Annotated in this window: 66 protein-coding genes (2 of these 66 cut by a window edge); 20 read left to right on the top strand and 46 right to left on the bottom strand. The window is 61.7% G+C overall.

From position 1 onward, the window contains the following. The 3 genes in view from QRN52_RS19725 to QRN52_RS19715 are tightly spaced (each overlapping or abutting the next) and all read left to right on the top strand, a layout consistent with a single transcriptional unit that may run on beyond the window. A protein-coding gene (locus tag QRN52_RS19725) for a bifunctional glycosyltransferase family 2/GtrA family protein (RefSeq protein WP_284755192.1) crosses the window boundary here: on the top strand, positions 1-174 show its end. It extends 1065 nt beyond the left edge of the window; 174 of the gene's 1239 nt are visible here — the last part of the coding sequence; its start codon lies off the left edge, out of view; its stop codon occupies positions 172-174. Then, on the top strand, positions 171-2060 hold the full coding sequence (locus QRN52_RS19720) for a glycosyltransferase family 39 protein (protein ID WP_502869734.1): 1890 nt from the start codon (positions 171-173) through the stop codon (positions 2058-2060). Before QRN52_RS19725 ends, QRN52_RS19720 begins: the two co-directional genes overlap by 4 nt. Beyond that, positions 2026-3954: an ArnT family glycosyltransferase gene (locus QRN52_RS19715; RefSeq protein ID WP_284755191.1), complete on the top strand. Its 1929-nt coding sequence runs from the start codon at positions 2026-2028 to the stop codon at positions 3952-3954. The genes QRN52_RS19720 and QRN52_RS19715 overlap by 35 nt, the downstream gene beginning before the upstream one ends. Positions 3955-4153: 199 nt before the next feature. Here QRN52_RS19715 and rpsI read toward each other — a convergent pair whose 3' ends face one another. Both rpsI and rplM read right to left on the bottom strand, forming a co-directional pair. Then, positions 4154-4660, bottom strand: a complete 507-nt coding sequence (gene rpsI, locus QRN52_RS19710; RefSeq protein ID WP_284755190.1) for a 30S ribosomal protein S9 — start codon at positions 4658-4660, stop codon at positions 4154-4156. Positions 4661-4697: 37 nt separating this feature from the next. Beyond that, positions 4698-5141: a 50S ribosomal protein L13 gene (gene rplM / locus QRN52_RS19705; RefSeq protein WP_024817563.1), complete on the bottom strand. Its 444-nt coding sequence runs from the start codon at positions 5139-5141 to the stop codon at positions 4698-4700. A 295-nt stretch (positions 5142-5436) separates the two neighbouring features. Here rplM and QRN52_RS19700 point away from each other — a divergent pair, with 295 nt between their 5' ends. The 3 genes from QRN52_RS19700 (at position 5437) to QRN52_RS19690 (ending at position 6798) form a co-directional block, all read left to right on the top strand. Next, positions 5437-6090 (top strand): prepilin peptidase, encoded by a 654-nt coding sequence (locus tag QRN52_RS19700; protein ID WP_284755188.1) that lies wholly within the window; start codon positions 5437-5439, stop codon positions 6088-6090. Positions 6091-6358: 268 nt separating this feature from the next. Beyond that, positions 6359-6559, top strand: coding sequence for a Flp family type IVb pilin (locus QRN52_RS19695; protein WP_284755187.1), 201 nt, complete (start codon positions 6359-6361; stop codon positions 6557-6559). Between the two features lie 41 nt (positions 6560-6600). Beyond that, entirely contained in the window at positions 6601-6798 is a 198-nt protein-coding gene (locus QRN52_RS19690; RefSeq protein ID WP_284755186.1) for a Flp family type IVb pilin, read from the top strand. Here QRN52_RS19690 and QRN52_RS19685 read toward each other — a convergent pair. After that, a complete protein-coding gene (locus QRN52_RS19685; protein WP_284755213.1) occupies positions 6703-6969 on the bottom strand; it encodes a hypothetical protein in 267 nt (88 codons plus the stop codon). The two genes, QRN52_RS19690 and QRN52_RS19685, sit on opposite strands and share 96 nt — an antisense overlap. A gap of 94 nt (positions 6970-7063) precedes the next feature. Between QRN52_RS19685 and QRN52_RS19680 the strand changes: the two genes are divergently transcribed. From QRN52_RS19680 to QRN52_RS19645, 8 genes are all read left to right on the top strand, one after another. Beyond that, positions 7064-7288, top strand: coding sequence for a hypothetical protein (locus QRN52_RS19680; protein ID WP_284755212.1), 225 nt, complete (start codon positions 7064-7066; stop codon positions 7286-7288). Continuing rightward, a complete protein-coding gene (locus QRN52_RS19675) occupies positions 7276-8247 on the top strand; it encodes a TadE/TadG family type IV pilus assembly protein (RefSeq protein ID WP_284755185.1) in 972 nt (323 codons plus the stop codon). The genes QRN52_RS19680 and QRN52_RS19675 overlap by 13 nt, the downstream gene beginning before the upstream one ends. A 39-nt stretch (positions 8248-8286) precedes the next feature. Further along, positions 8287-9054, top strand: a complete 768-nt coding sequence (gene cpaB, locus QRN52_RS19670; protein ID WP_284755183.1) for a Flp pilus assembly protein CpaB — start codon at positions 8287-8289, stop codon at positions 9052-9054. Next, positions 9051-10256: a CpaE/TadZ family protein gene (locus QRN52_RS19665; protein ID WP_284755182.1), complete on the top strand. Its 1206-nt coding sequence runs from the start codon at positions 9051-9053 to the stop codon at positions 10254-10256. Before cpaB ends, QRN52_RS19665 begins: the two co-directional genes overlap by 4 nt. A gap of 149 nt (positions 10257-10405) precedes the next feature. Continuing rightward, on the top strand, positions 10406-11734 hold the full coding sequence (locus tag QRN52_RS19660; RefSeq protein ID WP_284755210.1) for a TadA family conjugal transfer-associated ATPase: 1329 nt from the start codon (positions 10406-10408) through the stop codon (positions 11732-11734). Between the two features lie 248 nt (positions 11735-11982). Beyond that, positions 11983-12684 (top strand): type II secretion system F family protein, encoded by a 702-nt coding sequence (locus tag QRN52_RS19655; RefSeq protein ID WP_350225164.1) that lies wholly within the window; start codon positions 11983-11985, stop codon positions 12682-12684. Positions 12685-12696: 12 nt separating this feature from the next. Next, a complete protein-coding gene (locus tag QRN52_RS19650) occupies positions 12697-13572 on the top strand; it encodes a type II secretion system F family protein (RefSeq protein WP_284755179.1) in 876 nt (291 codons plus the stop codon). Positions 13573-13602: 30 nt separating this feature from the next. Then, entirely contained in the window at positions 13603-13794 is a 192-nt protein-coding gene (locus tag QRN52_RS19645) for a Flp family type IVb pilin (RefSeq protein WP_284755178.1), read from the top strand. Positions 13795-13949: 155 nt separating this feature from the next. On the opposite strand, the gene QRN52_RS19640 is transcribed toward QRN52_RS19645, so the two are convergent. The 15 genes from QRN52_RS19640 to QRN52_RS19570 all read right to left on the bottom strand — a co-directional run bounded on the left by QRN52_RS19640 (position 13950) and on the right by QRN52_RS19570 (position 27022). Next, a complete protein-coding gene (locus QRN52_RS19640) occupies positions 13950-14840 on the bottom strand; it encodes a tRNA pseudouridine synthase A (protein WP_284755177.1) in 891 nt (296 codons plus the stop codon). Positions 14841-14872: 32 nt separating this feature from the next. Further along, positions 14873-15412 carry a 50S ribosomal protein L17 gene (gene rplQ / locus QRN52_RS19635; protein WP_284755175.1) on the bottom strand — a complete coding sequence of 180 codons (540 nt, stop codon included), beginning with the start codon at positions 15410-15412 and terminating at the stop codon, positions 14873-14875. Between the two features lie 66 nt (positions 15413-15478). Then, a complete protein-coding gene (locus QRN52_RS19630) occupies positions 15479-16489 on the bottom strand; it encodes a DNA-directed RNA polymerase subunit alpha (protein ID WP_011692778.1) in 1011 nt (336 codons plus the stop codon). Positions 16490-16633: 144 nt separating this feature from the next. Next, positions 16634-17035 (bottom strand): 30S ribosomal protein S11, encoded by a 402-nt coding sequence (rpsK, locus tag QRN52_RS19625; RefSeq protein WP_028265083.1) that lies wholly within the window; start codon positions 17033-17035, stop codon positions 16634-16636. Positions 17036-17079: 44 nt separating this feature from the next. Beyond that, positions 17080-17457 (bottom strand): 30S ribosomal protein S13, encoded by a 378-nt coding sequence (gene rpsM / locus QRN52_RS19620; protein WP_011775569.1) that lies wholly within the window; start codon positions 17455-17457, stop codon positions 17080-17082. Between the two features lie 191 nt (positions 17458-17648). Beyond that, positions 17649-17762 (bottom strand): 50S ribosomal protein L36, encoded by a 114-nt coding sequence (gene rpmJ / locus QRN52_RS19615; RefSeq protein WP_011775570.1) that lies wholly within the window; start codon positions 17760-17762, stop codon positions 17649-17651. A gap of 74 nt (positions 17763-17836) precedes the next feature. After that, positions 17837-18058, bottom strand: coding sequence for a translation initiation factor IF-1 (gene infA, locus QRN52_RS19610; protein WP_009358723.1), 222 nt, complete (start codon positions 18056-18058; stop codon positions 17837-17839). A gap of 257 nt (positions 18059-18315) precedes the next feature. After that, positions 18316-19266 (bottom strand): P1 family peptidase, encoded by a 951-nt coding sequence (locus QRN52_RS19605; RefSeq protein WP_284755167.1) that lies wholly within the window; start codon positions 19264-19266, stop codon positions 18316-18318. A 108-nt stretch (positions 19267-19374) separates the two neighbouring features. Then, entirely contained in the window at positions 19375-20415 is a 1041-nt protein-coding gene (locus QRN52_RS19600; RefSeq protein WP_284755166.1) for a sugar phosphate isomerase/epimerase family protein, read from the bottom strand. A gap of 87 nt (positions 20416-20502) precedes the next feature. Further along, the gene (locus QRN52_RS19595) at positions 20503-22122 is read right to left on the bottom strand and encodes an ABC transporter substrate-binding protein (RefSeq protein ID WP_284755165.1); all 1620 of its coding nucleotides are present in this window, start codon (positions 22120-22122) and stop codon (positions 20503-20505) included. 1 nt (position 22123) lies between these two features. Continuing rightward, positions 22124-22969 carry an ATP-binding cassette domain-containing protein gene (locus QRN52_RS19590; RefSeq protein WP_284755164.1) on the bottom strand — a complete coding sequence of 282 codons (846 nt, stop codon included), beginning with the start codon at positions 22967-22969 and terminating at the stop codon, positions 22124-22126. Beyond that, positions 22966-24021, bottom strand: a complete 1056-nt coding sequence (locus tag QRN52_RS19585; RefSeq protein WP_284755162.1) for an ABC transporter ATP-binding protein — start codon at positions 24019-24021, stop codon at positions 22966-22968. Before QRN52_RS19585 ends, QRN52_RS19590 begins: the two co-directional genes overlap by 4 nt. Beyond that, on the bottom strand, positions 24021-25037 hold the full coding sequence (locus QRN52_RS19580; protein ID WP_284755161.1) for an ABC transporter permease: 1017 nt from the start codon (positions 25035-25037) through the stop codon (positions 24021-24023). Before QRN52_RS19580 ends, QRN52_RS19585 begins: the two co-directional genes overlap by 1 nt. 9 nt (positions 25038-25046) lie before the next feature. Then, on the bottom strand, positions 25047-25934 hold the full coding sequence (locus QRN52_RS19575) for an ABC transporter permease (RefSeq protein WP_284755160.1): 888 nt from the start codon (positions 25932-25934) through the stop codon (positions 25047-25049). Then, positions 25931-27022, bottom strand: coding sequence for a sugar phosphate isomerase/epimerase family protein (locus tag QRN52_RS19570; protein WP_284755159.1), 1092 nt, complete (start codon positions 27020-27022; stop codon positions 25931-25933). The genes QRN52_RS19575 and QRN52_RS19570 overlap by 4 nt, the downstream gene beginning before the upstream one ends. A gap of 118 nt (positions 27023-27140) precedes the next feature. On the opposite strand from QRN52_RS19570, the gene QRN52_RS19565 reads away from it, so the two are divergent. From QRN52_RS19565 to QRN52_RS19545, 5 genes are all read left to right on the top strand, one after another. After that, positions 27141-27839: a FadR/GntR family transcriptional regulator gene (locus QRN52_RS19565; protein WP_284755158.1), complete on the top strand. Its 699-nt coding sequence runs from the start codon at positions 27141-27143 to the stop codon at positions 27837-27839. Between the two features lie 36 nt (positions 27840-27875). After that, complete coding sequence (locus QRN52_RS19560) at positions 27876-29336, top strand: chlorohydrolase family protein (protein WP_284755157.1); 1461 nt, start codon at positions 27876-27878, stop codon at positions 29334-29336. Positions 29337-29575: 239 nt separating this feature from the next. Next, entirely contained in the window at positions 29576-30526 is a 951-nt protein-coding gene (locus QRN52_RS19555; RefSeq protein WP_284755155.1) for a carbohydrate ABC transporter permease, read from the top strand. A gap of 47 nt (positions 30527-30573) precedes the next feature. After that, the gene (locus QRN52_RS19550; protein WP_284755209.1) at positions 30574-31461 is read left to right on the top strand and encodes a carbohydrate ABC transporter permease; all 888 of its coding nucleotides are present in this window, start codon (positions 30574-30576) and stop codon (positions 31459-31461) included. A gap of 60 nt (positions 31462-31521) precedes the next feature. Beyond that, entirely contained in the window at positions 31522-32871 is a 1350-nt protein-coding gene (locus QRN52_RS19545) for an ABC transporter substrate-binding protein (protein WP_284755153.1), read from the top strand. An 82-nt stretch (positions 32872-32953) separates the two neighbouring features. Here the strand turns inward: QRN52_RS19545 and map are convergent, their stop codons facing one another. The 23 genes from map to rpsJ all read right to left on the bottom strand — a co-directional run bounded on the left by map (position 32954) and on the right by rpsJ (position 45907). Continuing rightward, positions 32954-33781, bottom strand: a complete 828-nt coding sequence (map, locus tag QRN52_RS19540) for a type I methionyl aminopeptidase (protein ID WP_284755152.1) — start codon at positions 33779-33781, stop codon at positions 32954-32956. A 223-nt stretch (positions 33782-34004) separates the two neighbouring features. Next, on the bottom strand, positions 34005-34574 hold the full coding sequence (locus QRN52_RS19535; RefSeq protein ID WP_284755208.1) for an adenylate kinase: 570 nt from the start codon (positions 34572-34574) through the stop codon (positions 34005-34007). Positions 34575-34579: 5 nt separating this feature from the next. Further along, positions 34580-35890: a preprotein translocase subunit SecY gene (secY, locus tag QRN52_RS19530; protein WP_059387373.1), complete on the bottom strand. Its 1311-nt coding sequence runs from the start codon at positions 35888-35890 to the stop codon at positions 34580-34582. 189 nt (positions 35891-36079) lie between these two features. After that, complete coding sequence (gene rplO / locus QRN52_RS19525; RefSeq protein WP_284755150.1) at positions 36080-36574, bottom strand: 50S ribosomal protein L15; 495 nt, start codon at positions 36572-36574, stop codon at positions 36080-36082. Then, positions 36574-36780: a 50S ribosomal protein L30 gene (gene rpmD / locus QRN52_RS19520; protein WP_059387371.1), complete on the bottom strand. Its 207-nt coding sequence runs from the start codon at positions 36778-36780 to the stop codon at positions 36574-36576. The genes rplO and rpmD overlap by 1 nt, the downstream gene beginning before the upstream one ends. Positions 36781-36782: 2 nt before the next feature. Continuing rightward, positions 36783-37454, bottom strand: a complete 672-nt coding sequence (rpsE, locus tag QRN52_RS19515) for a 30S ribosomal protein S5 (protein ID WP_171983517.1) — start codon at positions 37452-37454, stop codon at positions 36783-36785. A gap of 29 nt (positions 37455-37483) precedes the next feature. Beyond that, on the bottom strand, positions 37484-37867 hold the full coding sequence (gene rplR, locus QRN52_RS19510; RefSeq protein WP_236812276.1) for a 50S ribosomal protein L18: 384 nt from the start codon (positions 37865-37867) through the stop codon (positions 37484-37486). Positions 37868-37870: 3 nt separating this feature from the next. Continuing rightward, positions 37871-38407 (bottom strand): 50S ribosomal protein L6, encoded by a 537-nt coding sequence (rplF, locus tag QRN52_RS19505; RefSeq protein WP_059387368.1) that lies wholly within the window; start codon positions 38405-38407, stop codon positions 37871-37873. 18 nt (positions 38408-38425) lie between these two features. Next, positions 38426-38824 carry a 30S ribosomal protein S8 gene (gene rpsH, locus QRN52_RS19500; RefSeq protein ID WP_028265096.1) on the bottom strand — a complete coding sequence of 133 codons (399 nt, stop codon included), beginning with the start codon at positions 38822-38824 and terminating at the stop codon, positions 38426-38428. A 77-nt stretch (positions 38825-38901) separates the two neighbouring features. Next, positions 38902-39480 carry a 50S ribosomal protein L5 gene (gene rplE, locus QRN52_RS19495; protein WP_059387367.1) on the bottom strand — a complete coding sequence of 193 codons (579 nt, stop codon included), beginning with the start codon at positions 39478-39480 and terminating at the stop codon, positions 38902-38904. Further along, positions 39480-39842 carry a 50S ribosomal protein L24 gene (rplX, locus tag QRN52_RS19490; protein ID WP_284755149.1) on the bottom strand — a complete coding sequence of 121 codons (363 nt, stop codon included), beginning with the start codon at positions 39840-39842 and terminating at the stop codon, positions 39480-39482. Before rplX ends, rplE begins: the two co-directional genes overlap by 1 nt. Before the next feature lie 3 nt (positions 39843-39845). Then, the gene (rplN, locus tag QRN52_RS19485) at positions 39846-40214 is read right to left on the bottom strand and encodes a 50S ribosomal protein L14 (protein ID WP_003803789.1); all 369 of its coding nucleotides are present in this window, start codon (positions 40212-40214) and stop codon (positions 39846-39848) included. Between the two features lie 348 nt (positions 40215-40562). Further along, entirely contained in the window at positions 40563-40862 is a 300-nt protein-coding gene (gene rpsQ, locus QRN52_RS19480) for a 30S ribosomal protein S17 (RefSeq protein ID WP_059387365.1), read from the bottom strand. After that, positions 40859-41182: a 50S ribosomal protein L29 gene (rpmC, locus tag QRN52_RS19475; RefSeq protein WP_059387364.1), complete on the bottom strand. Its 324-nt coding sequence runs from the start codon at positions 41180-41182 to the stop codon at positions 40859-40861. The genes rpsQ and rpmC overlap by 4 nt, the downstream gene beginning before the upstream one ends. A 2-nt stretch (positions 41183-41184) precedes the next feature. Continuing rightward, positions 41185-41601: a 50S ribosomal protein L16 gene (gene rplP, locus QRN52_RS19470; protein ID WP_028265101.1), complete on the bottom strand. Its 417-nt coding sequence runs from the start codon at positions 41599-41601 to the stop codon at positions 41185-41187. Next, entirely contained in the window at positions 41602-42438 is an 837-nt protein-coding gene (gene rpsC / locus QRN52_RS19465; protein ID WP_284755143.1) for a 30S ribosomal protein S3, read from the bottom strand. Continuing rightward, a complete protein-coding gene (gene rplV, locus QRN52_RS19460) occupies positions 42439-42804 on the bottom strand; it encodes a 50S ribosomal protein L22 (protein WP_028265103.1) in 366 nt (121 codons plus the stop codon). A 38-nt stretch (positions 42805-42842) separates the two neighbouring features. Continuing rightward, positions 42843-43124 (bottom strand): 30S ribosomal protein S19, encoded by a 282-nt coding sequence (gene rpsS / locus QRN52_RS19455; RefSeq protein ID WP_018773666.1) that lies wholly within the window; start codon positions 43122-43124, stop codon positions 42843-42845. Positions 43125-43136: 12 nt separating this feature from the next. After that, on the bottom strand, positions 43137-43976 hold the full coding sequence (gene rplB, locus QRN52_RS19450; RefSeq protein ID WP_028265104.1) for a 50S ribosomal protein L2: 840 nt from the start codon (positions 43974-43976) through the stop codon (positions 43137-43139). 29 nt (positions 43977-44005) lie between these two features. After that, complete coding sequence (gene rplW, locus QRN52_RS19445; protein ID WP_059387362.1) at positions 44006-44311, bottom strand: 50S ribosomal protein L23; 306 nt, start codon at positions 44309-44311, stop codon at positions 44006-44008. Beyond that, positions 44308-44925 carry a 50S ribosomal protein L4 gene (gene rplD / locus QRN52_RS19440; protein ID WP_284755136.1) on the bottom strand — a complete coding sequence of 206 codons (618 nt, stop codon included), beginning with the start codon at positions 44923-44925 and terminating at the stop codon, positions 44308-44310. Before rplD ends, rplW begins: the two co-directional genes overlap by 4 nt. 4 nt (positions 44926-44929) lie before the next feature. Beyond that, positions 44930-45580 (bottom strand): 50S ribosomal protein L3, encoded by a 651-nt coding sequence (rplC, locus tag QRN52_RS19435; protein WP_059387360.1) that lies wholly within the window; start codon positions 45578-45580, stop codon positions 44930-44932. 18 nt (positions 45581-45598) lie between these two features. Further along, entirely contained in the window at positions 45599-45907 is a 309-nt protein-coding gene (gene rpsJ, locus QRN52_RS19430) for a 30S ribosomal protein S10 (RefSeq protein WP_003803825.1), read from the bottom strand. 389 nt (positions 45908-46296) lie between these two features. Between rpsJ and QRN52_RS19425 the strand changes: the two genes are divergently transcribed. After that, entirely contained in the window at positions 46297-47721 is a 1425-nt protein-coding gene (locus tag QRN52_RS19425; RefSeq protein ID WP_284755116.1) for a GH1 family beta-glucosidase, read from the top strand. A 34-nt stretch (positions 47722-47755) separates the two neighbouring features. Here the strand turns inward: QRN52_RS19425 and QRN52_RS19420 are convergent, their stop codons facing one another. The 5 genes from QRN52_RS19420 to rpsG all read right to left on the bottom strand — a co-directional run. Further along, the gene (locus QRN52_RS19420; RefSeq protein WP_284755115.1) at positions 47756-47881 is read right to left on the bottom strand and encodes a hypothetical protein; all 126 of its coding nucleotides are present in this window, start codon (positions 47879-47881) and stop codon (positions 47756-47758) included. 28 nt (positions 47882-47909) lie between these two features. Beyond that, positions 47910-51653, bottom strand: coding sequence for a hypothetical protein (locus QRN52_RS19415; RefSeq protein WP_284755114.1), 3744 nt, complete (start codon positions 51651-51653; stop codon positions 47910-47912). A 606-nt stretch (positions 51654-52259) separates the two neighbouring features. Continuing rightward, complete coding sequence (gene tuf / locus QRN52_RS19410) at positions 52260-53450, bottom strand: elongation factor Tu (protein ID WP_059387357.1); 1191 nt, start codon at positions 53448-53450, stop codon at positions 52260-52262. A gap of 235 nt (positions 53451-53685) precedes the next feature. After that, positions 53686-55800, bottom strand: a complete 2115-nt coding sequence (fusA, locus tag QRN52_RS19405; RefSeq protein WP_284755113.1) for an elongation factor G — start codon at positions 55798-55800, stop codon at positions 53686-53688. Between the two features lie 68 nt (positions 55801-55868). Continuing rightward, on the bottom strand, positions 55869-55980 hold the end of the coding sequence (rpsG, locus tag QRN52_RS19400) for a 30S ribosomal protein S7 (protein WP_059387355.1). Its footprint extends 359 nt past the window's final position; only the last 112 of its 471 coding nucleotides appear in the window; its start codon lies beyond the right edge, outside the window; it ends in the stop codon at positions 55869-55871.

Here is a 55980-nt window from a genome sequence, read left to right as displayed (position 1 = left end):
GCCATCCACCCGGACGCATCGCCCAGTGCTGAGCTGTTCGTCCTGACCTGCGCAAACATCTTCGCCACCCTGGTGCGCTTCGTTCTGCTCCGGATCTGGGTTTTCCGGGTACGGCGGACGGAGGCGCGGCGCATTGGTCTTCCTCTGAACCAGCCAAAAGAGTCGTTACTTTGATCCTGTTGTCCCAGGCGGGACGGACATCCGACAAAGAGAACACGCCCAGGTCGAGGGACTTCCCTTGGGAGAAAACCGGCCTCGGTGTTCTACTACTTGGAACCCTGGTTTCCTTCGTATGGGGGCTTGACCACAATGGCTGGGCAAACCCGTTCTATTCCGCTGCCGTTCAAGCGGGATCTGTTAATTGGGAAGCTTTTTTCTATGGTTCAACCGACGCCGGAAACCTGATCACCGTCGACAAGCCGCCATTGAGCCTGTGGATCATGGCTCTTTCGGTCCGGTTGTTCGGCCTGAGTTCCTGGAGCATCCTTGTTCCCCAAGCGCTGATGGGCGTAACTACCGTCTGGCTGATCTACAAGATCATCCGACGGAGCTATCCTGCAGCTCCGGCACTTCTGGGCGGTCTGATATATGCCACCACGCCCGTCGTAGTGCTGATGTCGCGCTACAACAACCCGGAACCCGTGATGGGCCTCTTGATGGTGGTTGCGTGCTATTTCGTCATGCGGGCGCTGGAAGACAACCGTTGGCGGTGGTACCTACTTGCCGGGGCTGCCTTGGGTTTTGGATTCATGGCCAAACAAATCCAAGCATTCATCATGATTCCGGCATTGATATTAGTGATCCTTGTCTTTGGAGTCGGAAGCCTCATGGCTCGGATAACGCGTCTGCTTGCTGCCTTGGCGGCGCTCGTCGCGTGCGGTGGTTGGTGGATGGCTGTTGTTGACCTTACGCCAGAAAGCGTCCGGCCATACATCGGCGGATCCCAGACGAACAGCGTCTTGGAACTCACACTGGACTACAACGGGCTAGCCCGGTTTGTTCAATTTCCCATTGCCAAAGGCGGCGGCCCGGCCGCGGCTAATAGCGCAGACCTAGCACCCTACGACGGCGGATTCTCACGCTTGCTAAACGGCAACTTTGCTCCAGAAGCGGGTTGGATGCTCGCCACCGCAGTCATGTGCCTCCTCGTCGTTTCGGTGTTGCGCTACCTGCTGCCAGAGAACAAACGGGCCCGCGCCCTCGTGGCGCTTGCAGGAGCCTGGTTCCTCACGAGCTATCTTGTCCTCAGTTTTATGGGGACCATGATTCACACCTATTACGTATATTCCTTGGCCGCCCCGGTCGCCCTACTCGTACCGCTGGGCCTCCACGTCCTTTGGATGAACCGTGCGCGCCCAATTATCCGAATCATCGGGGCCACAGTAGTAGCCAGCACGACCTACATGGTCGTCAGGATTTTGGCGTACAGCAACGAGTGGCCACCATACCTAGCTCCTTTGGTGGTGTTGCTTGGGGTGCTCGCAACCGTCCTATGGATGCTTTCGGCTCAAAGTCGCGTCAAGAGAATCACCGCCATCTTGGTGGCCCTCACACTAATCGCAGGCCCTGTCGCAACCAACCTCTTCACGATCAGCTCCCCTCAGGAGGGAACGAACCCTGTGTCCGGTCCTGTTTCAAACAACCCCGACGCCATTTCGAGTCACCTTCGAGATATTCATGCCGGTAGACCAGCATGGGCCCTTCAAGTCGCGTACGGCACGGACCCATCTCCCAATGTCGTCCAATTGCTGACCAGCATGGACACGACCGTGACATGGCCCGCGGCAACGTACTCGGCCCAAAATGCTTCGAAGTACCAGCTTGCAACTTTGAGACCGGTTATTTCTGTGGGCGGCTGGCTCGGGATGGATCCGGCGCCAACTCTTGAGCAATTCAAGGTTCTGGTAGCTCAGGGTAGAGTCGGCTACTTTATCTGGCAGCAGGACATAGTGGATCTGGGCGAACTCGGCCCCCAAGCTTTGGCAATCACCAACTGGGTGCAGGAGAATTTCAAGGAGGAGTCCCTTGACGGCGTACGGATTTACCGCCTCCGGCACTAGTCTTCCCGCCGTTCAAGGCACGGGCCTGAATCCAACCCCGGTTGCGCGCTGGGAAAAGATAACGTTGGCCGTGCTGTTGATCTGTCTGGCCTTTCTCTACCTGTGGAAGTTGGATCAGAATGGCTGGGCGAACCCCTTCTATTCGGCCGCTGTGCAGTCTGGTGAACATAACTTCACAGCATTGTTTTTCGGGTCCTCAGACTGGGGTAACTCCATCACTGTGGACAAACCCCCACTCAGCCTGTGGGTCATGGGCGTGTCCGTTCGCTTGTTCGGGCTCAACTCCTGGGGTTTGCTGGTTCCCCAAGTCATCATCACGTTGACTAGCACGTTGCTCATCTTCACCCTTATGCGTAGGTATTTCCCTGCCGTATGCGCCCTAATCGCGGCGACAGTGTTTGCCTTGACCCCAGTCAGCGTTCTTCTAGCCCGCTATGACAACCCTGATCCGTTGATGGTCCTGTTGATGATTTCGGCTCTGTACTCCGGCGTCCGGGCCGCTGAGACCGGCCGGCTCAAACCGATGGTTCTGATGGGCGGTCTGTTGGCACTCGGATTTCTAACGAAACAGCTTCAAGCATTTCTGGTTCTGCCCGCCATCGTGCTCGTCTTTCTGCTTTTCGCCCCCTTGGCTTGGCGCAAGAGGTTTATCGGCCTGGGCCTTGCCGCATGCGTTGTGGCAGTTGTTTCCTTGGCTTGGCCTCTCGTCGTCGATCTCACCCCGGCCCAATCCCGCCCCTTTGTTGGCGGCTCAACGCATAACAGCATGGTTGAGCTGACGCTGGGGTATAACGGAATCGACCGTGTGATGAAGGGTCAGGATGACGCTTCGGCGGCGCTAATACCACCAGAATTCAAGGGCGTGGACACAGACGCGGGCCTGTTCCGGCTCTTCAACGCAAATAATGGCCAGGAAATTGGCTGGCTACTCATGGCAGCTATACTCTGCTGCGTGGCAATGGCCTGGGCCATCGTAAGGAAACGGCTCGATCGGAATGAAGCAATTCTTTCTTCTGCGGCAGTCCTTTGGTTCTCAACTACGTATCTGATACTGAGCTTTATGGGCCAAGGATTCCATTCCTACTACGCCGCATCCTTGGCGCCGCCATTGGCACTTTGCATCGGCGTTGGCGCCCGCCTGTTGCTGGCCGGAGCCCAAACAATATCCGGGCGTTTGTGGATCGCCTTTACCCTGATAGCAAGTTTCGTCTTCGCCAATGCAATGTGGCAGCTAAGCGACGTGTTTCCCGAATGGCTGGGAAAAGGCGTTCTTTATGCTGGATTGCTGGCCGCCGCTATTTCCGCCGTCCGGGCACCGTGGCCATGGGTAGAGCGAAGCAGCGCTTTCCTGGCAATCGGGGCGCTGCTGATCGGACCCGTCTTCTGTTCGCTGGTGACCCTAGGTTCTCCCCAATCCGGGTACAACCCCATATCGGGCGGTCTTACCAAGTCTCCAAACTCACTGAGCCGCTTCCTCGCAGGCGTCAAGCAACAGGATCCGGCATGGATCCATGGACTTACATACGGCAATAGCCCAGGGACCGCACTCCTTGACCGACTCCGTAATGCTCCGGCAAGGTGTGTCTGGACTGCTGCGACTTATCCGGGCGAAACCGCTGCGCGCTTTCAGCTTGAGTCCAACCGCGCCATCATGCCGATCGGGGGCTTCACTGCGACGGACCCCAGCCCAACCTTAAGGCAATTCCGGGATTGGGTCGCAGAAGGACAAATCTGCTACTTGGTGGAACAGCCTGATCAATTGAAAGCTCCAGAGGCTGGACCGGAGCTCCTTGCGATCCAGAAATGGGTCGCTGATACATTCCAATCGGAAGAAATCGATGGGAACAAGATCTACGATCTAGGAAAACCGCAGAGCAATACTCCGCTGAGGTGAGACCCGGCTGCAAGTAGCTCCTCCGCAGACGCCCTCCGAAACGAAACAAGACCCGCCCCACCAAACGGCGGAACAGGCCTTGTCTGGACGCTGGAAGCGCCCGAAAGCATTTTTAGCGCTTGTGGATCCGAGCGCTAAAAAGCGCCGAGGGCCCCGTGGTGATGTCGCGCCAGCGGCAACACCACGGGTAGGCGCATTTTTAGCGCTTGGAGTACTGCTGAGCCTTGCGTGCCTTCTTGAGACCGGCCTTCTTACGCTCGATGACGCGTGCGTCACGGGTCAGGAAGCCGGCCTTCTTCAGGGTGGCGCGGTTGTTCTCGACGTCGATCTCGTTCAGCGAGCGAGCGACACCGAGGCGCAGTGCACCGGCCTGGCCGGAGGGGCCACCGCCGTGGATGCGGGCAATGACGTCGTAGGCGCCTTCAAGGTCAAGGATCTTGAAGGGCTCGTTGACGTCCTGCTGGTGCAGCTTGTTCGGGAAGTAGTTCGACAGCTCGCGGCCGTTGATGGTCCACTTGCCCGAGCCGGGTACAACGCGAACGCGTGCAACGGCTTCCTTGCGGCGGCCAACAGCAGCACCGGCAACGGTCAGTGCCGGGCGCTCCTTCTTCGGCGCGGCTTCGGCAGCCGAGCTTTCAGAGGTGTAGCTGGTGAGGGTTTCCTCGGCCTCGACGGCTTCGGCGGTCAGTTCTTCGTTCTGAGCCACGATTCTCCTTGTATTAAAAGTTGTTTGGTGGCCAGGACTACTGGGCGACCTGGGTGATTTCGAAAGTCTTAGGCTGCTGTGCAGCGTGGGGGTGCTCAGCGCCACGGTAGACCTTGAGCTTGCCCAACTGCTGTGCAGCGAGGGAGTTCTTCGGCAGCATGCCCTTGATGGCCTTCTCAACAGCGCGGACCGGGTTGGATTCCAGCAGCTCCGCGTAGTTGACGGAGGTCAGGCCGCCCGGGTAGCCGGAGTGGCGGTATGCGCGCTTCTGCTCCAGCTTGGCACCGGTCAGGGCAACCTTTTCAGCGTTGATGATGATGACGAAGTCGCCCATGTCCATGTGGGACGCAAAGGTCGGCTTGTGCTTTCCGCGCAGCAGTGTTGCGGTCTGGCTGGCAAGACGACCAAGGACAACATCGGTGGCGTCAATGACGTGCCACTGGCGGTTGATATCGCCGGGCTTCGGGGTGTACGTACGCACGGTTTTGCCTCGTTCTTGTTCTGGCGTTCATGTTTTAGGCGGCACGCTTGAAACGTGTGCCTACTAGGTATGCGTTACCGGAGCAGAGGTGAGGGCTCTATGTACCAGTCATCCCGAGGTCCCGATATGCCTGTCGAGTTAACGATCCTGCAACTGGATCCCCAAGCGGGCATGTGTCATCGAGAAAGGACACGCACAACGACTATCAACAATAGCGGCAAGGAGCTTCAGGGTCAAAATAGGCTGTCAACCAACGTGAACAACTGAGACCGCTTCTAAGCTCCTAGGAGATGCCATGACAGCAACTGCCGCCCAGCCCTTGCTCGTGGCCTCCTTCGGGCTCCTGGGGCTTCTCACGAGCCCCCTGGCTGAGGTCCTGATAGCCCGATCCCTGCCGCGGCTTGGCGGGCTCCCCTCCCCCGCCATCCGAATCACGACGGCGGTGGCCACCGCCGTGTTGTTTGCCCTCCTGACGCTCCGGTTCGGGTACTCCCCAGTACTCCCTGCCTACCTACTACTAGGGGTAATGGCTGTGCAGCTATCACGCGTAGACGTGGCGCACCATTTGCTGCCAAACCCGCTGGTCCTGGGTCTCCTTACTGCCGGCCTTGGTCTGTTAACTATGTCCGCCACGCTGACTCTCGACTGGTCCGGACTGCTGCGGGCGGCCGCCGGCGCCGTCATTTTGTTCCTCGGGTACTTAATTCTTGGATTGATTTCTCCGGGCGGTCTCGGAATGGGCGATGTAAAGCTCGCAGCACCACTCGGTTTGTACTTGGGCTACTTGGGCTGGACCCAAGTGTTCTATGGGGGACTGCTGGGCTTCGTGGTGGGCGGGGTGATGACGGTGCTGTTGTTGCGCCTGAAGCGCGAAACCAAGCGATCTGAAGTTGCCCACGGGCCGGCCATGTTCGCTGCGGCAATTGGAGTGGTCCTTCTCGTCACGTAAGCACGGCATGCTTCCCGAGTTCCCCTCAGTCCCCACGAGACCCATCCGTGTCAGTAGCTAGGTGGTACTTAGGCAGAAAAACCGAGTACCGCGGCGGGGCTCTTCGAGTAGTCCATGCCACCTGCACAAGAAAAGACGAGTACCACTACGCATTGTTTGTTAACCCTCCCAAGCGCAATTCTTGTCCTATCGAAATCCGAACGCCAAACGGGATATGTGGGCAACCGGAATTCGTAGACAAATTCACTTATCTGGGAAGGTTTTTCCAATGTCAACTCTCATGATCTCCACCCTCGCATTCATCGCCGGCATCAAAGACAAGTTCACCGCCGAGAAGGGCGCAACAGCGACGGAATATTCGCTGCTGGTCGGTCTCATTGCACTGGTCATCGTCGCCGGCGTCGGCCTGTTCGGCAAGAACCTGAACACCTTCTTCAGCAGCCTCGCCACAACCGTCGGGGGCTGGTAGCCGCCAGCGGCTGGTCTCAAGAGCCGTCAGGTGGTTTCGAAATGTTCAATATAAACACAAAATTCAAAAGAATCAGTCTGGCTCTCGCACGAATCTCCACCGAAAAGGGAGCCACCGCCACAGAATATTCATTGCTGGTGGGCCTAATCGCCCTTGTGATTGTTGGCGGCGTCGGCCTTTTCGGCGGCAACCTGAACACCTTTTTCAGCAGCCTCGCCACTACGGTCGGAACCTGGTAACCAGGCAATCGCGGTGTGCTGCGCCCTACGGCGCAGCACACCGTTGACCTTTCCCGCTGCAAACGTCGGCAGCATATCTACCCAGGGGGATCCTTTGAAACGCAGGATCAAGTCTTCCAGGAACAAAGAGCGGGGCGCAGTTGCTGTCGAATTCGCGCTCGTAGCGCCCATCCTTGTGTCTCTGATCATCGCTGTTGTCGAGTTTTCAAACGCGTACAACATCCAGGTTTCAGTGACTCAAGCCTCGCGGGAAGCTGCTCGCACAATGGCAATCACTAACGACACAAGCAAGGCAACCGCGGCCGGCAAGGCCGGCGCGCCCTCGCTGGACACCTCCAAGCTGAGTTTCAGCTACTCGGGCGCCTGTAGTGCAGGCAGCCCCCCTCCGACCATCACTGTGACCACCACCTACAGTGGCAAATCCCTTACCGGGTTCTTCGGTTCCAGCCTCACGGTCACCGGCAAAGGAGCAATGCAATGCAACGGCTGATCCGACGTTGGGACCCTCAGGACAGGGAAAGCGGTGTTGCCGGCGTGATGGTCGCGCTTATGATGCTGGTGCTCATCGGGGTGGGCGCAGTTGCGGTTGACGTCGGCCAAATCTACGCAGAACGCGCCCAACTTCAGAACGGAGCCGACGCCGGAGCCCTCGCCGTTGCGCGCAGCTGCGCCAAAGGTTCCTGCAATACTTCGTTGGCCGGCCCCCTCGCTAACTCCAACGCCAACGATGGCGCCAGCACTGTGAAGTCAGTGGATCTAAGCGTCCCAGGCAAGGTAACAGTCACAACATCTACCAAGGACGGCACTACCGGCGCTGGATACCTGAGCAAGATGTTCGCAAACGCTCTCAACACTGGCCCAGTGACGGTCGGCGCCAAAGCCACTGCGACATGGGGCGGCCCTGGCTCCGGCCCCGCGACCCTGCCTCTGACCTTCGCGCCTTGCCAGTTCGACATCAATGGTGCCACGCAGACGATTTTGACCCACGGCAGCACAACCTGCGTGAGTGACAGCCCATCGGGCCAGGTCATCCCCGGCGGTTTCGAGTGGCTGACTCCCGAAACCGGCCAGTGCGCCGCAAAAGTCTACCCCGACGACCCCAGCACACCAGGAGTTGATCCCTACGCTCAGACCAACACGGGACTGAGCATGCCCAAAACGTGCAAGTCCCTCATCAACGGTTATCTGAACACCGTGGTCGCATTCCCCGTTTTCACGCAAGCCTCGGCAAGCGGCGCCGGAGGTAAGTACTACATCAAGGGATATGCCGCCTTCTATCTGACTGGGTACAACTTCCCCGGCATGTCGGGCGGCGATCAAACAGGCCTTGGAGGCACCAACAACGGTATCCGTGGGTATTTCGTCAGCTGGATTGCCGATCCCTCTGTGTACCAAGGAGGGGGATACACGCAAGGCGGGGCCAATCTGCCGCCGCAACTCATCCAATAAATCGCGCTCTTGGACGAGCGCATCTGGGAAGGAAGAACAGTGAAAACACGCCTACTGGGAGGCATCGCTGCGCTTGTCGTAGCCATCATTGGAACAGTGATGCTCGTGTTCTACGTCCAAGGCGCCGACAAGCGCGCTCTGGCAAATACGGAGACCGAAGACGTCTACGTCATCCAAAAAGAAATTCCCGCTGGCACCCCGACCGCCGGTTTCGGGGATTCCGTCGTCAAAAAGTCTGTGCCAAAGTCAGCCATTGCGGCTGACAGCGTCACCAATCTTGGGGACCTCGGCTCCAAGGTTTCTTCGATTGAATTCATGCCCGGTGAGCAATTGCTTGCGACCCGAATGGTCGATCCAACCAGCTTGGCCGGTCCGGGCCGTGTTCAAGTACCCACGGGCCTCCAAGAAATCACGCTCAAACTGCCGATCGAACGCGTCGTCGGCGGGACAGTGAAGGCCGGCGACACAGTCGGCGTGATGCTGTCCTTCAAAGCCGATGACAAAGCCAGCGCCCCTGATCAAACCAGCTTTACCTTTCACAAAGTCCTCGTCACCGCAGTTCAGGACGCAAGTGGAGCGATCGCGGACAACTCAAGCTCCGCCGCTCAGGCAAGCAGCGGTGCCCTGAACGCCAACAAGACTGCGGGTTCAGGAAGTGGCTACCTCGTCACAGTGGCCCGCTCCGCCGTCGACGTCCAAAAGATCGTGTACGCCGTTGAGTTCGGCACCATCTACCTGAGCAAAGAGCCTTCAGACGCCGCCGCAGGCGCAACTGGCGTCATCGATCGGGGAAGTGTATTCAAATGAGCCGCTTCGTTCTCATCACCCCGGAACCTGACTTCGAACGAAAGGTCCGCACTGCAACTGCAGGAATGAGCGGAAGTCTCCAGTGGTTCCAGGCCGACTACTTGCCGGCAGGGCCACGTGAGATCCTGGACCAGCTCCTGGGAGAACCACCTGAAGTGCTGATCTTGGGCCCGGGGCTGGAAATCAATGACTCTCTCAAACACGCTTCCCTGCTGGATCTCCAGTTCCCGGAAATCAGCGTGGTGCTGGCCGCGGAACAGAGCGAGTCATTGGTCCTGGCAGCAATGCGCTCCGGGGTGCGAGACCTGCTCTCCCCCGCAGCGGACTCGGACACCATCCGCGTGATGGTGGAGCGGGCAAGCCTTGCAGCCGCCGGCAGGCGACGGGGCCTCGCCCCCAACGCCATCGAGACCCCGTCGCAGGCTTCGGGCGGCCGCATCATTGCGGTCATGTCACCTAAGGGCGGCGTGGGCAAGACAACGGTGGCCACGAATCTGGCAGTAGGCCTCGGTACCTTGGCGCCGATGGGCGTGGTGATCGTGGACCTGGACCTACAGTTTGGCGATGTGGCCAGCGGCCTCCTCTTGAACCCCGAACACACCATCACGGACGCCGTGCTTGGACCAGCCAGCCAGGATTCCATGGTGCTCAAGACCTATTTGAGCGTTCACCCGGCCAGCATCTATGCGCTGTGCGCCCCTCGCAATCCCGTCGAAATGGATCGCATCACAGCCCAACACGTCAGCAGGTTGTTGGAACAGTTGCGGCACGAATTCCAATATGTCGTCATCGATACCGCTCCTGGGCTCGGCGAGCACGTGCTCGCCGCTTTGGAGAACGCCACTGATGCAGTGTGGGTTTGCGGCATGGATATTCCGAGCATCCGCGGGTTGCGGACGGGACTGAATATCCTCGACGAATTGCAATTGCTTCCTCAGCACCGTCACGTCGTCCTGAACATGGCCGATCCCAAGAGCGGACTGGTCCTCAAGGACGTGGAAGCGACTATTGGGGTTCCAGTGGATGTTGCTATTCCTCGATCCCGGACCCTTCCTTTCTCCACGAACAAGGGCGTACCGCTCTTGCAGGACGGGACGCGAGATGCCGCCACCAAAGGACTACGCCTGCTGGTGAACCGGTTTAAGCCCAATTGGGACGAGCGAACACACAAGCAGATGCACAGAAGGGCGGTAGTCCGGTGAACCTCTCACGCAGACTCGAAAGTCGTCGGCACGACGCGGGTTCCGGAGCAGCACAGGACGCTGCGACCGTTCCGCCGGAAATGGCTGCGCCAACAGCAACCACGCTCGGCCGTATCCAAGAAGCAAAAGCGGCCGAGTCCTCGAACACCATGGCTCATGCCGATGAAAACACGCCGTCGACGATTCTGGCGAGTGAAGCACTCGGTGACCTCAAGGAGCGGGCAAGCAAGGCCCTGTTTGAGCGACTCGGCTCGAGACTCTCTGATTCCTCCCTGGACGAGACAGAACTGCACCAGTACGTACGCGACGAGCTGAAGATTGTTGTCGACGAAGAGCAGGTGCCCCTGACCTCAGCAGAACGGCAGCGCCTCACGGCAGAGATCATCGACGACGTCCTCGGCCATGGCGCTATCCAGCGGTTCCTGGACGATCCGGAAATTACGGAAGTCATGGTTAACCGGTACGACAGCATCTACGTTGAACGGTATGGCCGGCTGTACAAGACCGAGGCCAAATTCTCCTCAGACGAGGCCCTACGGCGGATCATTGAACGCATTGTGTCCAGGGTCGGGCGGCGAATCGACGAGTCGTCTCCACTCGTCGACGCACGGCTCCCCGACGGTTCCCGTGTGAATGCCATCATTCCGCCGCTCGCCGTCAATGGACCTTCGCTGACCATACGAAAGTTTGGCCGCGAAGCACTCACGGTGAACAAACTCATCGAGTTTGGCAGCCTGTCTCCGGAAATGGCGGAGCTGCTGAGGGCTTGTGTCCTAGCTCGGATGAATATCATCGTGTCCGGCGGTACCGGCACCGGGAAGACGACCCTGTTGAACGTCCTCTCGTCGTTCATTCCCGTAGAGGACCGGATCGTCACCATTGAGGACGCCGTCGAACTGCAGCTCCAACAAGAGCATGTGGTGCGCCTGGAGAGCAGGCCAGCCAACATAGAGGGACGCGGTGAGGTCACCATTCGGGATCTCGTGCGCAACTCCCTCCGTATGCGTCCTGACCGCATCGTGGTGGGCGAAGTACGTGGAGGAGAATCCCTCGACATGCTTCAAGCCATGAACACAGGTCACGACGGTTCCATTTCCACGGTCCACGCCAACTCCCCACGGGACGCGGTTGCACGCCTCGAAACCCTGGTGCTGATGGCAGGAATGGACCTTCCACTCAGAGCCATCCGCGAACAAGTGGCATCCGCCGTGAACCTGATCGTGCACATCAGCCGCCTGCGGGATGGAACACGCAGGGTCACGCACATCACCGAGGTCCAGGGCATGGAAGGCGACATCGTGACTCTCCAAGACGCCTTCGTGTTCGACTACTCGGCCGGCGTCGATGCCAACGGCCGGTTCCTGGGCAAGCCGATCCCCACGGGAGTACGTCCCCGCTTCACAGACCGCTTCGCAGAACTGGGGATTCCCATCTCTCCTGCAGTGTTCGGCGCCCCGATGGTGGGAGGCTTGCGATGAGCGAATCGGGGGCGCAGTCCGTTTTTCTGGCGGCGGGCTTGGGCTTGGTGTACGTTGCTTTGCTTCTGCTCGTGTTGGTGGTACTAAAGTCAAAAAGAACCCTCGATGCCGAAAGGCGCCGCCCGGAATCACTGATCCGGACGTCTGCCTTGACGCGGCTTACTGATGGCGCGAGAGATGCCATCCAAACACGCGTTCATTCGCGATCTGGCGGGTATCTTTCGCGGGCGAGGCTGGATGCGGCGGGTTTGAAGAAGCAACCGGCCGACTACATCTTGATTGCTGGAATCGTGGTGGTTTTTGCCGGCGCGATCGGCTTCCTTCTCGGTGGCCTCGTCTTCACGATCCTGATGTGTCTCTTCGCTGTGGTTTCCCTGGTGGCATTCCTGAGCGTTCTCACCGCCCGGCGGACGGCGAAATTCGACGAACAAGTGCCCGATGCCCTCCAGATGTTAAGCGGAGGGATGCGGGCAGGGCACAGCCTCTTGAGGGCGGTGGACGCTGTCGCCCAGGAGAGCGAGGCACCGATGGCCGAGGAGATGAGCAGGATCGTCAACGAAACCCGGATCGGGCGCGATCTTGGTGAGTCCCTGAGCGATGTCGCCATACGGACCAGGAGCGAGGACTTCAGTTGGATAGCACAGGCGATCGAGATCCACCGGGAAGTCGGCGGAGACCTGGCGGAAGTATTGGATCACGTTGGCGAAACCATCCGTGACCGCAACCAGATCCGTCGTCAGGTCAAGGCGCTGAGCGCCGAAGGGCGGATGTCCGCGCTCGTGCTTCTCGCCCTGCCCGTGGTTATGTTCATCGCGCTCCTGTTCATTAACCCGAGCTACGCCCATACCTTCACGTCCACTCTGCCCGGCTATCTCATGCTCGCGGCGGCGGTTGTCATGCTCAGCCTTGGTGCATTCTGGCTGAGCCGACTCATCAAGCCGAAGTACTAGGAGGGATCCGCCATGCAATTCTTCGCATACGCAGCCATGCTGGCGATAGTGGCCCCAGTGTCTTGGATGGTTTGGCTCGCTTTCACCGGAGACCGAGCAGGAATACGCAACATTCGGACGAATCTCGGTGTCCGCACGGCAGTTGCGACACAATCCAGCAACCTTGGCGATCGTCTGACGAGCATTTCACGCCAACTTGCACCGGGGGGCTACGTCGCTTGGCTCGACAAGCAACTGGCGGGGGCTGGTCGTCCCAAGGATTGGCCTCTGGGCCGGATCCTGATGATCAAACCACTGCTGGCACTCGGTGGCGGCGTCTTCGGATTGCTGTTGTTCCTCGGCGATCCATCGGTTGGCAAGTTCATTCTTGGCATCGCCGTCATCGGAGTCGCCTATTTCGTACCGGACATCCTCATTCGTTCCAATGCTCAGAAACGGCGGGACGCAATCAGGCTAGAACTGCCAAACTCGCTCGATCAGATGCTGATTTCCGTCCAGGCAGGCCTGGGCTTCGAAGCGGCGATGGCACGAACCGCCGAAAACGGTAAAGGGCCGCTGGCAGACGAGTTCATCCGGACGCTCCAGGACATTCAGGTGGGACGTAGCCGCAAGGACGCCTACGAGGACATGTCCCAGCGCGTAGATGTTCCAGACGTTCGCAGCTTCATCAGGGCGGTTGTCCAGGCGGATGCCTACGGTATCGCCATCGCCAAGGTCCTCAAAGCCCAAGCTCAGGAAATGCGGACCAAGCGCCGTCAGCGGGCCGAGGAGTATGCAATGAAGATTCCAGTGAAAATCCTTTTCCCGCTGATCTTCTGCATCTTTCCAACGCTGTTCATCATCCTCCTGGGACCAGCCGTCATGAACATCATCGCTGCGTTTTCCTAATGTCACCCTAACGAACAGACGGTGATCGATATGAAAAGAAGGTTCAAGCACCTAATCAGGATGTTGGCCAGTGAACACGGAGCTACGGCCACTGAGTACTCAATTTTGGTGGGCTTCGTCGCGATGGTCATCGTGACAGGAGTCGGATTGTTCGGGACTGCCCTGAACGGCTACTTCGACACCCTGGTCACCGGAGTGAAAACCGCTCTGGGACTGCCATAACAGACAGCACCTACAAGCGCATCTGGGGCGCTACCGACCGGCCACCCGCGAACCCAGAACCGCGGGTGGTCTTCGCAGGCCCCCTCCACGGTACCCAGAGCCGGGAGGGGGCCGTCCAAACGTTCCAAGGGTGGAATGTTTGGACGGCCCCGAACCTACTCCCGCCGGGCCCGGGTCAGCTCAGCCCGCGCAAACAGTTGGTCGTCAGAGGGATAGGCCACTTCCTCAAGCACCAAGGGGTGCGGCGCAGCCAACACGGACTTCGCGTCCCTGACCCCCGCAAGCAGGCGCTCGTGCAGCCACTCCGGACTTTCCAGGCCCTCCCCCACACGCAATGCGGATCCCACCAAGGCCCGCACCATGTTGTGGCAGAATGCGTCGGCCTGGACGTTGGCGACCAATACACCGTCGCTGCCGCGGACGAATTCAAGCCGCTGCAGCTCGCGGATAGTCGTGGCACCTTCCCTAGGCTTGCAATAGGCGCGAAAGTCCTGAAGCCCAAGGAGCGACGCCGCCCCGGAATTCATCGCGTCCTCGTCCAACTCCGCCTTGTGCCAAAGGGTGAGCCTGCGCAAGACGGGGTCCCAGCGTTCGGGGCCATCGGCAATCCGGTAACTGTAGCGGCGCCACAACGCTGAGAAGCGAGCGTCGAAACCGTCAGCCGCCAGTCCGACGTCGTGCACCTCGATGGCGCCGGTCTCACCATGCAGGACCCGGCTCAAGGCTCCGCGAAGCCTCCGGAGCAGCGCGGCGGCGGGGTCGATTTCGTGGCCCCTCGGCAGTCCACCCCACTCGGCCTCGGTGAGATCAATGTGCGCCACTTGTCCGCGCGCGTGGACGCCGGCGTCTGTCCGCCCCGCCACGGTGACCCGGACAGGGCGCCGGACGATCAGCGCCAACCCCTCTTCCAGCGATCCTTGCACTGTGCGAAGACCGGGCTGGAGCGCCCACCCGTTGAAAGGGCCGCCGTCGTACGAAAGATCCATCCGGACACGCAAAAACCCGCCGCCCCCCAAAACGGGGGCAGCGGGTTTTCGTTCGTTCATAGACTTAAGTCTACTGTGAAGAATTCAGTGAATTACTTCTTTTCCTCAGCGGCCGGAGCCTCTTCGGTTTCAGCAGCTTCAGCTTCAGGAGCCTCGGCTTCGGTCTCTGCGGCTTCAGCCTCAACGACCTCTTCCTCAGCAACCGGAGCAGCCTTCTCAGCGTCCTTCTTGGCAGCAGCAGTTGCCTCGGCAACTACAGCCTGCTTCGGGGAAACCGGCTCAAGAACCAGCTCGATGACAGCCATGGGAGCGTTGTCGCCCTTGCGGTTGCCGATCTTGGTGATGCGGGTGTAGCCACCATCGCGGTTGGCAACGGCGCCGGCGATGTCGGTGAACAGCTCGTGGACGATGCCCTTGTCGCTGATCAGGCCGAGCACGCGACGGCGGGAGGACAGGTCGCCGCGCTTGGCGAAGGTCACGAGGCGCTCTGCGTACGGCTTCAGGCGCTTGGCCTTGGTGACCGTGGTGGTGATGCGCTTGTGCTCGAACAGCGATGCTGCCAGGTTCGCGAGCATCAGGCGCTCGTGAGCCGGACCGCCTCCGAGGCGCGGACCCTTAGTGGGGGTAGGCATAGTAATTTCTCCTGTAATGAAGGCCGTCCGGGTCCGAACGTGGACTCGGTGGCCAAGATCTGCTTGTTAGAGCTCGTCGTCGCTGAACGCGGCGTCGTCCTCTTCGATGGCTGCGGCGCGGGCTGCAAGATCGAAACCGGGAGGGGAATCCTTGAGGGACAGACCCAGTTCAACCAGCTTTGCCTTGACCTCGTCGATGGACTTCGCACCGAAGTTACGGATGTCCATCAGGTCAGCCTCGGAGCGGGCAACGAGTTCACCCACGGTGTGGATGCCCTCACGCTTGAGGCAGTTGTAGGAACGGACGGTGAGGTCCAGATCCTCGATCGGCAGTGCCATGTCAGCTGCCAGGGCAGCATCCGTCGGCGACGGGCCAATCTCGATACCTTCAGCTGCGGTGTTCAGCTCACGTGCAAGACCGAACAGTTCCACCAGGGTGGTGCCTGCCGAAGCAACAGCGTCGCGCGGGGCGATAGCCTGCTTGGTCTCGACGTCGACAATCAGCTTGTCGAAGTCAGTGCGCTGCTCAACACGGGTAGCTTCCACGCGGAAGGTAACCTTCAAGACCGGCGAGTAGATCGAGTCGACCGGGATACGGCCGATCTCGGAGTCGCCGGACTTGTTCTGAGCTGCCGAAACGTAGCCGCGGCCGCGTTCGATGGTCAGTTCGAGTTCGAACTTGCCCTTCGAGTTCAGCGTGGCAATGTGCAGATCCGGGTTGTGGAATTCGACGCCGGCCGGCGGAGCGATGTCCGCGGCGGTGACGACTCCGGGGCCCTGCTTGCGCAGGTATGCAACAACCGGCTCATCGTGCTCGGAGGACACGGAGAGGTTCTTGATGTTCAGGATGATCTCAGTGACATCTTCCTTGACACCCGGAACCGTGGTGAACTCGTGCAGCACGCCATCGATCCGGATGCTGGTTACAGCGGCACCGGGGATGGAGGAGAGCAGGGTACGGCGGAGGGAGTTTCCGAGGGTGTAACCGAAGCCCGGTTCCAGCGGTTCAATGATGAAACGCGAGCGGTTCTCGGAGACTACTTCTTCAGACAGAGTGGGGCGCTGTGCAATAAGCACTTAGGTTTCCTTTCGGCGAGCATCCGCTATATGACGCAACACAGGTGGTGGAAATCGGCTTGGTTCCGGCTTTGCCGGCCGGGGCGCCACGAAACAGTCAGACTGTTCCGTGGCGAACCCGGCCGGCAAAGGCCAAGAATCCAATTAGACGCGGCGGCGCTTCGGCGGGCGGCAACCGTTGTGGGCGCTGGGGGTGACGTCCTGGATGGAGCCAACCTCGAGGCCAGCGGCCTGCAGCGAACGGATTGCGGTCTCGCGTCCGGATCCCGGTCCCTTGACGAACACGTCAACCTTGCGCAGACCGTGCTCCTGGGCACGCTTTGCAGCGGCCTCAGCAGCCATCTGGGCGGCGAACGGGGTGGACTTGCGGGAGCCCTTGAATCCAACCTCACCGGCGGAAGCCCAGGAGATTACAGCACCGTTCGGGTCCGTGATGGACACGATGGTGTTGTTAAAGGTGCTCTTGATGTGCGCTTGGCCAAGCGCGATATTCTTCTTGTCCTTCTTACGCGGCTTGCGAACCGCGCCACGAGTCTTCGGGGGCATTATTTCTCCTACAGAAAGTTATCGGGGGAAAGTCGGCGCTATTTCTAGCGGCCGGCCTTCTTCTTGCCGGCGACGGTACGCTTCGGGCCCTTGCGGGTACGAGCGTTGGTCTTCGTACGCTGACCGCGTACGGGCAGGCCCTTGCGGTGACGCAGGCCTTCGTAGCTGCCGATTTCAACCTTGCGGCGGATATCTGCTGCTACTTCGCGGCGAAGGTCACCCTCAACCTTGTAGTTGCCTTCAATGTAGTCACGCAGCTGGACCAGCTCGGCGTCAGTCAGGTCCTTGACGCGAACGTCAGCGCTGATGCCGGTGGCAGCCAGGGTTTCGTGTGCACGGGTCTTGCCCACGCCGTAGATGTAAGTAAGCGCAATTTCCAACCGCTTTTCGCGGGGAATGTCTACGCCAGCGAGACGAGCCATAGTGGCAGTACTCCTTGAATAAACCGGAGGTCGTAGGCAGTACACCCGCACTTTCAGTGCGGCCCCAGCCTCCGACCGGGGGTTAGCTGTCCGGGCTCCATACGTCCCAATTCAGCTTGTGCTGCCTTTATTTACTTGCGTGGGTTAGCAACCCAGGTTGCCCTCGCGGGCGCTAGTTCCCTTGCGGGGAATTAGCCCTGGCGCTGCTTGTGGCGCGGGTTCTCGCAGATCACCATGACCCGGCCATTACGGCGGATCACTTTGCACTTGTCGCAGATCTGCTTAACGCTCGGCTTGACCTTCATGGCGTTCCTTTGCGTGTTGCAGTTGGTCGGCTGAAACGGCTATACCCGGGTTTCCCGAGGCTGCCGCCCAGCAATTACTTGTAGCGGTAGACGATGCGACCACGTGTGAGGTCGTAAGGGCTCAGCTCCACCACTACGCGGTCCTCAGGGAGAATCCTGATGTAGTGCTGTCGCATCTTCCCCGAGATGTGTGCAAGAACGATGTGCTTGTTGGTGAGCTCAACGCGAAACATCGCATTGGGCAGCGCCTCAGTCACAACGCCCTCGATCTCAATGACCCCGTCCTTCTTGGCCATATCCTCCGCTAACTGTTGTTTGCCGCAGCCCTCCGGTTAGGCACCGGAAAATCTGCGGACGTTTTTTGTTTGTTTGGCCGTCCGGCTCCTGCCACTCCACGAAGCAGGACTCGCGACCTGTTAAATGGGCGTGGCTGTGCAGACAACCAACAGACAACTCTACGCCAAGACGGCGCGAAAGTTAAATCCGCCCATGCTAGCGCAGACACCGGCACGGTGTCACCCTTCCCCTGGCCGGGGAACTGCCTTGGATCCCGCTAAACCGCGCCGTAGGCAGGGAAGGTGCTTGCCGCCGTCGTGATGGATTCCGCGGCCGCGACACCGTCGAGGACAGCCAGGCGGACGGCGTCTGCCGCTGCGCTTTGCAGGGTGATGAGCGACACCTGCCTTGCTTGTTCCGAACTGCGGTCAAGCCCGACGGCGCCGGTCGCCAGCGCGAACACGGTGTCGCCGTCGGCGAGCGTATGGGAAGGACTCAGCGCCCGGGCGAGGCCGGCGTGTGCGGCACTCGCGGTGCGCTTGCATTCGGCCGGGTCGAGGACCGCGTTGGTGGCGACGACGACGAGCGTGGTGTTCAGCGCCGGAGGCCCCGCCGGTTCGGAGCTGCCGGATTCCGTCCGACGGGACGATGTGCCGAAAGGCATTCCCAGAGCGTTGACCACTGCGAGCGCACCCACCACCACGCCGCTGTCCAGGGTGATGGACGAGGTGCCAACTCCCCCTTTGAACGCGCCGCGCCCAATCACGGCACCGGTACCGGCACCGACGTTTCCGCGCACGACGTCGGCGTGCTCGCTTGACGCCGCAGCCGCACCGGCGGCTTCGTAACCCATGGCTTCGTCGGGGCGGGCTGCGAAGTCACCGCCGCGACCCAGGTCGAAGATCGCGGCGGCCGGGACGATCGGTACTACTCCCCCGGTCACGGCGAAACCGCGCCCTTGTTCTTCGCACCATCGCTGGGCGCCGTGGGCCGTGACCAAACCGAAGGCGCTACCGCCGGTGAGCACAACGGCGTCGACCGTGGGCACCAGCGTGGTGGGGTCGAGGGCGTCCGTCTCGTGCGTGCCGGGGCCGCCGCCACGCACATCCACCGATCCCACCGTCCCCGGCGGCGGAAGGACAACGGTCACCCCGCTCAGCCAGCCACCGCCGATCCGCTGGACATGTCCCACCCGGATTCCTGGCACATCAGTGATCTTGGAAGTCATGGGCCTATTCTGCTCCTCCCCACCCAAGTAGCTCGCAGTTGTTGTCGTTATGGCGGCTCATAACGACAACAACTGCGAGCCAGTTGGGTGTGAACGGTGCAGTCGTGCCTACACCGCTGCTCCGATCCGGGACAGCGCGTCCCTCAAGGCTTTCGCCGAGACGTCGATGAAGTGCGCGCCGTCGTACGGGGCGGCGCGCAAGTCGCCGAGCCGCGGCGCGTCGCCCCGTTCCGCGCGTTCCGCGTAGTCCGCAGCCATGTTCCGGATGCTGGCCACCTCTTCGGGGTCCAGGTCAGGGTGCATGGCAATCCATTCAGGATCGTCGATGCCGATCGGCAAGTGCAGGGTGGGGCCTGCGTTCTCGATGGAGAGCGGCAGGTCCGGGTTTTCGGCGCGCAGGATGCCGAGAACCGCATCCCAATCGATCGAGCCCTGGCCGATCGGTGCGAAGACCCGCCCGAACACGCCGTCTTGTTCGCCCAGGACAAAGTCCCGCAAGTGCGTGGCCCGGGTGTACGGTGCCACGCGACGCGCAGCGGCCACAGGGTCTTCCCCGCGCACCACCACGTTGGCCGTGTCGAAGGTGACCCCGAGGACGTCCGGCCCCACGGCTTCCACCAAGCGGACGATTTCGTAGCTCGTGATCTCTTCGTGGGTCTCGATGTTCATGTGCACGCCGTGGTCCCGGGCCACCGGCGCAAGCAGCCGCAGGAACTTCTCGATCGCCACGAGCTGGTCTGCCCACGGCGCGTCGGTCCGGAAGCGGTCGAAAACGTAGTAGCCCGGCATGCCGCGCTGGTAGTTGGCACACGCCACCCACAAGTCGGTCACGCCGGCGGCTTCGTGCGCGGCCTCGATCATCTTGATCATGCCGCGCGTGTAGTCGCCGTCGCCGAGCCTGCGGACCTGGGGCGCTTCGGCCGTCGCGTACGGGTTGACCTTGGCCAGACCCATCTGGAGGTACAGGTTGAGTGAATCCGCGCAGTCCCGGACTTCTGCGAGCAAGCCGCGGTCCAGGGTTGGGGAGACGTCCATGACGCTACGGAAATACACCCCTTCCATCCCGATACCATGCGCCCGCTCAAGGATACGGATCGCCGAGTCGTCCGCTTCGTGGGGGATTTTGCTTCCATCGACACCAATTCGCATTTTCGCGTCCTTAGCTAGTTCTTCGTGTTTGTCTTGTCCGCCGCGGGTGCTCTCCGGAGCCCCGAGCGGTACCCAGAGAGGTCGCCCCTAGCGTCCCCAGTTGTAGAAAGTGGTTGACGAGGCGTAGTCAAAGGCCTTTACCGAGTGGGCCAGCACCGCCGTGAACTGCGCACGGTAGAGGATGATGGTGGGCGAACTGGCCCGCCACGCGTCCACCAGGGCATTGATGTACGGCTGCTGCGCCTGGAGATCCGGGGCGTTGTCGAGCTTCTTCATGAGATCCGGCGTGCCTGGAATGCAGATGTGCTGGTTGTTGAAGCTGCTGCCACAGGTCATCTTCTTGCGGAGTTCGTAGGCAGCCACCGCACCGGCGCTCTCGAAAAGCAGCGCAGACTGGTATTTGCCCGTGTTGAACTTCGTGGCGAAGGCCGTGGGCGTCTGCGAGTCGATGTTGACCGTGACCCCTATGTCTTCCCACGAGGCTTTCAGGATCGTCGCAAGCGTGGAGACCCCTGGCGATGTCGGGTTGATCATGAGGTCGATCTGGGGATTCACCAGGCCCGACTCCTTGACCAAGGCCCGGGCCCTGTCCTTGTCGAGCGGGCGCGCTGCCGAGCGTTGCGGGTCGAAGCCGGGTGTTCCTGGAACGAAGGGGCCGTAGTAGCTGTCCGCGTATCCGTAAGCCACGCTGGCCTTGATTTGTTCGTATGGGACCGCGTACGTCAGCGCCTCCCGCAATTTTGGATTCGACGTCACGCCGGAGGAGTTGTCGAATGACACCGTGACCGGAGCAAATGCCGGGGCCGCGGTGACCGTGCAGCAGTCGTTCTGGCTTAATTCGTGGACCACGTAGGGTGGCAGCCCCAGGGTCACATCCGCCTCTCCACGGCGGGCCTGCAGCATCAGGGTCGGGATCGAGGTGATGAAGTTGACGCGGACCACCGGTTCCTTGGCGGCTTGGCCGTAGTAGTTCGGATTGCGCTTGAGGACCGCGTAGTTGTTGGCCACGTACTCGTCCAGAACGTAGGGGCCGCTACTGCTGGCTGTGTGCGCGGCCAACCATTGATTCGGCACGCCTTTCTTGTCCTCGCCATGTTCCTTGATGACTTTCGGGTCATAGATCGACCCGCGGCTCTGCGCCAACGTCACCAGGATCGCGGGGTATGCACGTGATAGCTGGAGCCGGACAGTCTTTGGGTTCACCACGACGACGCTGCTAATCAGGGGCGGGTCCGTCAGGCCGATCTGCAGGCCAAGGGATCCGCACCCTCCGATGGTGAGGTTCCGCATGATCGAGTACCGGACGGCCTCGGCGTCCAGAGGGTTGCCGTTCGCGAATTTGGCTCCCGGATGCAAGGAGAACGTGTAGGCCTTCCCGTCGGGGGAAACCGTCCAGGATGTGGCCAAGTCCCCTTTGACGCGGGCAGGGTCAGTGTTGGCCACGAGCGTGCCGTCGGGCTGTTGATCCTCGTCGAGCTTGACCAGCCGGGCGTAAAAGTTGCTAGCAAAGCTGTTCTCATTGCCCGCGCAGACGAACGCCGGATCGATGTTGGTCAGCGTCGTGGCCCAGTTCACGGTGAAGGGCCGGCTGCTCGGGGCGGACGAAGCAGCCGGACTGGCACAGCCCGCCAGAGCGAGCAGGCCCGCGGCGGCGAGGAACGCCGTCGTCCTCTTCGTCAGGGTGCGCAGGGAGGGCAGGGTCCTCATTTCACTTTCCTTCCATGGCTACGGCCGTCCCGGCCGCCGCAAGCGCATTTGCCCGACGGCGAGCGCCCGGCACCGCGTCAAGCAACGCACGGGTATAGGGATGGGTGGTGTTGTCGAAGACGTCCGCTGAAGTTCCGGCTTCGACGATCTGTCCCGAATTCATGACGGCGATGTGATGGCTCATGAGCCGCGCCACCGCCAGGTCATGGACGATGAACAAATAGGTCAACCCGAGCTCATCCTGGAGGTCGCTCAGGAGGTTGAGGACCTGGGCCTGGATGGAGACGTCCAGCGCGCTCACGGGTTCGTCCAAGACCACGAGGTCCGGATTGAGGACCAGTGCCCTGGCAATCGCGATCCGCTGGCGTTGACCGCCGGAGAACGCGAACGGATAGCGTTGCGCCTGCTTGAGGGTGATCCCCACGCGGTCAAGCACTTCCTCGACCCGGCGCGAGCGCTCCGCCGGGTCCGAGACGCCGTGGATGACCAACGGCTCTTCCACGAGGTCGGCAACTGTGAAGCGGGGGTCGAGGGATCCGTTGGGGTCCTGGAACACCATCTGGATACGCTTGCGCATCCGCCGCATCTCCCGCTTCGACAGGGACGTGAGGTCGACGCCGTCGAACTCGATCAGTCCGCTGTCTACTGCGGTCAGGCCCATGACGCACGCAGCCGTGGTGGACTTGCCGCTGCCCGATTCCCCCACGAGCCCCAGTGTTTGTCCGCGGCGCAGTTCGAAGGAGACATCCCGCAGGATCTGTGTCCGGTTCCGGGAACCGACGCCCCTGCCGTAGGACTTATTGAGGTTCTCCACCCGCAAGAGCGGGGCTGTGGCTGCGTTGCTCATGCTGCATCTCCTGGAGTGTCGCTTGCGAAATGGCAGCGGACGACGGCGCCGCCCGCCAAGGCGCGTGCCTCGGGCCGTTCAGTTGCGCACCGTAGTTCGTCCCGGCCGATCGGGCATCGGGACACAAAGGGGCATCCGGGCTCATCCACGGAAAGGTCCGGGGGCGAGCCGGGGATGGCCGGCAACGCTCCACGCTTGGCAGTGGCGGGGTCGATGACACAGTCGAGGAGCGCCTTCGAGTAGGGGTGCGCCGGCGAGCCGAAAAGGGACCGGGTGCTGCTGGATTCGACGAACCGTCCCGCATACATGACGTTGACGCTGTCGCAGAGTTCTTCCACGATCCCCAGGTTGTGGGTGATCATCACCAGCGCATTGCCGCGTTCGTCGCAGATCTTGGCCAGGAGGTCGAGGACTTGCGCCTGCGTGGTGACGTCCAGGGCCGTGGTGGGTTCGTCGGCGATGACCACGGCGGGGTCGTTCGCGATGGCCATGGCAATGAGCACGCGCTGCCTCATGCCCCCGGAGTACTGGTGTGGGTAGTCGGCGATCCTCCGTTCGGGATCGTTGACGCCCACTTCGGCGAGGAGTTCGCAGGCCATCCGCCGGGCCACCTTGGCGGACACGTCCTGGTGCACCCGGATGGTTTCCACGAACTGGGTTCCGATGGTCTTGAGGGGATCGAGGGCAGCCATCGGGTCTTGGAACACCAAGCCGATGTCGCGGCCCCGGATCTTGGAGATCCCGGCGTCGTCAAGGCCCACGAGCTCTGTCCCGTTGAGCTTGACGCTGCCGCCGACAATGCGTCCCGGTGCCGGAACGAGCCCCACGAGGGACATGGCGAGGGCGGATTTCCCGGAGCCCGATTCACCGACGATCGCCAATCTCTGCCGCTTGTAGAGGTCGAACGATACCTCCCGCACCGCGTGGACGGTTCCCGAGGCTGTATCGAAGTTGGTGGTTAGTCCGTTGACGCTCAGTACGGGCGCCTGGTCCGTGATCACGTCGCGGGCCATGCTCCGGGAAGAAAAAGGAAGTGCGTTGGTGTGCGACATTAGCGGGCTCCTACTCGGGTGCGGGGATCTGCCGCGGTCATGATGAGGTCCGCGGCAAGGCTGACCACCACGTAGAGGATGGCGGCCAGCAGGAGCACCGCCTGGACCACGGCAAAGTCCTTCTGGATGATGGCGTCTGCGGTCATAGAACCGATGCCCGGCCACCCGAACACTTTCTCGACCAGCAGGCTTCCCGCCAGGAGATCGGCGAACAACAGCGAAGCAGCCGGTAACAGTGCCAACAGCCCGTGCGGAGCCACGTGGCGGGAATAGACCGGGAACCTGCGCAAGCCATGGCTCTGGGCGACGGTGACGAAAGTTTCGCGCAGCGTGCCGCGGAGCTGGTTCCGGTACAGCCGGCTGAGGAAGGCGAACGGACCCAGGGCGATAATTATCGCGGGCAGAATCAGGTGCCAGCCCGCATTGACGAAAGTTCCCCACTGTCCCGCAAGCAGGGCGTCCACGGTAAACATGCCGGTGACGTTCGGCGGACGGAGGGTCCCTGGTGACAGTCGGCCCTCGGGACCCGGGAATATCCCGAGCTGGATCGAGAGAACCAGCAAGGCAAGAAGGGCGATCCAGAAGGGTGGCGATCCCATGGCCAGGGAGGAAGCGATTCGAAGAAGCCGGTCCGGCCAGCGGCGTCGTGAGTAGACCGAGATGCTCGCGGCGAGGACCGCCGCCACAATGGCAATGATGACCGACAGCAGCCCCAGTTCGACGGTCGCCGGCAGCCGTTGGGCAAGGAGGCTGCCCACGCTGTTGCCGGTGCTGTACGAGAAACCGAAGTCGCCGCGGAGGAGCGAGCCCATGTAGTTGCCGTACTGGACGAACAGGTTGTCATCCAGTCCCATCGACTTGCGCAGCGCGGCGATGGCGTCGTCGGTGGCCGCATCGCCGGCAATGGCCCGGGCCGGGTCGCCGGGAACCTTGCGAAGGAGGATGAAGGCGAAGATCGAAGCCCCGAAGACCGTGGCCAGTGCTACTCCGAGCCGTTTGAAAATGGTGTTAATCATCGGGAAACCTCATTTCGCCTGGATAAATTCACCGCGTGGGTCCAGGACTTCCCGGGCCCTGTCGGCGATCATGGTGGTCAGGCTGACGGCAAGGAGCAGGCCCAGGCCGGGGAAACCAGCGATCCACCATTGACCGGTTAGGAAGAATTGTTGGCCGTCGGTGATCATTTCTCCCCATTCGGCCGTCGGGGGTTGCGCACCGAGGCCCAGGTAGCCGAGGGCAGCCAGGGAGAGCACCGCCGCGCCGAAGACGGCGGCCATCTGCAGGATCATGATCGGGACCAGGTGCGGGAAAACGTGGCGGAACAGCACGCGGGCGGGGTGTGCTCCGAGTGCGACGGTGGAGCGAACGAAATCCTGGCCGTACAAGCGCATCACCTCGCCGCGAAGGGTCCGCATGTACCAGGGGAACGAGTGCAGCGAAAGCCCGATGACCACCGCCGTCACGCCCGGCTGCAGTGCCATCGCGATCGCCATTGCCAGAAGAATGGCCGGGAAGCAGAGGATGGAGTTGGTCAGCCACGTGAAGAGTGTGTCCACCCAGCCGCGCATGGATCCCGCCAAAAGGGCCGCGATACACCCGGCGACCGCGCCGATCAACGCAATGGTCAGGCCCGCCAGGATCGATGTCCGGCCACCAGCCAGGACGCGGGCCAACACGTCACGGCCTGTGTCGTCCGTGCCCATGGGATGTCCCAGGCTGGGAGCCTGAAGGACGGCGCCGAGGTTGATGGCATCGGGCTGGACGCGCCAGACCAAGGGGCCAATCAGGGTGGCCACAATAAGGGCGGCCAAGAACGACAAGGTCAAGGTCAACGCCCTGTCCCGCCGAAGGAAGCTCCTGAAGGGTCTCCTTCTGGCCGGGACAACGATCTGTGGGGCGGCAATGGCTGTCATGAGAGTCCTTCCTCTCCGGAAAGAATCGTGGCCAGCTTTTTCACGCCGGCACCGATCGATGTGAGGATCGTCCGCACAGTGGCGGCACTGTGGAGCAGTTGGCGACGGCGCTCGGCAGGGGCGGGTTCGTCGTCCCAATCGGCGAGCGCCGGGATATGCCCGCGCGCCACTCCGTCATGCGTCGCAACACCGAGCCGGGCCAACTGGCCCAGCCCCGCGGCGTCGAGGTGGGGTTCGTGGGTGAACCACGAACGGTCGAAAACCGGAGCGTCGAACTTTCCCCGGTGCTGTTCCAGGGTGAAGTCGCGTACCCCGGCACGGAACAGGTGGCCAAGGATCGCTTCCCAATCGAAGACCCCCTCGCCGATTGCCCGCAAGCGACGCCGGTAGCCGTGCGGCAAAGGGAACAGGACCGCGTCCTCCAAATGGGTCATCCTGACCTGAGGTCCAAGCACCCGGGCTGCCTCGACCGGGTCTTCTCCCCGAACCACCAGGTTGGCTACATCGAATCCGATTCCGAAGACTGCAGGATCCAATGCCTGGACAAGCGTCTGCACCTCCGGTGAAGCCAAGTCTTCGTGCGTCTTGACGTTGATGCGGACCTTGGCGTCACGCGCCGCGGGGGCGAGTGCCTCCAGGTTCGCGCGGATAAGCCGGAGCTGGGCAGGGTGGTCGAGGAACCTGCCTTGTTCCACGGCCCCTTCGCGAACTGATCGTGTGTAAACAAAGAACTCAGTGACGCCTAGTTCCAGGCCGCGGGCCAGGGTCCTGTTCAGCCCGGCCCGAATCCTGGCGGGATCAACGAACGGTCCCGCGCAGCCCAGGCCAAGCTGGAGCTCGACGTCTGCGCGCCGGGCTTCCTCCGCCACCTCGTTCAGTTCGTCAGGAGCCTCACCGGAAAGTTCCGCCGCGATGCTGTTGAGCACCACGAGGGTGAAGCCATCATCCAAGGCGGCCCGCAGCGATTCGACCAGTGGCCGGTCTTCATGGCCCGGGTAGCGGGTGAACTGGACTCCCAGCCGCGTCTCGGGCAGTTCGCCGGTGCCGACGGCCCGTGAATCAGGTAGCAGGTGTGTGATCTGGGTCATGTTGGCCAAGATACACTCGTAAGACGTCTTACGAAAGAGTAGATTTTTCGAACACCATGTGAGACGCTTCGTTGACGGAAGTGGATCGGCGAACAGCATGCCTAGCAAGGAGGGCACCATGACGGTGAATGGCCGGCGCAGCGTCGTCGACGATGCGATCGATGACATCCGCCTGCGGATCCGGGAGGGCGAATGGGGCCTCGGAGACCGTATTCCCCCCGAGCCGGAGCTTGGAAAGGCCTTGGGCCTCAGCCGGGCACCCCTCCGGGAAGCCCTCCGCGCCTTGGTACACGCAGGCCTTCTGGTGACGCGTCAAGGTGACGGAACCTTCGTCGCCGCCGTGGACGAGCAAGAAGTCGCCTTGCGCAAAGGCCTCCAGGGAGCGGACAGGCTCGAGGCCATCGAAGTCCGCCGCAGCCTTGACATTCCTGCGGCCGCCCTCGCGGCGCAGCGCCGGGACCAGGAGGACCTCGACAAGCTCCAGGACGCGCTCGATCGACGCCGCGCCGCCGCGGAAGCCCACGACGAAGACGGATTCCGGCTGGCAGACATCGACTTCCACCGGGCCGTGGTGGGCGCCGCGCACAACCAGCTCCTGGCCGGCATCTATGGTTCCCTCGCGGAGAGCATCGACGGTTCGTGGACATCGCCCGAGGGCCTGAACCGTGCTGCCCACGCCGAGCACGATAGCCATGACGAGCTTTTTGACGCCATCCGCGACCGCTCCACACAGGACGCCATGCTGGTGGCTGGAGCGATCCTGGACAACCAGGCTTCGGATTTGGAGGGCAAGGCCGTGGGCTCCACCGGCACCTAGGATCTCCGAACCGCGACAACACCCTCAAGGAGAGCCGTGATCACGCGCATCAAAGCCGCCTTCATCATTGGCTATGCCGACGGCGACCACTGCATCCTGCCCGACGCGGAACTGGTCCACGAAGACGGAACCATTGTCTTCGTGGGCCGGGACTACCCCGGAGTCGTGGACATCGACGTCGACGCCGGACAGGCAATCGTCTCCCCCGGATTCATCGACTTGAACGCCCTGGCCGATATCGACCACGCTCTCTTCGATTCGTGGCCGGATCCCGATCGGCGCCTGGGCCTCGTCTGGTCCGAGTCCTACCTACGGAACCACGGAGCCGTGTTCACCCGCGAGCGGGCACGGTTCCGACGTGAGTTTGCCCTATCGCAATTGGTCCGCAACGGCATCACCACGCTCATGCCCATTGCCTCCGAGAGCTATCACGAATGGTGCGAGGACTACGAGGACCTTGCCGACACCGCTGCCGCCGTGGAGGCCCTCGGCCTCCGGGCCTACCTGGGGCCGAGCTACCGCACCGCGGTCCCCTATACGGACGGCAAGCGGGTGATGCTCCACGAAGACGAACGGCGCGGCCTCGATGGCCTGGATCAAGCTGTCCGCTTCGCCCAGGATTACGAAGGGCGGGCCCAAGGGCTGATCAGGACGGCCCTGCTACCCGCCCGGATCGAAACGCAGACCGAACAGACCCTCCGCCTCACCCGGCAAGCCGCCGATGAGCTCAAGGTTCCGGTGCGCCTGCACGCCGCCCAGGGGCTCTTCGAAGTCGAGACCGTGATCGCCCGCACGGGACGGCGTCCACTCCCCTATTTGGCCGATCTCGGTTTCCTCGCGGAACGCACCTACATTCCCCACGCGTGGACCATCCCCGGACATCCTCACATGCCTGCGGCCGCCGGCGCGGGGGACGACCTGGCGTTGCTCGCCGAGTCCGGAACGTCGGTCCTGCTCTGTCCCATCCCCATGGCCCACTACGGCGGGATGCTCGACAACTATGACTCCTACCGAGAGCGCGGAGTGCGGATCGTACTGGGCACCGACTCTGCCCCGCCCAACATGATCCGGGCCATGGACCTGGCGATGGGAATGACCAAGACCCTCACGGGGGACCGTACAAGCGCCCAGGCCGCGGACTTGTTTCGCTCGGCCACCCTGGACCCGGCCGAATCGCTCGACCGTTCCGACCTGGGACGCCTGGCGCCGGGGGCGCAGGCCGACTATTTCATCCTGGACCTGACTCGCAGTCACATCGGCCCGCACGCCGACCCCATCCGCACCCTGATCATGAACGCCGACGGACGGGACATCACGCGGGTGGCGGTGGCCGGACGGACCATCGTTGACAAGGGAGAAATCGTCACCGTGGATACGAGCGACTACCGGGAACGCGCCCAGGATTTCCTGGACCACTACATTGCGTCCCTGGCCGCCTCGGATTACGCCCGGCGCCCCATCCACGAACTCCTTCCACCCAGCTTTCCCCTGCGCTGAACGAGCACAGCATGCGGATTCCGCACAAACGGTAGTCGTGCCTCGAATGTAAACACGGCCCTATCCGCCACGAAACATCGAGTAAACGAACGCAGAAGGCTTGTCCAACAATCCCGCGAACGGTCCGTTTTTTGACTTGACAGGTGTTTCCGTGTGGTGAGGTAAAACTAGCCGCCCCCCTTGACCCAACAGTTCGGGTCCGGCGCGCCCCGATATCTGCGAACCGTTAGAGACCTCCCATGACAAGACAACTGACTGGCAGCCCTGCGGCCCCCGCGCAGGCTCTCCCGGCCCTTCAGCGCCGGGGACGTTGGTCCGGCCGAACCCGACGCGACTTCTTTGTGTTCCTGGCACTGGCTTTGCCGAACCTGGCGCTGATCGCGGTATTCACGTATCTGCCCCTGATCAACAACATGTATTACTCAACCCTTGACTGGACCTTGGGCTCCACCTCGGCCACCGTTGTGGGCCTCGACAACTACGTCACCTTCTTCACCAGTTCCGACGCCCCCCAAGTACTCGGCACCACCCTTATCTTCACTGTCGTCACTGTCGGCGGTTCCATGGTGCTGGGCCTCTTGGTGGCCCTGGCCCTGAACGCGAAGGTCCGGGGCACCACCTTTGCGCGCTCTGCTGCCTTCGCCCCCTACGTCCTCAGCGGCGTAGGCGTCGGCCTCGTGTGGCTGTTCATCTTCGACCCCGGATACGGCGTGCTGTCATGGCTGCTCCGGGGCATCGGCCAGCAAAGCCCCCAGTGGATCAACGATCCACAACTCTCCCTCGTGATGGTCATCATCGTTTACGTCTGGAAGAACCTGGGCTACTGCGCGGTCGTCTACCTCGCCGGGCTCCAGTCGCTCCCGAAGGACGTCATGGAGGCGGCTTCCCTGGATGGCGCCAACGGCTTCCGCCGCTTCATGAGCATCTCCGTTCCCCTGCTTTCGCCCACCACGTTCTTCCTGCTGATCACCACGATGATCAGCTCGCTTCAAGCGTTCGACCTGATCCGCATCATGACGCCGCTGGGCAACGGCACCAGCACGCTGATCTACGAGGCCTATCTGCAGGCCTTCGGAGCCTACAACCGCGCCGGATACTCCGCCGCCATCTCGGTAGTGCTCTTCGCCATCCTGCTCATCATCACCGTGCTCCAGTTGCGGTTCGTCGAACGGAAGGTGCACTACTCGTGAGCACGCTCTCCCCCGTCAGCCCCAACTCCGCAAGCGGCGTCGGGACCCTGAAAGCTCCCGACGCCGGTCCGGAGCTCCCGGCGCGGCGCGACAAGCCGCTCTCCCGCTCGAACCTTGTCCAGACACTGGCAGGCGGCTACATCCCGCTGATCGTGGCCACCCTCGTGGTGGTCCTGCCGCTGTTGTGGATGCTGCTGAGTTCCTTCAAGCAGCCCGGCGAGATCGTCACCACGGACCTCAAGATCCTTCCGCAGGGCCTGAACCTGGAGAACTACCACACGGCCATGACCACAGTGCCGTTCGCACAGTTCTTCCTGAACAGCCTGATCGTCACCACGGTCGGTTCCACGGTCAAGGTGATCCTGGCGATCCTGACGGCGTACGCCCTGGTTTTCGTCCGTTTCCCGTTCAAGAACATCATCTTCGTCGTGATCCTCGTGGCCCTGATGGTGCCGCCGCAGGTGTCGATCCTCCCCAACTACATCCTGATTGCGGGAATCGGCGGGAAGAACACCCTGTGGGGAATCATCCTTCCGGGACTCGGCACGGCCTTTGGAACCTTCCTCCTTCGCCAGCATTTCAAGACCCTTCCGGGGTCCATCCTCGAGGCCGCGGAAATCGACGGCGCGGGCCATTGGCGCAGGCTGTGGCAAGTGGTCGTCCCCGTCTCGCTCCCCTCGATCGCCACCGTTGCCCTCGTCACTGTCGTCAGCGAATGGAACGACTACATCTGGCCGCTGATCATCACGGACCGGCCGGAAACCATGACCCTCCCGGTCGGCCTGACCTTGCTTCAGAACTCTGAAGGCAACGGCGCGGGCTGGGGGATCTTGATGGCTGGAGCCGTCCTGGTGATCATCCCCATCCTCCTGGTCTTCGCAGCGTTGCAACGCTACATAGTTGCCGGGCTCACCCAGGGCAGCGTCACCGGCTAATAAACACAGCACTTCCACACAACCCCCATCACCACCTTTGCATCCTTGAGAGGACCAACCATGGCAATGAATCTTGATCGCAGAAACTTCCTGGGGCTCGCCGGACTCGGAGTCGGCGCAGCCGCCCTGGCAGCATGCGGCGGTCCGTCGACGAGCGGCAGTGCAGCGAGCACCAGCCCTTCGGACATCGACTTCACGGGCGTCAAGCCGGCCGGCTCGTTCGACTTTTGGACCAGCCACCCCGGGCAGTCCCAGGCCGTCGAGCAATCCATCATCGACAAGTTCCAGGCGAAGTTCCCGGACATCAAGGTGAACCTCGTAACGGCAGGCGCCAACTACGAGGAAATCGCGCAGAAGTTCCAGACCTCGCAGGCAGCGAAGTCTGCCCTCCCCGGCCTCGTAGTGCTCTCCGACGTCTGGTGGTTCCGCTATTACACCAACGGCAACATCATTCCGTTGGACGGACTCATCAAGCAGTTGGACGTCAAAATCGACGACTTCCAGAAGTCCCTCGTAGCGGACTACCAATACGCCAACAAGCAGTGGGCACTCCCCTACGGCCGTTCCACCCCGCTGTTCTATTACAACAAGGACCACTTCAAGGCCGCTGGCCTTCCGGACCGGGCTCCCAAGACCTGGCAGGAGTTCGCCGAGTGGGCCCCCAAGCTCCAGGCCAGCTCGGGCGCGAAGTACGCCTACATCTACCCTGCCCTTGCCGGATACGCCGGCTGGACCTTGCAGAACAACCTGTGGGGCTGGGGCGGCAGCTGGTCCAACGGCTGGACCTTCAACTGCGATTCCACCGAGTCCGTTACGGCCCTGCAGTGGGCCCAGGACTCCATCTACAAGGACAAGTGGGCCGGCGTCTCCTCCAAGAACGCTGCGGACGACTTCTCCGCAGGCATCACGTCCACCACGATCTCCTCCACGGGAGACCTGTTGGGCGTGCTGAAGTCCGCCAAGTTCAACGTCGGCGTCGGCTTCCTTCCGGGCGGCCCCAAGGCCGAGACCAACGTCTGCCCCACCGGCGGCGCGGGACTCGGGATTCCCAGCGGTGTCAGCAAGGAAGTCCAGCTCGCGGCTGCCACTTTCCTGAAATTCATGACCGAACCGGAGAACACCGCGGCATTCTCCGCCGCGACCGGCTACATGCCCACGCGCGTCTCCGCCGACATGACGGCAGTCCTCGCCAAGACTCCGCAGATCAAGACGGCCATGGACCAGCTCGCCGTCACCAAGGTGCAGGACAACGCCCGCGTATTCCTGCCCGGTGCCGACCAGGAGATGGCCAAGGCCGCGGCGAAGATCCTCACCCAGCAGGGCGACGTGAAGGCCACCATGACGGACCTCAAGGCAACCCTCGAAGGCATCTACACCAAGGACGTGAAGCCCAAGCTCAAAGCTAGCTAAAGCTCCCGAAACGAAAAATCCCTGGCGACAACGGAATTCCGGTGTCGCCAGGGATTTTCTGTATCGGCTCCCAGTTTGGGGGTCAGGGAATCGGAACGGGTACGACGCCGAGCGGCACCAGGTGCTCCGCACCGCCGTCGGGCGCGGAAAGCACCCAGATGCCCTTTTCGTGGACGGCGACCGAGTGCTCCCACTGGCACGAACGCTTCCCGTCGGTGGTCACCACGGTCCAGTCGTCGTCGAGGGTTGCTGTTTCGATGTTGCCACGGACGAGCATGGGCTCGATCGCAAGGCACAGCCCCGGCCTGATCTTCGGGCCGCGGTGCGTGGTGCGATAGTTCAACACGTCAGGGGCCATGTGCATCTCGGAACCGATGCCGTGGCCTACGTAGTCTTCCAGGATGCCCAGCGGCTTTCCCGGGACGGAGGAGACGTAGTCATCCACGGCGTTGCCGATGTCGCCCACGAACTTTCCCTTGGCCAAGGCAGCAATTCCACGCCACATAGCGGCCTGGGTGACATCCGAGAGCCGCTGGTCTTCAGGATCGGCCGCACCGACTATCACGGTGCGCGCGGAGTCGGAATGCCAACCATCAACGATCGCTCCGCCATCGATCGAAATGATGTCCCCGTCCTGGAGGACGCGGTCGCCGGGGATGCCGTGGACTACTTCCTCGTTGACGGAAGTGCAGATGGTGGCCGGGAAGCCGTGGTACCCGAGGAAATTCGACTTTGCCCCAGCGTCGATGAGGACCGCCGCGAACACGGCGTCGATCTCACGCGTGGTCACCCCCGGTTTCGCTGCCTCAACGGCCGCGTTGAGCGCTCTGCTGAGGACCAAGCCGGCCTCGTGCATCTTGCGCATTTGCTCATTGGTCTTGTATTCGATGCGGGGCTGGCCGAACGCCATGGTCTCCTCTTGTCGTGTACTGCTTATGGTGGGCTGCGGAACCAGATCACCCTTTGATCTCTTATTTTCCCGCATCAGCGGCCATGCCTGAAACCGGAGCCGGGAACGACACAGAAGCGTCACTGGTTTCGGTCCGGCAGAAGGGGAACAGAAAAGGGTGTGTCCCGCCTGGGAGCAGTTCGCTCCGGCGCGGGACACACCCTTTCAACAGTCATGCAGCTGACTAGACCGCCTTGGCCGCCTCGATGGCCAGCAACACACGATCCGTGACCTCGTCGATGCCGCCAATGCCATCGACTTGGGTGAGGATGCCGCGTTCGGCATACTTGGCCACAACGGCCTCGGTCTGCTCGTGGTAGAGGTCCAGGCGGTGGCGGATGACACCTTCGTTGTCGTCCGAGCGTCCGGTCTCCTTGGCACGGCCCAGCAAGCGCGAAACAAGTTCCTCGTCGTCGGCCGTCAGCTGAAGCACGACGTCGAGCTTCTCTTCCGTGTCGGCGAGGATCTGGTCCAGGTATTCCACCTGGGCCGTGGTGCGCGGGTACCCGTCGAGCAGGAAGCCGTTCTCGACGTCGTTCTCGCTCAGGCGGTCACGGACCATCTTGTTCGTTACGCTGTCCGGAACGAAATCGCCGGCATCCATGTACTTCTTGGCTTCAATACCCAGCGGGGTTTCGCCCTTGACGTTCGCACGGAAGATGTCGCCCGTGGAAATGGCGACTACGCCCAAGCGCTCGGAAATCCGCTCAGCCTGGGTTCCCTTGCCAGAACCCGGAGGTCCAATGATCAGCATTCTCGTCATCGCAAAAGCCCTTCGTAGTGACGTTGTTGTAGCTGCGCATCAATCTGCTTGACGGTTTCCAGGCCCACACCCACCATGATCAGAATTGATGTGCCACCGAACGGGAAGTTCTGGTTGGCGCTGATCAGGACGAGTGCGACCAGCGGAATCAACGCCACGAAGCCCAGGTAGAAGGCGCCGGGGAGGGTGATCCTGGAAAGCACGTACTGCAGGTAGTCCGCGGTCGGTTTGCCCGCCCGGATGCCCGGAATGAACCCGCCGTACTTCTTCATGTTGTCCGAGACCTCTTCAGGGTTGAAGGTGATCGCGACGTAGAAGTAGGTGAAGAACACAATCATGACGAAGTACAGCGCCATGTAGATGGGGTGGTCGCCCTTGGTGAGGTTGTTGTTGATCCACTCAACCCACGGGGCGATGGACTCTCCGGCCTTCGGCTGGTTGAACTGCGCAATCAGCCCCGGCAGGTAGAGCATGGAGGATGCGAAGATGACGGGCACGACGCCGGCCATGTTCACCTTGATGGGGATGTAGGTGCTGGTGCCGCCCACGGTGCGCCGGCCGATCATACGCTTGGCGTATTGGACCGGAATGCGCCGCTGGGACTGCTCGACGAAGACCACGAGTGCGACGGTCACGAGGCCGATCGCCAAGACCGTGAAGAAGGTGCCCGGTCCCTTGGAGTTCCAGATGGCACCAAGCGAGGTTGGGAAGCCGGCAGCGATGGAAGTGAAGATGAGCAGCGACATGCCGTTGCCCACGCCCTTCTCGGTAACCAGTTCGCCCATCCACATGATGAGGCCCGTACCGGCCGTCAAAGTGATGACTACAAGAATCGTGGCGATGATGCTCGTGTCGGGGATGATCGGCAGCTGGCAGTTGGGCAGCAGTTGCCCGGAGCGCGCCAGGGATACCAAAGTAGTGGCGTTCAGAAGGCCCAACGCAATGGTCAGATAACGCGTGTATTGCGTCAGCTTCGACTGGCCAGAGGCACCTTCGTCATAGAGCTGCTGGAACCGCGGAATGACCACGCGGAGCAGCTGCACGATGATGCTGGCCGTGATGTACGGCATGATCCCCAGAGCAAAGATCGAAACCTGCAGCAGTGCACCACCGCTGAACAGGTTGACGAGCTGGTAGAGGCCGCCCTGGTCCTGATTGCTTGACAAACATTGCTGAACATTTTGGTAGCTCACACCAGGCGAGGGGATAAAAGCTCCCAAGCGGAAGATTGTGATGATTCCCAGCGTGAACAACAACTTGCGTCGCAGATCAGGCGTCCGAAATGCCCGGCCGAATGCGCTTAGCAAGCGTCCTCCTGAGTTAAAAGTCCAAGGGTGTCGAAAGGGGTCATTGAAACCCAACACCCGAGTCTAACGGTTTGATGCGCCATGCGAACAATCGAGGGGTGCGCGCCATGTGAAAAAACTCCCGGTGCGAGGGGCCGAAGCCCTCCACACCGGGAGTCCTTTCACAGCGGGCGATAGCCCCAGAGCCCTTTAGAGGGCAGTGGTGGTTCCGCCTGCTGCTGCGATCTTCTCAGCTGCGCTGGAGGAGAAAGCGTGGGCGGTGACGTCAACCTTGACGGTGATGTCGCCGGTGCCCAGCACCTTGACGGGCTGGTTCTTGCGAACGGCGCCCTTCTCAACCAGGGACTCGACGGTGACAGCGCCACCTTCCGGGAACAGCTCGTTGAGCTTGTCCAGGTTTACAACCTGGAACTCAACCCGGAACGGGTTCTTGAAGCCGCGAAGCTTCGGCAGGCGCATGTGCAGTGGCAGCTGGCCGCCGGCAAAGCCAGCCTTGACCTGGTAGCGGGCCTTCGTACCCTTGGTACCGCGACCGGCGGTCTTACCCTTGGAGCCTTCACCACGACCAACACGGGTCTTGGCAGTCTTGGCACCGGGGGCAGGACGCAGGTGGTGGACCTTCAGGGCGTTCTGCTTGTCGGCAGCCACGTTCTCTGCCTTATCGGCAGTCTTGTTCTCAGCCATTACTTCGCCTCCTCTACATTCACGAGGTGCGGAACCGTGTTGAGCATTCCAACAGTCACGGCGTCAGCGGTACGGACAACAGTGTGTCCGATGCGCTTGAGGCCGAGGGACCGCAGGGTTTCACGCTGGTTCTGCTTGGCGCCGATGACGCCCTTGATCTGGGTGATCTCCAACTGAGCGTCGGAGGGAGTCAGGTTCTTAGCCATGACTAAACACCTGCCTTCTGGTTCTGGAGTGCGCGCACCAGAGCAGCAGGAGCAACCTCGTCCAGCGGCAAGCCACGGCGGGCTGCCACGGAAGCGGGCTCTTCCAGTCGCTTCAGGGCGTCAACAGTCGCGTGAACGATGTTGATGGCGTTCGAGGAACCGAGCGACTTGGAGAGAACGTCGTGGATACCGACGCATTCCAGTACCGCGCGGACCGGACCACCGGCGATAACACCGGTACCCGGGGAAGCCGGACGCAGCATGACAACGCCTGCTGCGGCCTCACCCTGCACGCGGTGCGGGATGGTGTTGCCAACGCGGGGAACGCGGAAGAAGGACTTCTTGGCTTCTTCAACGCCCTTTGCGATAGCTGCCGGAACTTCCTTCGCCTTGCCGTAGCCGACGCCAACCAGGCCGTTGCCGTCACCGACGACGACGAGTGCGGTGAAGCTGAAGCGACGACCACCCTTGACGACCTTGGCAACACGGTTGATGGTTACAACGCGCTCTACGAACTGGCTCTTCTCGGCCTCGCGACCGCCGTCGCGGCCGCCACGGCCACCACGGTCGCCGCGGCCCTGGCCACGGTCACCACGCTCGCCACGACGGCCGCCGCGGCGGTCGTCGGTGGCAGCAGCAGTCTCAGTTGCCTCAGCAGCTGCAGCTTCAGTCACCTGAATGTCCTTTTCGTTATTCTCAACGGTCACAGTGCCAGCCCACCTTCACGTGCGCCGTCAGCGACGGCGGCGATGCGGCCGTGGTACTTGTTACCACCGCGGTCGAAGACAACAGCTTCGATGCCTGCAGCCTTGGCACGCCCGGCAACGAGCTCGCCGACGCGCTTGGCCTTGGCAGTCTTGTCGCCGTCGAATGCACGAAGGTCGGCTTCCAAAGTGGAAGCGTAAGCCACGGTTACACCCTTGCTGTCATCGACAACCTGGACGAAGATGTGGCGTGCGGAGCGGTTGACGACCAGACGAGGACGAGCAGCCGTGCCGGTGATGCGCTTGCGGATACGAAGCTGGCGACGGCTGCGTGCAGCAGACTTGCTCTTGTTCGTACGCTTCTTGTTAATTGCGATGGCCATGGTTTACTTACCAGCCTTTCCGACCTTGCGGCGGATAACTTCGCCGGCGTAACGGACACCCTTGCCCTTGTAGGGGTCGGGCTTGCGCAGCTTGCGAATGTTGGCAGCAACCTCGCCGACCTGCTGCTTGGAGATACCAGCGACGGAGAGCTTGGTCGGCCCCTCCACCGTGAAGGTGATGCCTTCGGGAGCGGAGACATTGACCGGGTGGCTGAAGCCGAGAGCGAACTCAAGGTCAGAACCCTTGGCCTGAACGCGGTAACCGGTACCAACGATTTCAAGCTTCTTTTCGTAGCCCTTGGTGACGCCCTCGATCATGTTGGCGATCAGGGTGCGGGTCAGGCCGTGCAGGGAACGCGAAGCGCGCTCGTCGTTCGGGCGGGTGACAGTCAAGGTGCTTTCGTCCAGGGTGACCTCGATCGGGCTGGCTACAGTGTGGCTCAGCTCGCCTTTGGTGCCCTTGACGTTGATGACAGAGCCATCAACCTTAACTTCAACGCCGGCAGGAACGGTGATGGGGAGACGTCCAATACGTGACATTATTCTCTTCCTTTCCCGTTACCAGACGTACGCGAGGACTTCGCCGCCCACGCCCTTCTTGCCGGCCTGCTTGTCAGTCAGGAGGCCGGAAGAGGTGGACAGGATTGCGATACCCAGGCCACCCAGCACGTGAGGCAGGTTGGTGGACTTCGCGTAAACGCGGAGGCCAGGCTTGGAAATGCGGCGGACACCAGCGATCGAACGCTCGCGGTTCGGACCGAACTTGAGGTCGATGGTCAGCTTCTTGCCGACTTCGGCTTCCTCTTCCTTCCAGGCAGCAATGTAGCCTTCTGCCTTCAGGATGTCGGCAACGCGTGCCTTGAGCTTGCTGTACGGCATGCTCACGGTGTCGTGGTATGCCGAGTTGGCGTTGCGCAGACGCGTAAGCATGTCTGCGACAGGATCTGTCATAGTCATTTTGGGCTCTTGCCCTTCCTCGTAATGGTTTCCGCGTTGGCTACAAAGCAGCCGCGGCCGGACCTACTACGTAGTTATTAGTCTTCGGATTTGAACGGGAAGCCAAGTGCCTTGAGCAGCGCACGGCCTTCGTCATCGGTCTTTGCAGTGGTGACAACCGTGATGTCCATACCGCGAACGCGGTCGATGGAGTCCTGGTCGATTTCGTGGAACATAACCTGCTCGGTCAGACCGAAGGTGTAGTTGCCGTTGCCGTCGAACTGCTTGCCGTTGAGGCCGCGGAAGTCGCGGATACGGGGCAGGGCGAGGGTTACGAGGCGGTCCACGAATTCCCACATACGGTCCCCACGCAGAGTTGCGTGTGCACCGATGGGCATGCCTTCGCGCAGCTTGAACTGGGCGATGGACTTGCGGGCCTTGGTTACCTGCGGCTTCTGGCCGGTGATCAGGGTGAGGTCGCGGACAGCGCCGTCGATCAGCTTGGAGTCCTTGGCGGCATCTCCAACACCCATGTTCACAACAACCTTCACCAGGCGGGGAACCTGGTTCACGTTCTCGTACTTGAATTCCTCAACCAGGGTCTGCTTGATGGAATCGGCGTACTTCGTCTTCAGACGCGGAACGATCTTCGCTGGAGTCTCGAGAGTCTCAGTCATTAGATGTCCTTCCCGGATGCCTTGGACACGCGGACACGGACGGTCTTGGAGACGCCGTCCATCTCAACGGTCTCGAGACGGAAACCAACGCGGGTCGGCTTCTTGGTCGAGGGGTCAACAAGAGCAACGTTGGAGACGTGGATCGGGGCCTCAACGACCTCGATGCCACCGGTCTTGGTGCCGCGCTGCGACTGACCGACCTTGGTGTGCTTGGTGACTCGGTTGATGCCTTCTACCAGGACGCGGTTGGTCTCGGTGAACACGCGAAGAACCTTGCCCTGCTTGCCACGGTCGCCGCCACGTTCCTGCTTGGCGCCGGTGATGACCTGAACCAGGTCACCCTTCTTGATCTTTGCACCCATGGGTTACAGCACCTCCGGAGCCAGCGAAACGATCTTCATGAACTTCTTGTCACGGAGTTCACGACCAACCGGGCCGAAGATACGGGTACCGCGGGGGTCGCCGTCGTTCTTCAGAATCACAGCTGCGTTCTCGTCAAACTTGATGTAGGAACCATCCGCACGGCGGCGTTCCTTCTTGGTACGAACGATGACAGCCTTGACGACGTCACCCTTCTTTACGTTGCCGCCCGGGATAGCGTCCTTGACGGTTGCGACAATGACGTCGCCAATGCCTGCGTAGCGACGGCCGGATCCACCGAGAACGCGAATGGTAAGGATTTCCTTAGCACCCGTGTTGTCGGCGACCTTCAGTCGCGACTCCTGCTGAATCAATTTTTACTCCTTGCGTCGCGCCGGTTCTCAGACCGAAATGGAGCATACGGAATGAGCCTTGCGGAACGGTTGATCGGGGTGTCTCTTGACCTGCCTGGATTTTGCCAGAGCAGGCCTAAACTCCCGTGCCGCCAGCATCAGCTTCCCTTGCGGAAATAACTGCGCGGGGCAGTATGCCGCGGCACGATTGTTTACGAGGTGGTTGTTGACGCACAACTGGCGCCATACAAACTCAATATCCTAGCACGTTTTGTGCTGCGGACCGAAACGCGGAAAGGCCCGCATTCCTAACGGAATACGGGCCTTTCCACCAATCCATATCGCTGCCGGACAAAGCCCGGCGCGGGATTACTTAGCCTTTTCGAGGATCTCGACCAGGCGCCACCGCTTTGTAGCGGACAGCGGGCGGGTCTCAGAGATCAGAACGAGGTCGCCGATGCCGGCGGTGTTCTGCTCGTCGTGAGCCTTGATCTTCGAGGTGCGGCGAATGACCTTGCCGTACAGAGCGTGCTTCACGCGGTCTTCAACCTGAACAACGATGGTCTTTTCCATCTTGTCAGAGACAACGTAGCCGCGACGCGTCTTACGGTAACCGCGCTGTTCAGCGCTGGCTGCTGCTTCCGTCACAGTTTCCTTCTGTTCGCTCACTTGGCGTCCTCTCCAGCCTCGGCTTCGGCCTTCTCAGCCTTGGCTTCTGCCTTCTTGGACTTCTTTTCTTCCTTGGCTTCCACAACCGGTGCGGCAACCTCGGCACGAATGCCCAGCTCGCGCTCACGGAGAACGGTGTAGATGCGTGCGATGTCCTTCTTTACCGCGCGCAGACGACCGTGGTTCTCCAGCTGTCCGGTGGCGGACTGGAAACGCAGGTTGAACAGCTCTTCCTTGGACTTGCGGAGTTCTTCAACGAGACGCTCGTTGTCGAAACCGTCCAGCTGTGCGGGTGCGAGATCCTTCGACCCTACTGCCATTTCTATTCACCACCTTCGCGACGCACAATGCGTGCCTTCAACGGCAGCTTGTGGATTGCCAGGCGCAGTGCCTCGCGAGCTACCTCTTCATTGACACCGGCGAGCTCGAAGAGAACGCGGCCCGGCTTGACGTTTGCGACCCACCATTCCGGAGAACCCTTACCGGAACCCATGCGGGTTTCGGCCGGCTTCTTCGTCAGCGGACGGTCCGGGTAAATGTTGATCCAGACCTTACCGCCACGCTTGATGTGGCGGGTCATCGCGATACGGGCAGACTCGATCTGACGGTTCGTGACGTAGGCCGGGCTCAACGCCTGGATACCGTACTCACCGAAAGTGACCTTGGTGCCGCCCGTTGCAGCGCCGGAACGACCCGGGTGGTGCTGCTTACGGTGCTTGACTCGACGTGGGATAAGCATTTAAGCCTGTCCTCCTTCTGCTGCGGGAGCAGCAGCTTCAGCTGCCGGAGCCTCTGCAGCAACAGGTGCTGCGTCAGCTGCCGGACGGTCGGTACGACGACGGCGGTCACCACGGTCGGCGCCACCCGGGCGGCCCGGGCGGTCGCTGGGACCGCGGCCGCGGGACGGAGCGGAAGCTGCCTGCTGAGCCAGTTCCTTCGCGGTGACGTCGCCCTTGTAGATCCAGACCTTCACGCCGATGCGGCCGAAGGTGGTCTTGGCTTCGTAGAAGCCGTAGTCGATGTTCGCACGCAGGGTGTGCAGGGGCACACGGCCTTCGCGGTAGAACTCGGAGCGGGACATTTCTGCGCCACCCAGTCGACCGGAGCAAGCAATACGGATACCCTTGGCACCCGCACGCTGTGCGGACTGCATGGCCTTCTTCATCGCACGGCGGAAAGCCACGCGGGAAGTCAGCTGCTCAGCAACGCCCTGGGCAACAAGCTGTGCTTCCATCTCGGGGTTCTTGACCTCGAGGATGTTCAGCTGGACCTGCTTGCCGGTGAGCTTTTCGAGCTCGCCGCGAATGCGGTCCGCTTCTGCGCCGCGGCGGCCGATGACGATGCCCGGGCGAGCCGTGTGGATGTCCACGCGGACACGGTCACGGGTGCGCTCGATTTCGACCTTGGCGATACCAGCGCGCTCCATGCCCGTGGACATGAGCTGGCGGATGCGGATGTCTTCGCGAACGAAGTCCTTGTACCGCTGGCCAGCCTTGGTGCTGTCAGCAAACCAGTGCGATACGTGATCGGTGGTGATGCCGAGTCGGAACCCGTGCGGGTTTACTTTCTGTCCCACTTAGCGAGCCTCCTCTTTCTCCGGGGTAGCGACTACCACGGTGATGTGGCTCGTGCGCTTCTTGATCTGAAATGCGCGACCCTGAGCACGCGGCTGGAACCGCTTCATGGTCGGGCCTTCATCAACAAACGCTTCGCTGATGTAGAGGTCTCCTTCGTCAAAGGCAACGCCGTCGCGGTCCGCGAGGACCCGTGCGTTTGCCATTGCCGACTGAACTACCTTGAATACCGGCTCCGAAGCTGCCTGTTCGGCGAACTTCAGAATTGCCAGAGCCTCATTCGCTTGCTTACCACGAACAAGGTTGACGACGCGCCGGGCCTTCATAGGCGTTACGCGGATGTGACGCGCAATAGCCTTGGCTTCCATTGCTTTCCTTCTCTCGTCTTAGCCGTAGAGCGAGCGCCTTAGCGGCGCTTGCCCTTACGGTCGTCCTTGACATGGCCGCGGAATGTCCGCGTGGGAGCGAATTCGCCGAGCTTGTGCCCGACCATCGACTCAGTGACAAACACCGGAATGTGCTTGCGTCCGTCGTGAACGGCAATCGTGTGACCCAGCATGTCCGGGACGATCATCGAACGGCGGGACCAGGTCTTGATGACGTTCTTGGTGCCCTTTTCGTTTTCCCTGGCGACCTTCACAAAGAGGTGCTGGTCTACGAAAGGACCTTTTTTCAGGCTGCGTGGCATGTGTCCAGGCTCCTATCGCTTGTTCTTGCCAGTACGGCGGCGACGAACAATAAGCTTGTCGCTCTCTTTGTTGGGGCGGCGGGTGCGGCCTTCACGCTTACCGTTCGGGTTGACCGGGTGACGTCCACCGGAAGTCTTACCTTCACCACCACCGTGCGGGTGATCGACCGGGTTCATGGCGACACCACGGACGGTCGGGCGAACGCCCTTCCAGCGCATACGGCCGGCCTTGCCCCAGTTGATGTTCGACTGCTCGGCGTTGCCGACCTCGCCGACGGTTGCGCGGCAGCGCACGTCAACGTTGCGGATTTCACCGGAGGGCAGACGCAGCTGGGCGAAACGGCCTTCCTTGGCGACGAGCTGAACCGAAGCACCTGCGGAACGGGCCATCTTGGCGCCGCCACCCGGACGCAGTTCAACTGCGTGGATGGTGGTACCAACGGGGATGTTGCGCAGCGGCAAGTTGTTGCCCGGCTTGATGTCAGCGTCGGGGCCAGCCTCGACGAAGTCACCCTGGGACAGCTTGTTCGGGGCGATGATGTAACGCTTGGTGCCATCAACGTAGTGCAGGAGGGCGATGCGAGCCGTGCGGTTCGGATCGTACTCGATTTCGGCAACGCGGGCGTTGACGCCGTCCTTGTCGTGACGACGGAAGTCGATCAGACGGTACTGGCGCTTGTGGCCACCACCCTTGTGACGGGTAGTGATCTTACCGGTGTTGTTACGGCCGCCAGTCTTGTGCAGCGGACGCAGCAACGACTTTTCCGGAGTCGATCGCGTGATTTCGGAGAAGTCGGCTACGCTCGAGCCGCGACGGCCCGGGGTAGTCGGCTTGTATTTACGGATTCCCATAATTCATTTCCTCGTTAAAGTGGTCTCCGCTACGCGAGCGGACCGCCGAAGATGTCGATTGTGCCTTCTTTGAGGGTGACAATTGCACGCTTGGTGCTCTTGCGCTGTCCCCAGCCGAATTTGGTCCGCTTGCGCTTACCGGCACGGTTGATGGTGTTGATCGATTCGACCTTGACGGAGAAAATCTTCTCCACGGCCAGCTTGATCTCGGTCTTGTTCGAGCGGGGGTCCACCAGGAAGGTGTACTTGCCCTCGTCGATCAGGCCGTAGCTCTTTTCCGAAACGACGGGTGCAATGACGACGTCGCGCGGGTCTTTGATGGTGGCTGCACTCACTTGGCATCCTCCTCGTTCTTTGCCTTGTCAGCGATGAAAGCCTCGAACGCAGCCTTGGTGAAGACAACGTCGTCGGAAACCAGCACGTCGTAGGTGTTCAGCTGGTCTGCGTACAGAACGTGAACATCTGCGAGGTTGCGCACGGACAGTGCGGCAACATCGTTGGCGCGCTCGATAACAACGAGCAGGTTCCGACGCTCGGAGACTGCACGCAACGCGGCGAGTGCTGCCTTGGAGGACGGCTTGGTGCCAGCGACCAGTTCAGCAACGACGTGGATGCGGCCGTTACGGGCGCGGTCGGACAGGGCGCCACGCAGTGCGGCAGCCTTCATCTTCTTGGGGGTCCGCTGGCTGTAGTCACGCGGCGTCGGGCCGTGGACGATGCCACCACCGGTCATGTGAGGAGCACGGATGGAACCCTGACGGGCGCGGCCGGTGCCCTTCTGCTTGAACGGCTTGCGGCCTGCACCGGAAACTTCGGCGCGGGTCTTGGTCTTGTGGGTACCCTGGCGAGCAGCAGCGAGCTGTGCGACGACGACCTGGTGCAGCAGCGGCACGTTGGTCTGGACGTCGAAGATCTCTGCAGGCAGGTCTACCTTGACAGTGCTAGTCATCTAACTAGGCTCCCTTCACGGCGGTGCGTACGAGGACGACCTGGCCGCGGGCACCGGGGACGGCACCCTTGATAAGGAGCAGCGACTTCTCGGCGTCAACAGCGTGAACCGTGAGGTTCAGCGTGGTGTGACGTTCTGCGCCCATGCGACCGGCCATTTTCAGACCCTTGAAGACGCGGCTCGGGGTGGATGCGCCACCGATTGAACCGGGCTTGCGGTGGTTCTTGTGCGCACCGTGGGAGGCTCCAACACCGTGGAAGCCGTGACGCTTCATAACACCGGCGAAGCCCTTACCCTTGCTGGTGCCGACGACGTCGATCTTCTGACCGGCTTCGAAGAGCTCAACAGAAAGCTCCTGGCCCAGTTCGTAAGACGCGGCGTCTGCAGTGCGCAGTTCGACGACGTGGCGGCGAGGAGTTACGCCAGCCTTTTCAAAGTGACCAGCCAGCGGCTTGGTGACCTTGCGGGGATCGATCTGGCCGTAGCCGATCTGAACGGCGACATAGCCATCAGTCTCTGCATTGCGCAGCTGGGTGATGACGTTGGAGTCAGCCTGGACGACAGTTACCGGGATGAGCTTGTTGTTCTCGTCCCAGACCTGGGTCATGCCGAGCTTCGTGCCCAGCAGGCCCTTTACATTACGGGTTGCGGTCATAGTTTTCTCAGCACCTCCCTACAGCTTGATTTCGATGTTCACGTCGGCCGGCAGGTCGAGACGCATAAGCGAGTCAACAGCCTTCGGCGTGGGGTCGATGATGTCGATCAGACGCTTGTGAGTACGCATTTCAAAGTGCTCACGGCTGTCCTTGTACTTGTGGGGAGACCGGATAACGCAGTACACGTTCTTCTCCGTCGGCAGCGGCACGGGGCCCACTACCGTTGCGCCTGCGCGCGTGACCGTCTCAACGATCTTCCGCGCTGAAACATCAATGACCTCGTGGTCATATGACTTCAGCCGGATGCGGATTTTTTGTCCCGCCATGTCGCCTGACTCTCTTTCAGTCTGTGCTGCCCTCGAATAAAGGCTGCCCTGTTCACTTACGTGTTGCATGTGGCTGCCGAAGCATTTGAAGTAGTACTACCACCCGCCGCACAAGCTGAATCCGGAGGGATCCGGGTTCCTCAACTTGCCGGTGTAACCGACCCCCGCGGTCGGGCGTGTCGCGCTTTCCGCGCAAAATCGTCCGAATTCCTTTGGGGATCTGGGTTATGTTTGGGCTTCAGCTTGGACCCTGACACCCGGCATTATCCGGATCGGGACGCGAAGAAGCGCTTGAACAACTCACCTAGTATGCCGGAATTCCCCGGCATAAGCCAATCGGGCCTCGTCGGACCATTGCCATCAGCTCCTGCGCTCGGGATGATGGGGTCATGACTGTCCAAGATGCCGCGGTGGGGGATCTTGCAGGCCGCATCCGGCCGGACTTCACCTTGGGCGTCGCTGCTGCGGCCTTCCAGATCGAGGGCTCGCTCACAGCGGACGGTCGCGGACCGTCGAGCTGGGATGCATTTGCCGAGAAACCAGGCGCGATCGTCGACGGGCACTCCCCTGCAGTCGCCTGCGACCACTACAACCGGACGGACGAGGACATTGCCCTCATGCAGGACCTGGGCGTGGACTCCTACCGGTTCTCTCTCTCCTGGCCACGGATCCAACCCGGCGGCAAGGGACCGATCAACCAACAGGGACTGGATTTCTACGACCGCCTGATCGACAAGCTCCTGAAGGCCGGCGTGTCCCCCATGGTGACCTTGTTCCATTGGGATACTCCCCTGCCGTTGGAGCACGACGGCGGCTGGCTTAATCGGGCGACGGCGGAACGGTTCGCCGAATACTCCGCCGCGGCCGCACAGCGCTTCGGTGACCGCGTGGCGCAATGGGTCACCCTGAACGAACCAGTTTCGGTCGCGTTGCAAGGGTACGCGCTCGGCGTCCACGCTCCCGGCAGGCGCCTGCTTTTCGATGCCCTGCCGGCTGCCCACCACCAGTTGTTGGGGCACGGCCTGGCCGTCCAGGCCCTGCGCGCTGCCGGAGTGGCAGGAACTGTCGGCGTAGCCAACGTGCATTCTCCAGTCCGGCCCGCAAGCAAGCGGCTGGCAGACGGCCTCATGGCTAAGGCCTTCGACCTCATCTTCAACCGGGTGTATGCCGATCCCATCCTCCTGGGGCGGTACCCGAAGCCGCCGCTACAGGTGAGGCCTTGGTTCCGCGCCCTGGGCAAAGTCCGGGACGAAGATCTCAAGACCATCCACCAGCCCTTGGATTTCTACGGCCTGAACTACTACTACCCCGTCAAAGTAGCCTCGGGCCACGCCGACGGAACCGCGCACTGGAACACCCCGGACATGATGGCCAAGCTTCCGTTCCACCTTGCGGCCTTCCCCGAATACGAAACGACAGGATTTGGCTGGCCTGTGGCCCCCGAACACCTCGGAATCCTGCTCCGGGAGTTGAAAGACCGCTACGGAGCAGCGCTGCCTCCCCTCTTCATCACAGAGAGCGGCGCGAGCTTCCCGGAACCGGACCACACGCGGGGTCCGGTGCACGACGCCGACCGCATCAGCTACCTTGCTTCTCACCTTGGCCAGGCCTTGAGGGCCACGGCCCCTGGCGGGATCGCCCACGACGTCGAACTTCTGGGCTACTACGTCTGGACGCTACTGGACAACTTCGAATGGGCCGCGGGCTATTCGCAGCGTTTCGGCCTGGTGCACGTGGACTTCGACACCCTCGAGAGAACCCCCAAGGACTCGTATTACTGGTACCAGTCCTTGAGCAAGGCGCGCAGGAGCTGATTCGAAGTCCTGTTTGTGGACCGATCGTGCTAAATCAATCTTTCCTGTTCGCCCGATTGATGCGCTTGGCGCGCTCGATCTCGCGGCGGAAGTATTTCCTTCCCCAAAAGACCCCGGCTACCACAACAACCACCAAGACCAGAAAAATCAGCGTTCCCATTTCGCATTCCTCCCTTGAGGCAACGGTATCAGGGCGAGGTCCGGTTGAGGCGCCAGACCGCAAGGACAATCAATGCCAAGGCGATCACGGCGAGCATCGCGAAGGCATAGGAACGAAGGGCCCACATCACGCTGAGGGCAACGCCCGCGGCACCCCACCACACGAACATGCGCTCGGCGAGGACAAGTCCGGCAAGCAGTAACACGGCATATCCGACGAGGACCCATAGTTGCTGTGGCTCAGTGCCCGGGAAGAGGCTTCCTGGCACTACCGAGAGGAGGCCTCCGAAGGACAACAAGCCTGAGGCGATCCCCAATCTGATACGCCCCTCCAGATTGTCCCCTACGTAATAGCGCACCCCTGCCAAAACGGCACCGAGGACCGCGAACCACTGCACCACCCAAAAGAGCTCGGGCCTGGCTCCATGGACGAAAAGGACCGCCCGCTGTGCGGCGGCAAGCACCAGCACCGCCCCCAGCTCCGCGACAGTGAATCTGATGGCCCGGGGTACTTCGAGGTAGGCCACGGCCACGGCGGCGCCGAGAAGGCAAGTTCCTGCCAGAGCGGTGTCATCGTGCAGTAGGCCTGCAGCTGCGGCCAGCGCAAATCCCCCTCCTGCCGCTGCCGCGAGCGACAACTTGCGCACAGGCTGCGACCCCACGCCCGGGATCCGGGACCAACGGGCAGCGTAGAGCACAGCGGCCGATCCTGCGCAGCCCAGGAGCCACGGGAGGAAATCCTCCCATTGAGCCCCGGCCTGCCCCAGAAGGGGAGCCTCATCCAGGGCCGTAGCGACCAGGACAGTAGCACCGACGAGGCTAGCGGCGGAGGCAAGCGGGTAGAAGCCCGGCATTCCCTCGACGTGGGAGGCCACGAAGCACACTAGCGCCAGTACCAGTCCCGCCATAGTCATGGCGGTGTGCGGAACGTCAACCGACAGCGCGCCTCCGGCACCCGCGAAAGACAGCGCCGCCGCCAGCCAGAACCAATGCTCGGGGACGCCGCTTCCCGGCTGGACCAGCAGCCTCACAACAGTCACCAGTAGCGACATCGCGAGCAGCACCAGAATCACCGCGAACTGACCGAACAGGGGTTCCGCGAGCCACGTCCCGGCAGGGAATGACACCTCGGGTCCGGCTGCCACCACCGCGGCAACCGACGCCGGGATGGTGAAATACCCGGCGCCCCGGGCGGTGAAGATCCGGCTCGCCACGACGGCGGAGACCAACAACGCTGCCAGCTCGAGCAGCAGGACCCAGCGGCCGCCGTCGTGGGCTTCCTGCTGAGCCAAAAGGTACATCGCCGGCAGCACGGCTTGCGCTCCGAGCGTCACCCAGACTGCCGCCTGTTGGAAGGGAATCTGCTGCAAGCGGTTCCGCATGAGCCAGCGGGCGATGTGCTGCAGCACCAGGACGCCCGCGAAAGTCAGCGACACAACGGTGACGGAGGCCGACACGTCGTGCGCGAAGACTGCGGCGAGGGCGGCCGTGAGAATCCTGGCGGCAATGAAGTAGACGCCCTTCGCCGTCCGCCCGGGTGCCGCAGCCACCATGACGGCGCTGAACCCGGCGAAGATGGCAAGCAACGCCTCGACCTCGTGAATGTGCCCACCGCGAAGCAGCAGCAAGAGCGCCAACGTCGCCGGCACGAAGACTGAGGAGGCGCCCTCCGTGCGAAGCATGAACCCGGCCGCCACCGCCGAGGCCGCCATGATGAGTGAGGCCGCGGCCGCTTGCCAGCTTCCGGCCACGGAGCCGTCGACGTAGCGCCCGGAAATGCTCACGACGGCGACGGCGCCGGCCATGAAGGGCAGCACCACGGCGGCGTCGAGTGTCGCGAGGCCTCGGTCAGGACCGCGGACCGCCTCCACGAGGGGCGGAATGACCTGGAGGGTCAAGGCGATGAAGACCACAGTTGCAAGCTGAAGCCTCTCCCCCGCCAACTCCAGGCCACCTCCGTCCCGGAGCAACTGCAGATAGCCTGTGCCCGCGAGAAGGGTGACGAGGGCACGGACCGCCCACCAATAGCTGCGGCGGTGCAGGGTGCGGGGAAGACGGAGCGCCTGAACCGTGAAATACAGCATGCCAACGAGCAACACAGCATTTCCCAACGCCACGGACAGGGCTCCGAAGGACAGCACTCCCGCCCAGGCTAGGGCCGCCGGGGCGAGGAACTCAACCATCCTTCCGCGCAGGGTGACTCTCACCGCATTCGGGAACAGCGTCCAACCAACCAGCGCGGCAGCAAGGACATGAATTCTGATGGCCGACGCTGTCAGGGGTTGGTCCGGGGCTTGCTCGAGCAAAATAAGCAAAGGCATCACGGCCATGCCCGCCCCGGCAAAGGCCGCGAGGCAGGCGGTCGGCGCGAAGGTCCTGACACCCAAGCGGATCAGCGCGGCTTCCAACAGCAACTGGAACGTCACCGCGGCAAGGAACGCCATGACGACGGCGGCAGCGCGGTCGGGATTCTCCGGCGCTACAGCTGCTGTCGCTGCCGGGATGCTGAGAGTGAGCGCAATGCGCCCCGCGAGGACAAAGACCCTGCGTTTGCCCTCCATTGGCCTGCTGGCCCGCAGCAGCCAGAACGCGCCGGCGATAGCCAACAATGCCGCCGTCGGCCAACCGCCGAGTTCATCGGCAAACGGCGCCGCCACCACAAGGGCGCCCACGGGGAGCCACTCGGCGTGGCCTCCCAGCTTCCACGCCAGGACCAAACCGCACAGGAGGCTCGCGAACAACGGGAGGCCCACGGGCGTCCCGGAATGCCGGACCAGGATGGCGAAGGCCGCCATGGAGGCAGCCGCCAGTTGAAGGCCAAAGCACACCACGGCATCAATCCGGCAGCGCCGGATCGCCTGGGATGTGCCCGGACCCGGGAACCAACGGGCGAACCGGCTGCTGTCGAATGCCGGCCACAGCGACTGCAGAGCAAGAAGAACGACGGCGGCCAACAGTACCTCCGGCAACCCAAGCCCGGCGTCCGAAAGGAACACGAGGAAGGCCACGGTGAATGAGAGCCTCGCCGCATAGAACTGTTGGAGCCGGAACACGCCCTGGGGAAGGGCCGCCATGACGGCGAAATACACGCCGCACACCACCATGATGATGGCGTACTCGTCCTTCCCCAGATGTTGGGGCACGAAACTGGCGGCAAGTGCAACGAACGGCACCACATAGGGGTGGAGGGACATCAAGGGCCGGATATAGACCGGCGGAAGCCAGTGCGGTTTGCGCGTGGCCATCAGGGTCAGGAACACGGCGAAGCCGATCAGGGAAGCGAAATACCAGACAAGGGCGCCGCCCAGCATGGACACACCGGACCACGCCGAGGAGACCACAAAGCTCAAGGACAGGAAGGCGAGAACCCTGTTGTCGAGTCGAACTGCGGCGACTACATAGGCCACCGTCCCGACGACGGACGTGACCAGCCAGGCGGCCGCGCCGTTGTTCAAGGCGAAGTTGTACATCGCCAGCCCCGTCACGGGGATCAACGCAAGGCCCGTTCCCGCGAAGGCGATCGCTGCGGGCCGTAGCCTGGGAGCCCTCGCATGGAGGATGAAGCCCGCGGCATAAAAGGCCGCGGTGATGGTCCAGACACCGGCAAAGCGGAGAACGGACGGGAGGCTGGTGCCGATGAACAGCGCTGAGGCGGCGACCAGCAGAAGGCTTGCCACGTACAGCGTGATGTTGATGTTCTGCCGATCCCGCTTCTGTTTCCGGGCCGCTTGTTCGTCGCGAAGGGCCTCTGGCGAGATCCGGGCTGGTTGCACCTGCGCTGGTTGCGAATGAATCGGGAGCGGCCACGGTTCAACTGGCACGGGCCCAACCGGCGCGGGCTGGGCTGGTGTGGCTTGGACTGGTGCGATTTGGTTCGGCGCGATTTGCTCCGGGGCGCCCTGCACGGGAATAGGCGGGAACGTTTGCGGGCCCTCCGGGCCAGGCGGGCGGGAGGCCCGTTCCTCCGCAGGAGCAGATAGGCGCCGGGCCTCGGCGTCTCGCCACCCTGCCAAGTGGCCGGCTAGATAGCCTGAGCGATACTGCCCAACGGAATCGTCAACCAACCGTTGTGCATCCCTTTCGGCAAGCCACCGTCCTTTCGATTTCCCCGCGGAGTAGGACACTAAAGCGGCGACCAAGACGATAGCCAATACGAGGATGGTGCCAAAGAAGCCAGACATTGCTGCTCTCCTATCCCATGGGGCGACGAAGCCGCACGGGCTTCGGCTTCGCAAAGTCACGGATCCACCATCCGCCATTAATCCATTCGATAGATAAACGATAGCAAAGAAGAACCCCGCCACGATAGTGACGGGGTTCTTCTTTGCTTTGCTACCGGAGGCCAGGCGGCCGGTCCTCCACCGATCTACAAGTAGAAACTACTTGATGATCTTGGTAACACGTCCCGAACCAACGGTGCGGCCACCTTCACGGATTGCGAAGCCGAGGCCCTCTTCCATAGCGATGGGCTGGATGAGCTCGACGGTCATCTCAGTGTTGTCGCCAGGCATAACCATTTCCGTGCCTTCCGGCAGGGTGATAACGCCGGTTACGTCCGTGGTACGGAAGTAGAACTGCGGGCGGTAGTTCGAGTAGAACGGGTTGTGACGTCCGCCTTCGTCCTTGGAAAGGATGTAGACGTTTGCCTCGAAGTCGGTGTGCGGGGTGATGGAACCCGGCTTGACGACAACCTGGCCACGCTCGACGTCGTCGCGCTTCAGACCGCGGAGCAGGAGGCCACAGTTCTCGCCGGCCCATGCTTCGTCGAGCTGCTTGTGGAACATCTCGATACCGGTAACGGTGGTCTTCTGGACCGGACGGATACCAACGATTTCAACCTCAGAGTTGATCGCGAGGGTACCGCGCTCGGCGCGACCCGTAACAACGGTTCCACGACCGGTGATCGTGAAGACGTCTTCGATCGGCATCAGGAACGGCTTGTCGCGGTCACGAACGGGGTCCGGAACCGAGTTGTCGACAGCTTCCATGAGGTCCTCGACGGACTTGACCCAAACCGGGTCGCCTTCGAGTGCCTTGAGGCCGGAAACGCGAACAACGGGAGCGTCGTCGCCATCGAAGCCCTGAGCGCTGAGCAGCTCGCGAACTTCCATTTCAACGAGGTCGAGAAGCTCTTCGTCGTCGACCATGTCGGACTTGTTCAGCGCGACCAGCAGGTAGGGAACGCCAACCTGGCGGGCGAGCAGAACGTGCTCGCGGGTCTGAGCCATCGGGCCGTCAGTGGCGGCAACCACGAGGATCGCACCGTCCATCTGGGCAGCACCGGTGATCATGTTCTTGATGTAGTCAGCGTGACCCGGAGCGTCTACGTGTGCGTAGTGGCGCTTCTCGGTCTGGTATTCAACGTGGGAGATGTTGATCGTAATACCACGCTGGCGCTCTTCCGGAGCAGAGTCAATCGACGCGAAGTCGCGCTGCTCGTTGAGAGTGGGGTACTTGTCGTACAGCACCTTGGAAATGGCGGCAGTCAGCGTCGTCTTACCGTGGTCAACGTGACCAATGGTGCCGATGTTGACGTGCGGCTTAGTCCGCTCGAACTTTGCCTTTGCCACAGGTTCCTCCTAGAACGATTTCAAGTGAGTTGCTCCTCGGCCGCGCTTTTCGCGGCAGAAACTCCAGCAAGTCTACTTGGGGGCTTTGGTTTTGGTGAAATTGCAGATTCAGGGACCAATGCTAGTACCTGGAGTCTGTTCGCGCAGGGGCCGGACTGCGGCCTGGGCTACAGCCCGGCGCCTGCACTGAATGCTTTCCCGGAACGGGCCAGCATCCTGGTTTATCCGTCGGTGATTACTCGCCGCGGGTCTTCTGGATGATCTCGTCGGCAACTGCCTTCGGGACCTCGGCGTAGCTGTTGAACGTCATGGAGTACACAGCACGGCCCTGGGTCTTCGAACGCAGGTCACCGATGTAGCCGAACATGCCGGACAGCGGAACATGCGCACGGATCACCTTGACGCCGGCGGCATCTTCCATGGACTGCATCTGGCCACGGCGGGAGTTCAGGTCACCGATTACTTCACCCATGTATTCCTCAGGGGTGCGGACCTCAACATCCATCAGCGGTTCGAGCAGAACCGGGTTCGCCTTGCGTGCGGCTTCCTTGAAAGCCATACGGCCGGCGATCTTGAACGCCATTTCCGAGGAGTCAACATCGTGGTACGCGCCGTCAATCAGCGTGGCCTTGATGCCGACAACCGGGTAGCCGGCCAGAACGCCGTCGTTGAGTGCATCCTGGATGCCCGCGTCAACGGACGGGATGTACTCGCGGGGCACGCGGCCACCGGTGACCTTGTTCTCGAACGCGTAGAGCTCGCCGTCGGCGGTGTCCATCGGCTCGATGGCGATCTGGATCTTTGCGAACTGACCCGAACCACCAGTCTGCTTCTTGTGCGTGTAGTCGTGACGCTCTACAGCGCGCTTGATGGTTTCTCGGTAAGCAACCTGCGGCTTGCCGACGTTTGCCTCGACCTTGAATTCGCGGCGCATGCGGTCCACCAGGATGTCCAGGTGGAGCTCGCCCATGCCGGCGATGATGGTCTGACCGGTGTCCTCGTTGAGGGAGACCTGGAAGGTCGGGTCCTCAGCGGAGAGCTTCTGGATGGCCGTGGAGAGCTTCTCCTGGTCACCCTTGGTGTTCGGCTCGATGGCAACCGAGATCACAGGCTCCGGGAAGCTCATGGACTCGAGGACGATCTGGTTGTTCGCATCACACAGGGTGTCGCCCGTGGTGGTGTCCTTCAGACCGATCGCTGCGTAGATGTGGCCAGCGGTAGCGCCTTCAACAGGCATTTCCTTGTTGGCGTGCATCTGGAACAGCTTGCCGATGCGCTCCTTCTTGCCCTTGGTGGAGTTGACCACCTGTGCGCCTGCTTCCACGTGACCGGAGTACACGCGGATGAAGGTGAGCTGGCCGAAGAACGGGTGCGCCGCAATCTTGAACGCCAGGGCCGAGAACGGCTCGTCGGCGGAAGGCTTGCGGGTGAGCTCCTTCTCTTCGTCGCGCGGGTCGTGACCGACCATGGGCGGGACGTCGAGCGGGTTCGGCAGGAAGTCAACAACAGCATCGAGCATCGGCTGTACGCCGCGGTTCTTGAAGGCAGAACCACAGAGAACCGGGTAGAGCTCAGAGTTGATGGTCATCTTGCGGATGCCGGCCTTGAGCTCCTCGACAGTGAGTTCTTCACCGTCGAGGTACTTCTCCATGAGTTCTTCGGAAGCCTCGGCAACAGTCTCAACGAGCTGTGCACGGTATTCCTCAGCCTTGGCCTGGAGATCGGCGGGGATCTCCTGGACCTCGTACTTGGCACCCATGGTGACGTCACCCTTGGCATCGCCCGGCCACACCAGGGCGCGCATCTCAAGGAGATCCACGACGCCGATGAAGTCGTTCTCTGCACCGATCGGCAGCTGGAGAACCAGCGGCTTGGCGCCGAGGCGGCTGATGATGGTGTCTACGGTGAAGTAGAAGTCAGCGCCGAGCTTGTCCATCTTGTTGACGAAGCAGATACGCGGCACGTTGTACTTGTCGGCCTGGCGCCAAACAGTCTCGGACTGCGGCTCGACGCCTTCCTTGCCATCGAAGACAGCAACGGCGCCGTCGAGGACGCGCAGCGAGCGCTCGACCTCAACCGTGAAGTCCACGTGGCCCGGGGTGTCAATGATGTTGATCTGGTTCTTGTCCCAGAAGCAGGTCACGGCGGCAGACGTGATGGTGATGCCGCGTTCCTTTTCCTGTTCCATCCAGTCGGTCGTCGAAGCGCCGTCGTGCGTTTCGCCGATCTTGTGGTTCACACCCGTGTAGAACAGGATGCGCTCGGTGGTAGTGGTCTTGCCGGCATCGATGTGGGCCATGATGCCGATGTTGCGGACCTTGCTAAGGTCGGTAAGCACGTCCTGTGCCACGGTGTCTCCCTTTCGGATGGACTACACGTTCGCCGCCGGCTCAGGGAGCCGGCGGCGTACGGGAAGATTTACCAGCGGTAGTGTGCGAAGGCCTTGTTCGACTCGGCCATCTTGTGGGTGTCTTCGCGACGCTTCACAGCGGCACCGAGACCGTTGGACGCATCCAGGATTTCGTTCTGG

The sequence above is a fragment of the Arthrobacter sp. efr-133-R2A-120 genome (assembly GCF_030209835.1).
GTDB lineage: Bacteria > Actinomycetota > Actinomycetes > Actinomycetales > Micrococcaceae > Arthrobacter.
This window is presented reverse-complemented; position numbering and strand designations above follow the sequence as displayed.

Bases quoted from the DNA above. Each gene is read 5' to 3' on its own strand.
- rpmC (WP_059387364.1), bottom strand. From the start codon at position 41,182: ATGGCAGTAGGGTCGAAGGATCTCGCACCCGCACAGCTGGACGGTTTC.
- QRN52_RS19565 (WP_284755158.1), top strand. From the start codon at position 27,141: ATGACGGTGAATGGCCGGCGCAGCGTCGTCGACGATGCGATCGATGAC.
- QRN52_RS19585 (WP_284755162.1), bottom strand. From the start codon at position 24,021: ATGTCGCACACCAACGCACTTCCTTTTTCTTCCCGGAGCATGGCCCGC.
- rplR (WP_236812276.1), bottom strand. From the start codon at position 37,867: ATGGCCATCGCAATTAACAAGAAGCGTACGAACAAGAGCAAGTCTGCT.
- rplO (WP_284755150.1), bottom strand. From the start codon at position 36,574: ATGGCTGAGAACAAGACTGCCGATAAGGCAGAGAACGTGGCTGCCGAC.
- rplQ (WP_284755175.1), bottom strand. From the start codon at position 15,412: ATGCCTACCCCCACTAAGGGTCCGCGCCTCGGAGGCGGTCCGGCTCAC.
- rpsH (WP_028265096.1), bottom strand. From the start codon at position 38,824: ATGACTATGACAGATCCTGTCGCAGACATGCTTACGCGTCTGCGCAAC.
- QRN52_RS19640 (WP_284755177.1), bottom strand. From the start codon at position 14,840: ATGAACGAACGAAAACCCGCTGCCCCCGTTTTGGGGGGCGGCGGGTTT.
- QRN52_RS19590 (WP_284755164.1), bottom strand. From the start codon at position 22,969: ATGAGCAACGCAGCCACAGCCCCGCTCTTGCGGGTGGAGAACCTCAAT.
- QRN52_RS19675 (WP_284755185.1), top strand. From the start codon at position 7,276: ATGCAACGGCTGATCCGACGTTGGGACCCTCAGGACAGGGAAAGCGGT.
- QRN52_RS19685 (WP_284755213.1), bottom strand. From the start codon at position 6,969: ATGGGCGCTACGAGCGCGAATTCGACAGCAACTGCGCCCCGCTCTTTG.
- QRN52_RS19575 (WP_284755160.1), bottom strand. From the start codon at position 25,934: ATGACAGCCATTGCCGCCCCACAGATCGTTGTCCCGGCCAGAAGGAGA.
- QRN52_RS19680 (WP_284755212.1), top strand. From the start codon at position 7,064: ATGGCAATCACTAACGACACAAGCAAGGCAACCGCGGCCGGCAAGGCC.
- rplX (WP_284755149.1), bottom strand. From the start codon at position 39,842: ATGGGTGCAAAGATCAAGAAGGGTGACCTGGTTCAGGTCATCACCGGC.
- QRN52_RS19665 (WP_284755182.1), top strand. From the start codon at position 9,051: ATGAGCCGCTTCGTTCTCATCACCCCGGAACCTGACTTCGAACGAAAG.
- rplP (WP_028265101.1), bottom strand. From the start codon at position 41,601: ATGCTTATCCCACGTCGAGTCAAGCACCGTAAGCAGCACCACCCGGGT.
- rplV (WP_028265103.1), bottom strand. From the start codon at position 42,804: ATGGAAGCCAAGGCTATTGCGCGTCACATCCGCGTAACGCCTATGAAG.
- QRN52_RS19660 (WP_284755210.1), top strand. From the start codon at position 10,406: ATGGCTCATGCCGATGAAAACACGCCGTCGACGATTCTGGCGAGTGAA.
- QRN52_RS19535 (WP_284755208.1), bottom strand. From the start codon at position 34,574: ATGCTGATCATTGGACCTCCGGGTTCTGGCAAGGGAACCCAGGCTGAG.
- rplB (WP_028265104.1), bottom strand. From the start codon at position 43,976: ATGGGAATCCGTAAATACAAGCCGACTACCCCGGGCCGTCGCGGCTCG.
- rplC (WP_059387360.1), bottom strand. From the start codon at position 45,580: ATGACCGCAACCCGTAATGTAAAGGGCCTGCTGGGCACGAAGCTCGGC.
- rplE (WP_059387367.1), bottom strand. From the start codon at position 39,480: ATGACTGAGACTCTCGAGACTCCAGCGAAGATCGTTCCGCGTCTGAAG.
- QRN52_RS19600 (WP_284755166.1), bottom strand. From the start codon at position 20,415: ATGCGAATTGGTGTCGATGGAAGCAAAATCCCCCACGAAGCGGACGAC.
- map (WP_284755152.1), bottom strand. From the start codon at position 33,781: ATGGCGTTCGGCCAGCCCCGCATCGAATACAAGACCAATGAGCAAATG.
- rplD (WP_284755136.1), bottom strand. From the start codon at position 44,925: ATGACTAGCACTGTCAAGGTAGACCTGCCTGCAGAGATCTTCGACGTC.
- QRN52_RS19425 (WP_284755116.1), top strand. From the start codon at position 46,297: ATGACTGTCCAAGATGCCGCGGTGGGGGATCTTGCAGGCCGCATCCGG.
- QRN52_RS19650 (WP_284755179.1), top strand. From the start codon at position 12,697: ATGCAATTCTTCGCATACGCAGCCATGCTGGCGATAGTGGCCCCAGTG.
- QRN52_RS19700 (WP_284755188.1), top strand. From the start codon at position 5,437: ATGACAGCAACTGCCGCCCAGCCCTTGCTCGTGGCCTCCTTCGGGCTC.
- QRN52_RS19645 (WP_284755178.1), top strand. From the start codon at position 13,603: ATGAAAAGAAGGTTCAAGCACCTAATCAGGATGTTGGCCAGTGAACAC.
- QRN52_RS19695 (WP_284755187.1), top strand. From the start codon at position 6,359: ATGTCAACTCTCATGATCTCCACCCTCGCATTCATCGCCGGCATCAAA.
- rpmJ (WP_011775570.1), bottom strand. From the start codon at position 17,762: ATGAAGGTCAAGCCGAGCGTTAAGCAGATCTGCGACAAGTGCAAAGTG.
- infA (WP_009358723.1), bottom strand. From the start codon at position 18,058: ATGGCCAAGAAGGACGGGGTCATTGAGATCGAGGGCGTTGTGACTGAG.
- QRN52_RS19555 (WP_284755155.1), top strand. From the start codon at position 29,576: ATGACAAGACAACTGACTGGCAGCCCTGCGGCCCCCGCGCAGGCTCTC.
- rpmD (WP_059387371.1), bottom strand. From the start codon at position 36,780: ATGGCTAAGAACCTGACTCCCTCCGACGCTCAGTTGGAGATCACCCAG.
- QRN52_RS19570 (WP_284755159.1), bottom strand. From the start codon at position 27,022: ATGACCCAGATCACACACCTGCTACCTGATTCACGGGCCGTCGGCACC.
- QRN52_RS19690 (WP_284755186.1), top strand. From the start codon at position 6,601: ATGTTCAATATAAACACAAAATTCAAAAGAATCAGTCTGGCTCTCGCA.
- rpsJ (WP_003803825.1), bottom strand. From the start codon at position 45,907: ATGGCGGGACAAAAAATCCGCATCCGGCTGAAGTCATATGACCACGAG.
- QRN52_RS19545 (WP_284755153.1), top strand. From the start codon at position 31,522: ATGGCAATGAATCTTGATCGCAGAAACTTCCTGGGGCTCGCCGGACTC.
- QRN52_RS19605 (WP_284755167.1), bottom strand. From the start codon at position 19,266: ATGACTTCCAAGATCACTGATGTGCCAGGAATCCGGGTGGGACATGTC.
- rpsK (WP_028265083.1), bottom strand. From the start codon at position 17,035: ATGCCCCCGAAGACTCGTGGCGCGGTTCGCAAGCCGCGTAAGAAGGAC.
- QRN52_RS19420 (WP_284755115.1), bottom strand. From the start codon at position 47,881: ATGGGAACGCTGATTTTTCTGGTCTTGGTGGTTGTTGTGGTAGCCGGG.
- rplF (WP_059387368.1), bottom strand. From the start codon at position 38,407: ATGTCACGTATTGGACGTCTCCCCATCACCGTTCCTGCCGGCGTTGAA.
- QRN52_RS19580 (WP_284755161.1), bottom strand. From the start codon at position 25,037: ATGATTAACACCATTTTCAAACGGCTCGGAGTAGCACTGGCCACGGTC.
- QRN52_RS19595 (WP_284755165.1), bottom strand. From the start codon at position 22,122: ATGAGGACCCTGCCCTCCCTGCGCACCCTGACGAAGAGGACGACGGCG.
- rpsM (WP_011775569.1), bottom strand. From the start codon at position 17,457: ATGGCTCGTCTCGCTGGCGTAGACATTCCCCGCGAAAAGCGGTTGGAA.
- rpsS (WP_018773666.1), bottom strand. From the start codon at position 43,124: ATGCCACGCAGCCTGAAAAAAGGTCCTTTCGTAGACCAGCACCTCTTT.